Below are 57671 nucleotides of genomic sequence, written 5' to 3' on the forward strand. Positions count from 1 at the left end.
CAGGCGCGCACGCTGCTGATCTTCGCCGACGCCGACGCCATGCGGCCCGAACACATGATCGAGTTCTGGAAGGCGCTCGGCGGCGGCCAGCGCGATGCCGGCCTCGATGGCTCTCTGCGGCCCGCGAACGAACTGGCCATCCTGCCGAACACTACGCACTACACGCTCCCCGTCGACCCCATGCTGCCGGAGATCGTCGAGCGCTTCCTCGGTGCTGCGTCGAAGGCAGCAGGCTAGAAGCCCCTGAAGCGCCCGTCGAACTGAGCAACATGCCACACCCATCGCCTTGATCCTCCGATCTCATTGCGGCCAGAATGCTGCGCATCGGACATCGATTGCCAACCCAGGGTTGCAGCACCCATGACGGATGAATCGAAGATCGCGAAAGAGACGCAGGACTTCTGCACCGGAGGGACCCCGGGGGGTACGGAAGCAAGCGGCGGGATGTCACGCCGCGACTTCCTTACAGGCACCGCCATCGCCGCCGCCGGATTGATGATCGTGCCCCGCCATGTTCTAGGCGGGCCCGGCTATACGTCACCCAGTGACCGATTGAACATTGCCGGCATCGGCGTCGGCGGCATGGGCATGCATAACCTGCGTGCCCTGGCCGGCGAGAACATCGTCGCCCTGTGCGATGTGGATTGGCACTATACCGACAAGTCCTTTCGCGGCATGGTCGACGGACTTGGGAAAGCTCAGGCACGCCTCGACAAGGCCCAATCCGCCAAAGAACGCCAGGAGTTGCAGGACGAGATTACGCGAGCCAGGCTACTTTCCGGCAAATTCAATTCGATCAAGCGCTACACCGACTACCGCCGAATGCTCGAGCAGCAGAAGGATATCGATGCGGTAGTCATTGCGACGCCGGACCATCTGCATGCCGTGATCGCCAGCGCGGCGATGAGCCATGGCAAGCACGTGTACCTGCAGAAGCCGCTCACGTGGTCGATCGACGAAGCCCGCCAGCTGGCCCGGAAAGCGAAAGACCACCCCAAGCTCGTCACGCAGATGGGAAATCAGGGGCATTCGAGCGACGATGCCCGGCTGATCAACGAGTACATCGCGGTCGGAGCGATCGGCACGGTTCGCGAGGTCCACGTCTGGACGAATCGCCCGCTTGCCTACTGGCCGCAGGGAATTCCACGCCCGCAGACCAGGCCGCGACCGGACGATACGAGCTGGAACGAGAACGCCGTGATGGATCGGCTCGCCAACGCCATGGTCGGCAACTATCCCAAGCCGGAAGGGTTGGCATGGGATCTCTTCCTTGGCCCCGGCCCCGTCATCGAGTACCACCCCCTGTATCACCCGTTCAATTGGCGCGGCTGGGTGGATTGGGGCGTAGGCGCCATCGGCGACATGGGCGCGCACCTGATCGACTCCCCGTTCTGGTCTTTGGACCTGGGTTTCCCGACGTCGGTGGAGACCGTCTCGACGCCGTTCAACGAGGCGTCGTATCCCATGGCGACGATGACGCATTACGACTTCCCGGCGCGCGGCAGCAGGCCGCCCGTGAAGCTCACCTGGTACGACGGCGCGCTGCTGCCGCCCGGCCTGAAAGCGGTGGACGCCGGGCAGATAAGCAAGGACGGCGGCGTGCTGTACGTTGGCGACAAGGGCGAGCTGATCCACGAGACCTATGGCGCGAACCCGCGCCTGCTGCCGCAGTCGCTGCATGATTCAGTGGGAACGCCTCCGCAGACGTTCGCGCGCATCAAGACCTCGCACGAGATGAACTGGGTGGATGCCTGCAAGGGGAGGGCGGAAGCGTCGTCGCCGTTCTCGTACGCCGCACAGCTCACGGAAGTCATGCTGCTGGGCATCGTGTCCCTTCGCGCGGGCGGCAGGATCGAATACGACGCAGCGAACATGCGCATCACCAACCTGCCGGGTGCCAATGCGTTTCTCAGTCGCGAGTATCGCGAAGGGTGGACCCTCTAGAATGACAGGGCAAACCCACCTGATGTGAACGACTTTCTTTCGAATGCGCGACATGAATTCACCGGCAGCAACCTTCGATCAAAAGCGGCGCCAACTCTGGCTTGACGAACACTATTTCCACTGGGCCGTCGCGATGCTCGAAGAGGAGATCGAGCTCTGGAGCCGCGAGCTTCCTGCCAATGGCACGGAGGCTGAGCGCAAGGCCAACGCCGCCATGTCGGTCGCCAGGGCTCGAATCTGGCTGTTGCTGCTGCGCTACACCGGCGGCGCGGCCATGGAATCCATGCGCGAGGAGCTGGGCCAGGTCGTGGCCGCCTATGAGACGTATGCACCTTTGCGCCGCCTCGCTTATGAAGACCCGGATTTTCCGCCGTTTCTTTTTGGCGAACTGGATGAGTACGAGGCGACCTTTCAAATCATCGGTCTCTGCTATTTGCTGCACCGGCGCGACTTGCTGCCACGGATTGCCGCGATGCAGGATCCGTACTATCGAGCGCAGGATACGCTTTACGAAGACTTGCTGGCTTACGACCTGGAAGGCCGGTATGACGTCGACAAATGGTTTCACGACAAGCCGTACCGGGACCTGATCAACAGCTTCTACCGGGACACCGACGAGGAAAGCATCCAGGACCTCGTTCGGTACCTCGATGGCTGGTATCCGGGAATGAGGCAGACGGTCTGGCATGGCGGCCATCTGAAGCAGGCCGAAAGGTTCATGACCTATCACGGCTATTGGGCTATCGGGGCGGCGGTGGCCACCTATCTGCTGGAGCTCGATGATTCGAGCTATCGCGATCATCCGATGTACCCCAAGGATCTGGTCGACTTCGCACGACGCTACAAGGTCGATCCATTGACGATCGACGCGCCGGAAACGCGGGAAAGGGTAGCCGGCGCCCCGTTGCAACAGAGCGCCTCACATCAAGCGGAGCGACCGGTTACGGCGCCCGCCAGTCCGGCGTACCAGGAAGGCGCAGCCGCAAAGGCCGCGAACTCCCCGTCATCCGCCAGCCTGAGTGCCTACGATGAACTCATTGGCGGCTACCGAACGCACGTCGACCAGGACGTCTTCATCGATCGCCAGGGGGATGGATACGGCTTGTGGATGTATGAAGAGGCGGACGATGTCTGGCAAGACCACGCCGAGACCTACATGCCGATGACGGCCGACGCCCTGCGGCGCTATTTCGTGCAAGCTGCCGATGCCGACCATGCCATCGGCGTGGGCAGCCAATCCGGCGAACATGGCGAAGTCTTCATTGCGATCATCCGCGGGCGCCCTGGATCGGCTCTGACTTGCGGAGGCGTGGTTCCCGAGAGCGGCGTGTTTGCCATGAATGGCGCGCTTTTCGTGCCTTTCAGCGTCGATCGCGCCGTCGGTGCTCACTACGTCATGTTTGGCGTCGACTAGCCGCGGAGCCCGCGAATCGCACCGGCGGAGCCCGCCCCGCTCAGGCGGCCGAACCTTCTGGCACCCGCCACCCGATTCACCCGTAAGGGTGTGTGGACCTGTCCGGAACGCTCTTACCATCGAGGGACACCCCTCGATGGCACGAGCAATGAGCGAACTCGAACAGCAACCCGCACACGGCATGCTGGACCGCGCTTTTCTGGACGCCCAGAAGGCGCGCCTGATCACGCTGCGCGACGAACTGACAGCGGCGGCGGATGCGGCCGGGCACGAAGAGCTATCGGTGCAGCTCGAGGCCGGTGATGAGGTGCGCGACGATGCCGACAGTGCCGAAGGCATGGCGATCCAGGAGAATGACGAAGCCTTGTTCCATCGCAATGTGGATCGGCTCGCGCAAGTCCTCAAAGCGCTCCAGCGCATGGAGCAGGGGAAATACGGTGTCTCCGAAAGAAGCGACGCCCCCATTCCCAAGGCCAGGCTGACCGCCGTGCCGGAGGCCACGCTGACCGTCGAAGAAGAGCTTGAAGGCTGAGCCATGAGGCACGAAGTCGCCATCAACACCGAGGTGGAGCCCAGTGGCGATGGCTGCGTTGAATGCCTGCAGACGGGTGGCTGGTGGCTGCATCTGCGGCGTTGCGCCCAATGCGGCCACATAGGTTGCTGCGACAACTCGCCGTCGCAGCATGCGACGAAGCACTTTCATGCCACGGGTCACCCGGTCATTCGCAGCTTTGAGCCCGGCGAAGACTGGTTCTACGACTATCGCGCGAACACCTTCTTCGACGGACCGGCTCTGCGGCCGCCACTGTCGCACCCTCTGAATCAGCCGGTTCCCGGGCCGCATGGGAAAGTCCCGGCGCAATGGCAAAGCCTGCTCAACGATTAAGTGGATGCATGCGCGAGCCGACATGTCACACCGCATGTGAAGGAGACCAAGATGAGCGTTCCGTTGCCCCTGATGACACCCGCCGACTGCGCGCTGCTGCTGGTCGATCAACAGGCCGGCCTGGCATTCGGCGTGGGCTCGAGCGATCGACAGACGCTGCGCGACAATGTCATCGCCGTCGCGCAAACGGCGAATGTGTTCAAGCTTCCCGTGGTGGCCAGTACCTCGGCCAGCAAGGTCTATAGCGGCCCCTTGATGCCGCAGGTCCAGGCAGCCATGCCCGACGTGCGGCCCATCGAGCGGCGCAACATGAATGTCTGGGAGGATGAAGCGGCGCGGTCCGCCATCATCGCGACCGGACGCAAGCGCCTGCTTATCGCAGGGCTGCTGACCGAGGCATGCGTGTCCTTTTGCGCTTTGTCCGCAAAAGCCGCGGGGTTCGACGTACTCGTCATTGCGGATGCGTGCGGCGGCCTGACCGATACCAGTCACCAGCTGGCGCTGCGCCGAATGGAGGCGGCGGGCGTGACGCTGACCTCCTGGATCCAGGTGCTGCTGGAACTGCAACGCGACTGGACCCGCCACGAAACCTACGACGGCGCACGCGCCATCGTGGAGGCGCATGGCGGCGGCTATGGCATCGGCCTTACGTATGCACGGGACATGATCCATCCGTTCTGAGCAACGCCAACGCGTGCCATGTCCATGCGATCGATGCCCCGCGGAGGGCGATCATGACTGAGCGGCGAACCATCGGGTTTTTGCACGACGTATCCATCGACGTTGCCGCCTGGTCCGGCGCGGAGGCATCCGTCGACCTGTCTTTCGCCTGCATGTTCGAGCACGAAATGGCCGGCGAGGGGCCGGCGGGTGGCCTGCGCCATCTGGACGACGCACTCGGTGGCGCACTGACGGCGCTTCGTCGCGCCGGATACTTTCGGGCGAGCCCGATGGAGATGCTCCTGATCAACCGGCCGCCGGCGTCGGTTGCCGCCCGGGCTGTCATGATCGTGGGGCTCGGCGACCCTTCCGCATGGTCGCCGGCGGTGACCGCTGCCGCCGTTGCGACAGCGGCCCGGACCGCCATGCAACAGAAAGCACGGAGCGCCGCGTTTGCCCCCAGCCTGCTCGATGCGGGGTTGCCGCCAGGTGCCACGGACGGAGTGGCCGCTGCGATGCTGGCGGCCGTGGCCGATGCGATGTCAGCGCAGACGCGGATAGCTGCCACCGGCCTGGCCTCGCCCCCATCGCTTCGCCAGTGGGTCTTCGATGTCGGCGCGGCACATTTCGACGGCACGGCCGAGCAGTTCCGCGAGGCCATCGAAAAGATCGGTTCTGCGCGATAACGTCATGGGCGTCAGTGCCTGACGGGCCATTGTAGTAACGCATGTTGTCGCAACACGTTCGCGGTGGCGACCGTGCGCATCGCCCCTCGTTCTCTGGATGCCCGGCTCGCCGGGTTGCGTCGTCCTTCACCGGGGGGGGGGCAGGGAAGGGGCATCGCTGTGTTGTCGACAGCCATCGCCAGGAAGCGCTGCGGACGGCCGGTCTCAAAGAGACTCGCGCTCGCCGGCCCGGCCTGATAAGGCTTGCAGCCCGGCCAGATCGGCTTTCCTGCGCATCGACCTGGCGCGCGAGTAGACTGGCCGGCATGCCGTTCCACGCGTCCTGCTTCGCCGGGGGTATGGCCATGACGACGGAAAACCAGGAGGCTCTCGCCTCGTCGCCGATGCCGGCGGCGACCTCGGAGTCGCGCAGGCTCGTCTATCGGCACCCGCTGCCGATCCGGATCATGCATTGGATCAATGTTCTTGCGCTGACGCTGATGTTCCTCAGCGGACTGCAGATATTCAACGCGCATCCACGCCTTTACTGGGGCAATCGATCTGACGAGGGCGCCGCCATCTTCGCCCTGGATGCTCGCCAGGACGCCACGGGGAAGCTGCAAGGCGTCACCCGCATCGGAAGGCATGCATTCACGACAACCGGCGTGCTTGGGGTATCGAGCGGAAAGGATGGCAATCCGCAGGTGCGCGGGTTCCCTTCATGGCTCACCGTGCCCGGCCCGCAGTGGCTGGCGATGGGGCGTCGCTGGCATTTTTTCTTTGCCTGGGTATTCGTGCTGAATGGGTTGTGCTACGTCGGCTACGCGATAGCCACGCGACACCTGCAGCGCGACTTGTGGCCCACGGGAGCCGATTGGCGCGGCATCGGCCGATCCATCGTCGATCATCTGCGCTTGAAGCATCCGCATGGCGAAGAGGCATTGCGCTACAACATCCTGCAGCGGATCGCGTACTTGGTCGTTGTCTTCATCTTCGGCGCCGGCATCGTGCTCATGGGCCTGGCCATGTCGCCGCGCATGGATGCCGTGCTTTCGCCCATGGTCGAAGCCGTCGGCGGCCGGCAATCGGCCCGGACCATCCATTTCATCATCGCCTGGGGCTTCGTGGCCTTTGTGTTGATTCACCTGTTCGAAGTGCTGATCACCGGTGTGTTCAACCAGCTGCGCGGCATGATCACCGGTTATTACGCGATCCATGTCCAGCCAGCTGATGCGCAGCCACCGAATCGGGACCCGCCGAGTACATCCGCTCCAGCAGAGGATCGCCCCCATGACTGATCGTCGATCGTTCCTGCGCATGACGATGGCAGGTGCGGCGGGCGTGCTCGTCGCCGGCTGTGATCGCATCTCACGGACGCTGTGGGGACCCGGCGTGCTGGGCAAGGCGGAGGGCTTGAATCGCCGCGTGCAGGCGTTGCTGTCGCCCTCGAGCAGCATGGCCAAGGAATACGCCGAAGCCGATATCTCGCCGGTGTTCCATCCCAATGGCACCACGATGCCCGTCACGCCAGCCTATCAGGCCCTGATGGCCGATAACTTCCGCGATTACAAACTTCAGGTGGATGGATTGGTGCGGCAGCCGGCCACGCTCTCCATCGATGACCTGAAGCGCCTCGATGTGCGCACGCAGATTACGCGGCACGATTGCGTGGAGGGCTGGAGCGCCATCGGCAAATGGCAGGGAACAGCGCTTTCCGCGGTGCTTGATCACGTTGGCGTCGATACGCGGGCGCGCTTCGTCGTATTCCATTGCTTTGACGACATGGAAGAAGACACGCCTTACTACGAAAGTATCGACCTCGCAGAGGCCATGCACCCGCAAACCCTGTTGGCGTTTGCCTTGAACGACGAGCCGCTACCCGTGGCCAACGGCGCCCCGCTGCGCCTGCGGATCGGGCGCCAGCTCGGCTACAAGCAAGCGAAGTACCTCGCTCGCATCGAACTGGTCAGCTCGTTCGACGACATCGGGGAAGGCAAGGGCGGCTACTGGGAAGATCAGGGCTATGAATGGTATGCCGGCATTTGATATCTCGGCAGCTCAGAGGAATGCCCGCGAAGGAAAGGGCGTCACCTCGCCTCTCACAAAGTGACGCGTGAAGGGCAGGGGCCTGATGCATGCGCTACGCTTCGCCGCCCCATACATACCCGAGGAACCCGCATCGTGAAACGCAAGATCGCCTCTCCGTTATTCCTTGGACTTTCCGTGGCCGTGGCCATGATCGCCACGGGGCCGGTCCATGCCGCGAAAAGCACGGCAGTCATCAGCCCGTCCCAATTGCCGTTCGTGCAGGTCTCCGAAGGCGTCCGGCTGAAGGAGCTCACCGGACGCGCGGCACCCGAAGGTGCGCGCTCGACGCTCGGCAGCGTCGCGCTGTTCGAACTCGACCCCGGCCATGCCAGTGCGTGGAGCCACAACAAGGTGGGCGAGGAATCCTTCTTCGTTCTGGAAGGCCACGGCGAAGTCTGGACAGGCAGCGTCGCCCATGCCGTGGGACCGGGCGACTACATCCTGATTCCGCCCGCAGTCGTGCGCTCCATCCGGGCCAGCAAGGGTGAGACGCTGAAGTTCTACGCGATAACGACGCCGGCATGGAGCAAGGACGACGACGTGCTCGTACCGGCGCCGAGCGGGGCGCCCAAGTAAGACCGAATCGATCAAGGCGGTGCCCGGGGGCGTGGCTGCGCCGGGCCTTGCCGGGCAACTTGATGTCAGCCAGCAATGAGCGCGCTATCGCGCCACGAGCTGAGCGACCGGACCATTACCCGTGCCGACGTGAGGCAGCTCGCGCGTGTGGTCTACCTTGTGTGCGCTCATGCGAAACAAGCTGTTCGCCTCGGCCGTGGTCAACATCCGCCCGCTCATCGTGTCGTAGCGCCCGTCATCGAGCGCCTCTGCCGCGATGGCGCCCAGGTGTGCCAGCGTCGCCTGCATCGGGCCGCAACCCAGGCTGATGCGCCGCACACCCAGCGGCTGAAGCGCCTGCGCGACAGGTGCGCCCGGATAGCCGGCGTAGACGTTGAGCGGTACCGGCAGCCAGCGTACGAGCGTCGCGATGTCCTCGGCATCGGCCAGGCCAGGCACGAAGATGCCATCGGCGCCGGCGTCGACATAGGCCAGTGCGCGCTTTCGCGTTTCCTCCAGGCGCACCTCCGGTGACAGCCTGCTCAGGTATGTATCGATGCGCGCATTGATGAAAAACGGCAGATCATGCTGCTGCGCAATCGCTCGCACGCAGGCAATGCGTTCGCACAGCACGCCAGGGTGCGCCAGCGTTTGTGTGCCGTCGGTGCCGTCCTCGATATTGATGCCCACCACGCCCAACCGGATCAGCGCGCCGACCAGGTCACCGGTTTCTTTGGCATCACGGCCATAACCACGCTCGATATCGACGCTGACCGGCACGCCGACCACCTGGCAAATGCGCCGGCAGGCCGCCAGCAGCTCGGGCACGGGCAACTGCTCGCCATCGGGGTAGCCAAGCGCCCAGGCCATGCCGGCGCTGGTGGTGGCGATCGCCTTGGCGCCCGCATTTTCGATCACCCCCGCGCTGCCGGCATCCCAGGCATTGGGCAGTATCAGCGGCGCCGGACCGGCATGCAGCTGATGAAAAAGCTCGGCACGCATTCTCTGTTCGTGGCTCATGATCCTGGCCTGTGTCTGCACCCGACGCCGGGCAGGTGAATCAGACCATTGGGCGGCCTGGCCGCGCTGTCAGAATCTTTAGCTATGCGCAGCCCTTCGGCGCGAGGGTCTGCAACACCAGCAGGGCAAATATCACGACTTGGTTCCTTTTTCGTCCTGGGCGTGGCGTTGCAGCTCGCGCTTCAGCCTCATGCTCTCCCTTCCGATCAGCCACATGACCAGGCCCGCGAGGGCCAGGAGCGGACCGGCGCTCAAGAAGTGCTCAAATGCAAAATCTATGATTGGATGCGCGCCGGAAGCGCCGCCGCTGACGCTGGCGGCGGCAGCCAGAAACGCCACCACGCCCCAGGCGAACAAGAACAGGCCAGCCCAGAACGCCATGATGCCGACAGTACGCAGACGCATAAGGATTATTCGCTTCCGGTGAATGGATAGAGAGCAGTTATTCAGTGATACCAAAAAGAACGGCGGGGCGATTCCCGACGGATTTCACCCGGCGATATAAATCGCGAACAGGGCGGGTTTCATCCCAGCCTAAATACCCCTTTTCCCAAGGCACTGGAAGATTGGCGGCGCATTGTGTCGCCAATCCCATTTCGCTAGCGAATGTTTGAGCGATAGTCGGCCCCTCCTGGCGCCAGTCGCAATGACGTGCCGCCTCATCATCAAAAGGAGGGGAGCTCATGAGGATCGTTCGTGACGCACTACGGAAGGCCGGCCATATCGCCGCGCTGACAGCTATTTTATCGACGGCGTCGGTCGTCGCGCAGCCATACGCTGCCGGCGTGCCTGCGCTTGGCGCATCGACATGGAGCGGGCATGGCCGCATAGGTTTATCGGCCGCACTCCCTTCGCAGTTCGCGGCCGCCACAGCTGTTTGCGGGAACGCGTCCATCTTGACGGGCCCGTCAGCGCCGCCGACAGGAGCCATTACCGTACCCGCCGGCGATAACAGCACTTTCAATTTCCATCAGGCCGGAAAAATCTTCTGGTTCGCTCCCGGCATCCATCGGCTCGGCACGGGGAATTACAGCCAGATCATTCCGGCCAACAACAGCGTTTTCATCGGCGGCCCCGGCGCCATCCTGGATGGCCAGCAGGCCAATCTGTATGCCTTCACCGGCCAGGCCACCGGCGTCACCATTGAATATCTGACCATCCAGAACTTCGGCAGCTCAGGCGCGAACAACAACGAAGGCGTCGTCAATCACGATGCCGGCCACGGATGGACGATCCAGTACAACACCGTGCAAGGCAACGCGGGCGCCGGCGTGTTCGTCGGAAGCTCCAATACCGTGAAATACAACTGCCTGACCAATAACGGGCAGTACGGCTTCAGCGCCTATGAGCCCAACGGCGTGTCGAACGTCGTCATCGACCACAACGAGATCTCCTACAACAACACCTATCGCTGGGAAACCGCCAGCCCGGATTGCGGCTGCACCGGAGGTGGCAAGTTCTGGGCAACGAACAAGGCGACCATCACCAATAACTGGTTTCACCACAACCATGAAGGCCCGGGGCTGTGGGCCGACACCAACAACAACGATTTCGATATCGAGAACAACGTTTTCAGCGACGAAGAGAACTCGGCCATTATTTATGAGACGTCCTACAACGCCCTGATCAAGAACAATGCGTTCCTGCGGAACGCCAATACGGCCGGACCGGCCAATCCCGACTTTCCAACGAGTGCCATCTACCTCTCCGAGAGCGGTGGCGACAGCCGCGTTCCCGCTCGCTATCAGACCATCACGATCACCGGAAACACCTTCACCGACAACTGGTCGGGTGTCGTGATCTGGGAGAACGCCGATCGCTTCTGCAATTCGCCCGCCAACACTAGCAGCGGCGACTGCACGCTGGTGAATCCCGCGGTGGTGAATCTGTCGACGTGCGTGGCGGGCACGATCAACAAGGCGCCGTACTATTCGGATTGCCGCTGGAAAAGCCAGAACATCCAGGTCACAGGCAATGTGTTCAGCCTCACTCCGGCCCATATCGGATCGAATTGCACGCCGGATAACGGGTGCGGATGGCAGGGCGTGCTTTCGAACTGGGGAACCTATCCGTCGTGGTCGCCGTACCAGGGCGAGGTGATTGAACAGGCCATCACCTTCAACCAAGCCAACGTCTTCGGCAGCAACAAGTATGTTGGCCCCTGGCAGTTCATGGTGCATGACCAGGGGCAAAGCTTGAGCCCTGCACAGTGGCAAGCGGCGCCTTACAACCAGGATGCCGGCAGCAGTTTTCAGTGAGCGCAGGCTGGCCGGGTACTTGGCGCAGGCCATGGCTCATAAGCCGCCTTGGCGCGGCTCGCGGAATCGGTGCCGCTCGCGGAAATTCCGCGAGCGAGCATAGGGGTGTTCGTCACAACGCCACGCCGTTCGTCCGTTCGTCCGATGCCGCCGGAGAATGCGCGGAGTAGACTCATTCCATGGGCGCTACGCGACTAAAAGTCGTGGTTGACGGCGAAGTGCATGAATTCGCCGCGGGCCTGACCGTGCTCCAAGCGCTCCGCATGCTCGGTATCGATCCGCCCACCTTGTGTCACGATGATCGCCTTGCCCCGGTCGGCCAATGCTGGTCCTGCATGGTGGAGTTCTCTCCGGGGCCTGGCCTGCCTTATATGAACCGCCCGGCTTGCCGGGAACGCCTGCACGAAGGCTGCACGATCCGCACGGACAGTGACGCGGTCCGTGCCTTTCGCCACCAGCTTTTCGAGGAGCTGGCTGATCGCGTGGCGCCGGGCGACATGGAGCGCTTTCCGGACAAGCCGCTGCACCGCGCCTTGCGCCAATCCGGTATCGCACCCGGCGGCGCGGACATCGGCCCTATCGAGATCGATACCTCGCATCCGCATATCCGGGTGGACATGAATCGCTGCATCGCCTGCCGGCGCTGCGTACGCATCTGCGAAGAGGTGCAGGGCGAGTCGGTGTGGCATGTGTTCGGGCGAGGGTCGGACGTGCGCATCGCCACGGAGGGCGAGGTGGCGCTGGCGGACAGTTCGTGCGTGGGCTGCGGCGCTTGCGTGGACACCTGTCCCACGGCGGCACTGACCGACGCCCTTGCGTGGTCCGAGCCGCCACCCGCCGCATGGACTCGCACGGTCTGCCCCTATTGCGCCGTCGGCTGCGAGATGGCGATCGGCGTCACCAGCGACCGCATGGTGTCCGCACGTCCGGTGCTGGATGCCCCCTCGAACCGGGGGCACCTTTGCGTGAAAGGCCGTTACGCGCACGCTTTCGTCGATGCCCCCGACCGCATGACCTCGCCGCATATTCGCGGCGCCGGCCAATGGCGCGAGGCGGACTGGGACACCGCCATTGCCTTCACCGCACAGGAGCTGCGCCGGATCGTTTCCACGCATGGTCCCGACGCAGTGGGCGTGCTGGGCTCTTCACGGGCGACCAACGAGGAAGGCTATCTGGCGCAGAAGTTCGCGCGAGTAGCTATCGGCACCAACAATATCGACTGCTGCGCCCGTGTCTGCCACACGCCCAGTGCTGCCGCGCTCAAGCGCATGCTCGGTGCCGGCGCCGCGACCAACAGCTTCGACGATATCGAGCAGGCCGCCGGCTTCCTCGTCGTCGGGGCGAATCCGCTGGAGAATCACCCGGTTGTCGGCGCGCGCATCCGCCAGCAGGTCAGGCGTGGCGCGCGCCTGGTCGTGATCGATCCGCGCCGCACCGCACTGGCGGACATCGCCGACGTGCATCTGGCGCCTCGGCCCGGAACGAACGTGCCGCTGCTGCATGCGCTGGCCCAGGTCATGTTCGCCGAGGCGCTGGTCGATCGCGACTATCTCGCCGCGCGCGTGGACGGCGCTGAAGCCTTTGCTGCGTTCGTTGCGGCATGGACGCCCGAGCGCGCGGCGGATATTTGCGGTGTCGCTCCCGACGCGATACGCGCCGCCGCCCGCCTCTATGCCGGAACCCGGCCTGCCATGTGTCTGCATGGCCTGGGCGTCACCGAGCATGTGCAAGGTACGCATGGCGTGATGGCATTGATCAACCTCGCACTTCTGACCGGACAGATCGGCCGCCCCGGCGCAGGGGTCAACCCCTTGCGCGGACAGAACAACGTGCAAGGCGCGGCAGTAATGGGATGCGACCCGAACTCCCTGACGGGCTCGCAGCCCCTGACGGGTGCGGCTGCGCGCTTCGCTGCCGCATGGGGCGTGACACCACCGCAAACACCGGGCCTGAATCTGCTGCAGATGATCGATGCGGCCCGCGCGGGGCGGCTCAAGGCCCTGTACGTGATCGGCTATGACATCCTTGCCAGTCTTGCGCAGATGCACGTCGTCGGCGATGCCCTGTCCAGGCTGGAGCTGGTCATCGTGCAGGACTTGTTCTTCAACGAGACCGCTCGCGCCTTCGGCCACGTTTTCCTGCCTGCGGTGTCGAGCTTCGAGAAAGACGGCACGTTCATGAATTCCGAGCGGCGTGTGCAGCGCGTTCGCCGCGCCATCGCGCCGCGCGGCGCGGCGCTGGACGATGCGCAGATACTTTGTCGCCTCGCCTCCGCGCTGGGGTATGGCGCCCAGTTCGCGCGGTCAGACGCCGAGGCCATATGGAACGAAGTCCGCAGCCTGTGGCCTGCCGTGGCCGGCATGAGCTATGAGCGACTGGCGGTGCGCGGCCTGCAATGGCCGTGCCCGGATGAGAGCCATCCCGGCACCGCGGTGCTGCATGTCGAACGCTTCGCCCTGGGAGAGCGGGCCAAGCTCGAATGCATTCCCTATCTGCCTACCGCCGAGTGCACGGACGCCGCCTATCCATTTCTGCTGATGACGGGGCGCAGCCTTTACCAATTCAACGTCGGCACCATGACCGGCCGCTCCGCCGGGCAGCTTGCACTGCGGCCTACCGATACGCTCGACATGCACCCCCTGGATGCGGAGCGGCTGCATTTGCGCGAGGGCATGCCGATCCACGTGGAAAGCCGCCATGGCACGGCGGTGATCCCATTGCGCATCACCGACATGGTTGCGCCGGGGCAACTGTTCGCGACTTTCCACGACCCCGCGCGTGCTCTGAACCGCGTGACCGGATCCGGACGGGACGCGATGACCGACGCACCGGAGTACAAGGTCACCGCGGTTCGAGTCAGCATGGCCTGAGGGCGCCGCTCACCGCGCGCGACCACTGCGACCGATACGGCGGTAGACGGGGCGCTTGATAGCCTCCATGGCCACGACGAACAACACGGCGATCAGCATGACGGCCATGACGATGGGCGCGGGCAGGGCAACAAAGCCGAGCAGGTCGGATCCCGGGGCATACGGCAAGGCGACCGCTATCAACGTCATGACCCCGGTGCCCCAGGCCAGAAAGCGGCCCGGCTGGCTTCGGTAGAACGGCCGGTAGGTGCGGATCACCAGGAGTGTCCACAATTGGGTCAACAGGGATTCCAGGAACCAGCCGGTACGGAAGATGGCATGATCGCCGCCCGCCGCCTTCAGCAGAACGGCGAACGTAATCAGGTCGAATGCGGTGCTGGTCAACCCAAAGGTAAGCATCGAGCGCCGAATGAACGGAATATCCCAGCGATGCGGCGTGCGCTCCCATTCCCGGTCGACATTATCGCCAGCCACACCCATCGCAGGGATGTCCGACAGAAAGTTGTTGAGCAGGATCTGTTTGGCAAGCAGGGGAAGGAACGGCAAATAGACCGAAGCCAGCGCCATGCTGATCATGTTGCCGAAGTTGCCGCTGGTCGCGATGAAGATGTACTTGATGGTATTGGCGAAGGTGTGTCGCCCTTCGTCGATGCCTCGGTGAATGACCTTCAGGTCATGCTTCAGCAGGACGAAATCCGCCGCATCTTTGGCGACATCCACTGCCGTGTCCACGGATATGCCGACATCGGCGGCATGCAGGGCAGGGGCGTCATTGATGCCATCGCCCAGGTAGCCCACCACGCGGCCGGTCTTTCGCAATGCCGTGATGATGCGCTCCTTCTGATTGGGCTCGATCTCCGCAAATAGCGTGATCGACGGCGCACGCTGCCATAGCGCCTCGTCACTGAGGCGCTGAAGTTCGTCACCAGTGAGTGTTCCCTTCAGTGTCATGCCGATCGTTTCGGCCACATGCGCCGCGACAAAACGGTTGTCGCCGGTAACGACTTTGACGTCGACGCCCAGAGCCTCCAGGGCCGTGAGCGCCCCCTTGACCTGCGGCTCGGGCGGGTCGAAGAAGAGCAGGAAGCCCGCAAGGGCCATTCCAGCCTCGTCCTGTGCTCCGTAGCGCTCCTTCGTGGCGAGCGGTTTCGATGCGACGGCCAGCACGCGGAAGCCCCGGGTACTCCAGTCGACGAAGCGCTTCATCAGCCTGTCACGAAGCGATTCGTCGAGAGCCAGCTCTTGCTGGCCGATACGGACGCAGTTGCAAATCATCAGGACATTCTCGACGGCGCCCTTGGTAATTAACGTGGCGTTCGAGCCGGCCGCCGTGCTGACCACAATGCTGAGGCGGCGACGCTGAAAGTCGTAGGGGATTTCGTCGAGCTTTGCCGCCACCGCGCGTGACAGCTCGTCGCGCTCGCTCCGCGCCACCACGGCATCATCCAGGGCGTTGCGTATGCCCGTCTGCAGGCGCGCGTTGAGAATGGCCAGGCGAAGAACCTCGGTGGAGCGCTGGCCGTCGGGGTCTACAGCATCATCGAGTGCAATCACGCCTCGCGTAAGCGTCCCGGTCTTGTCCGTGCACAGCACATCCATGCTCCCGAGGTTCTCGATCGCGTTCAGGCGCTTGACGATCACGCCTTCCCGTGCCATTGCCCGCGCTCCGTGCGAAAGCGTGATGGTCAGAATGGCGGGCAGAAGTTCCGGCGACAGGCCGACTGCCAGGGCCGCGGCGAAGAGCAGCGTATCGATCGTCGGCCGATGCAACATGATGTCGATCGCCAGCACTGCCACCACGACGGTCAGCATCAGGCGGATCAGGAACCCGCCGAGGCGGCGCAGCCCTCTTTCGAATTCGGTTTCCGTCGGGCGCAGTTTCAGCCGATCGGCGATGCCGCCGAAAACGGTTCCGCGTCCGGTATCCACGGCCACGGCCCGCCCCCAGCCACTGCGAACCGACGTACCCATGAATACGCAGTTGGTGCGTGAAGCGAGAGTCGCCCCCACGGCACATACGCCCGGGCGCTTTTCCATCGGTAGCGTTTCGCCCGTCAACATGGACTGGTTGACGAACAAGTCACGCGCCTCCAGCAAGAGAGCGTCGGCGGGAACCAGAGTGCCAGCGGATAGTTCGATGATGTCGCCCGGAACGACCCGGTCGGCCGGGATCGTCTGATGGGCGTTGTCGCGAACGACGTCGGCTGTCACGCTCACGCGTCGCCGCAGGGCCTCGATGGCTAGTGAGGCCCGATACTCCTGCGCAAAGCTCAAGATCGCTGTCAGCGCAATGATTCCCAGCACGATCCCGGCATCGACCCATTCGCGGGCGATCAGCGATACCAGTGCCGCGACCACAAGAATGATCACGAGCGGATTGGCAAAACGGCTCACCAGAAGCCCGACCCAGGGGCGGACCGAAGGACCTGATAATGCATTGCGCCCGAACTGCCTCAGGCGCAATGCGGCGGCCGTACTGGTCAACCCTTCGACGCCGGACTTCAATGCGACCAGGACATCGCGATCGGACTGCGCCCAGTAGCGTTCGACATGGCTCATCAGTGATCCACGCGACTTCCCGAAGGGCTCGCAAGCCTTGCCTTGCGGGCGTCTCTACTTGGACTTGGCTGGCTTGGCCGGCTCGGCGGTCGGCTTGGCCGCCTCGGCCGCCTTGCTGATCTTGAAATCGCTGATAGCTATGCCGACATCGAATCCTTCGCCCTTGCCGGCGAGCACCAGTGACACGTTGCCCTTGGTCAGTGCACGCGCCGTTCCTGCTTTCGACACGCCGATATCGCCGCTGACAGACAGGTAGCTGCCGATGACGTCATTGATATTGGCAACGTGGGTGAACGTGCCTTTGCCATCGATGATCCGCCACTTGCCCGCGGTGATGCCAAGGCCCTTGGCACTGATGGCCACCGGCATCGACGACCCGTCCTTGCAAGTAACCGTGCCTTGCCCGACGGCACTCGCATAAAGCGCCGACCATTCTTTGGACGAAAAGGTGAGCTTGCAGCTCAGGTCGCGATCTGCCGCAGACGCGGCCTGAAGAGTGGCGATCAAGAGGGAGCCAACAACAAGCAGGAGAGACAGAGTGTTCTTCATGGCTCGCTTCCAAATATGAGATAGCGCATCAAGGCGCTCTCACAACCTAAAGTGACCGAATACGCGCGAATTGATCTTGATCAAGGATGCCGATCGCCTATTTCCAAAGTCATAGGATGTCGCTGCGTACTTCCTCGCGGCTCCTGTAAGCGCGGCCACGCACGCACCCTTCCGAGGCTGCTGAAGAACGACTCCGCCACGGGTTATTCCGGCCGTTGTCGCGGCAACGCAAGCCGACCGCCGTGTTTGCGGATGCGGTATGTCGGTGAGCTCCTGATTGCCACCGAGTCGTCGCCACGAAGCGCGTTGCGCTCGCCTCCATGCGTAAGCGGCAGCACGAGCCCGCCGAGTACGGGCTGGCGCGCTGAGCCATGGGTCACGATTCGGTCCCGGTATCGCCTTGGCTGGGCGTGACGCGGCGGCTGGAGATCTTAACGGGCAGGCGTCGTCGTGATGGCGATCAACCCCATGAAAACAATGGAAATTTCATATGAGCCCGAGGCGCGGAGCGGCACTGGCCAGGGGTGAATCATGATAATGTCATTATCATTTAATTTGTATGTACTACGACTACGGTGGTAATTTTGTTGCCAGGGCAAAGCGTAGTCGCTTGTCGATGCATCGCCTTCTGGAGGCGGGGCTCGGCGACTGCTGGCGCGCGCACGGTGCGTGACCGGCCCTTGGCTGATGCATCAACGAAACAGGACCTGGCGAACATGCCGATACTCGAATCGCCGCGATTGGCTAGCGTCAATCCTGGCCAAATGGCGTTTGCGGGTGAGTACATCTTTCAAACGGAGCAGCGACAGATATCCGTGCTCACGCTCTGTTGGCCAACGGTCCTTGGTACGTGGGGAACGCTGACGCAATCGGCGAGCACTTTGCACGCGCTGCGGCGTGACGCTGGGGGCGCCACGACATCGCGTCCGGGCTCCAAACGGTCCATCGATTGGCTGCATGACGCAGCCCCTCAGCTATGCGGCTCGCTGCAGCTCGAGCCCTCCGTCATGGAAAGCACGTTGGCGGCGCTGGTTCGTCGACTGCCGGTACGTTGCGTCGCGGCAGTGGTGGATCAGGATCTCAGCAAAGGGGATGGTGCGGAAATGTCGCGGTACCGCGCGCTCTTCGCGGAATGCCTTCGTGACTATGGGCGTCATCTTCGCGAGCTCAATCAGGCGGCTTGTCAATGCCTGATCGCCGCTCGGAGAGAGGAGCAGGGCCTGAACGATGCCAAGACCGGCTATGGCGAGGCGCGTGCCCATATGGACGACTCCTACAGGCTCGGCGCTCTGGCGCTGGCCTTCTGGCCCGATGACGTATCACCGCTGCCGCTGGAGTTGGCGCGTCTGGCTGCGGCGACTATCGGTCGGCATATCGCCATCCCTCAGGAGGATGGCCCCTTGTTCGATGTCTTTACGAACCACATGGCGTCGTCCTCGCGCTTCCATGTGGCACCCACCCACAGGAAGCGCCGGTAGCCCGTGGTGACCTGACAGCCATGCCCGCGAACGGCCCCATGCCTCCTTGGGTGGCTGGTGGCGATACGCGACAGATTGGTCAGCGGGAACACGATTTACGCGCCCTGGCTGATCAGGTTTGGACGGCCACCGGATTTGAATCAGCCATCGCGATGCTGCAGTGGTGGATACCGACCTCACGTGCGCATGGGGATGTGGATATGACGGGCACGGTTGCTTCATCTCCTCGAGGTGGCCGTGATTACGCGCTGGTCAAGGACGGCGCACATCGCTTTAGGGATGCCTGGAACGCCCCCAAGGTTCCGGGCATCCCTCTTTTTGAGGCCGGCGCGCCGAACGCCCTGTGGCTAGTTGGTCTGGATCAATGCCCGGGTTGGTGGTGCAGGGCAGATCGGTGCCCGTGCCTGTCGTGAAGGAGGTTTCCGTGTCACCCCATCAAGCGATCGTGGATTTTTTTGTCGCGCCCCAGGCCTCCATGGTGGCGGACCAGCCGGCCTGGCTGCTCAGCAGGGGAGAGCCAGACCATTGCCTCGAGGTTCACCGCACCCAGGCGGAGGCGATCGAGGGTGCCAGGCGCATGGCCGCCTATGGCCTGCTGCGGGGGCAGCAGGCACGAATCAAGGTGTGGCAGTCGATGCGAGAGGGGTGGCTCGTTGTCTGGTGCTCATGGGAGAGCGAGGGCTGAGGGTGTGCCCGGGTCAGCGAACGCGTGTCGCCGACCCCACCTGAAGCAAGTCGCGTTCGAGCCGACCGGTCAGCCAGCGACGATCCATCAGATTCCCGGCGCCGCATCGGTCATCGATGCCGAGGAGCATGGCGACCGACCCAAGCCGGAGATGGCGCGGCCTTTCGATGAGGTCACTTACTCCTTGGTGCCGGGAGCCAAAGTGCCGTCATCCTCGGAATGCCAGGGGCGCCCGGTGCGTTGCTCGATATAAGTCCGGATCAGCCGACGGACGACCTGCGAGGGGGTGGCATCTTCTTCCGTGCAGAGGCGCTCGAACACCGCTTTCTTGCGGGGATCGATCAGGACAGTGAGACGGGCGGTGCGACTTTCGATGGGCATCGGCAACTCTGGCGGCCTATCGGCCATGGCACTTATCTCCCATGATAATACGATGTGCTTCCGAACCACCTCTTTGAGGGAGGGGCGCGTGGACCAGGCTGCCGTTCGTCGCTATCTGCAGCAGTTTGTACCCAAGTCGGTCACCGTATGGCGGCAGGGGTATCACTGGCGCGATCTGCGCTGCGATGCCATCGCTGGCCTGACGGTCGCGATTGTGGCTCTTCCGTTGGCCATGGCCCTGGCCATCGCAAGTGGCGCAACCCCTGAAAAGGGCTTGTATACCGCCATCGTCGCGGGCTTCCTGATCTCGGCCTTCGGCGGCTCGCGGGTCCAGGTCGGCGGCCCGACGGCGGCCTTCATTCCAGTGGTTTTCAGCGTCATCCAGCAATTTGGTTTTGGCGGACTGATTCTTTGCACGCTGCTGGCCGGCCTGATGCTGATCGGGGCGGGACTAATCCGCCTTGGGACCCTGATGAAGTACATGCCGCAGCCGGTGATCACCGGCTTCACGGCCGGCATCGCGGTCAGCATCTTCTCCAGTCAGGTCAAGGACGCCCTGGGACTGCGCATCGCCGACGTTCCGCCTGATGTACCGGGCCGCTGGGTCGCCTACGCCAAGCATCTGTCCACGCTCCAGCCGGCGACCGTCGTGCTGACCTTGCTGGGGCTCTCGACGATTTTCGTGTTACGTCGTTGGCGTCCTGCCTGGCCCAGTTTTCTGATCGCACTTTTGATTTGCACCACGGGCAGTCTCGCGCTCGCCTTGCCTGTCGAAACCATCGGGAGCCGCTTCGGTGGGCTGCCGTCGCTTTTGCCTGTGTTCGAGATTCCCCATATACCGCTCGAGCGCACGCGCGAGCTCTTGCCCAGTTCGTTCACGATCGCGTTCCTGGCGGGTGTGGAATCCTTGCTGTCGGCGGTGGTGGCCGATGGCATGACTGGTGGACGTCATCGCTCCAACGGCGAATTGGTCGCGCAGGGGATCGCGAACGTTGGCGCGGCCTTGTTCGGTGGCTTGCCGGCAACAGGTGCGATCGCACGCACGGCGACCAATATTCGCGCAGGCGGCCGGACACCCATGGCCGGCATGCTGCATGCGGTCTTCTTGCTGGTGTTTATGCTCGCCTTGGCACCCCTCATGAAGTACGTGCCGCTCGCGGCGCTGGCGGCAGTGCTCCTGGTGGTGGCGTGGAACATGAGTGAAGTCGAACATTTCCGGCACACCTTGTCGGCTCCGCGGGGCGATAGCCTGGTCTTGCTCCTGACCTTCGGTTTGACCGTCTTTTTCGATCTGACTGTCGGTATCGAAGTGGGCTTGGTGATGTCGGCGTTCGTGTTCATGTTTCGCATGGCAGATGCCGTGGAAGTCAGTACGGGCATTCGTCTGCTGAGCGAGGGCGGCGAAGAGCTCTCCGAGCAGGATGCCTCGCAGCGTGGACAGCTGCCGCCGGGCGTGGAGGTGTACCAGATCAGCGGGCCACTCTTCTTCGGTGCAGCCAATCGGCTGGATGACCTGCTCGATCAGTTCCTGCAGCCGCCACGAATCTTCATCTTGCGCATGCGGCTCGTACCCATCATTGACGCCAGCGGTGTGCATGCGCTCAGGACCTTGCTTGATCGCTGCAAGCGTCGGGGCATCGTCCTCATCATCTCGGGCCTGCAGCCCCAGCCTAAACGCATCGTCCAGCAGATGGCGCTTCACCCTCAGGAGGGGGTGCTCTATATGGTGGATCAATATGAGGCCGCGCTATCCGAGGCGCGTGCGTATCTGGCTTCGCCGCGTGCGGAAAGACACCGGGCCGGCCATAACGACCCGCCGGCAACCGATCCGTCGCGATCCTCGTAAGGGGATTCCTGTCATTCAAGCTCAGGGCGGCATTGCCCCTATTCACCCCACATGATCGTCGGCCAGCCTCTCAGCCCGCGTCCACGATAAACATGCGTGCCTCCTGCGCCGCATCGCGCTCAACCTTGATGGGCGCGTACTCCGGTGACCGATAGAACGCCAACGCATCGGCCAGGCTCGAGAACTCGAAGATGCCGGCCATGGGCAGCGGCGCTACGTCTCCTTCCAGTATCTGCGCGACGGGTCCAAAGTGAAGGATGCGCCCTCCCGCTGCCTGGAGCGCCGCCTGAAAGAGTGGCGCGAGGGCGGCCTGACGGGCTGGATCTTTTATACGCAGATTGACGTGGACATAGGCCGGCATCGAGCAGCTCCCTGATAATAATGCATATACAGTATTATCCGATTCACAGTTTGTCGAGACCCGTCAATGACAACGGCTTCTGATCTCTATCACCGCATCGAAACCGAATGCCCGGCCTTCCAGGCCCGAGTCACCGCCCGGGCACTTACCCGCTACTACAACGCCTGCTTTCGACCCCTGGGGATCACCTCGGAGCAATTCAGCCTCCTGGTGGGCATCGAGGGGAGTCACGAGCCGACGCTCGCTGAGCTGGCGGCTCGAGCAGGTGTCGACGCAACCACTCTCAGTCGCAGCGTAAAGAGTCTTGAGCAGAGGGATCTCGTGCGCAGTCGTGGAGGGCAGGGCAGAGCAGGCAAGCGCCTCTCGCTTACGGACAAGGGGCGCCGACTGATGGGCAAGTCCATTGACGCCTGGACGTGCGCCCGTAACCAGCTGGCTGCAACGCTTGGCGAGGAGACGTCGCGCACTGCAGGGGATGTCATGTCTCGGCTTGCAGTCGCTGCGCAAGTTGCCGCTTCAACTCTCTCACTAGTCGATTCCCCGGATGCCTAATCGCCCCGGCTGTCCAAGGGGTGGGGCGGGCGGCATCAGACACCGCTGTCAGGCTTTGCTGGCTTCGCTCGTGACGTCAAGCAAGTAACCAACAGCAAGCGTCCCGCGCATGGAGTTTCTTAGCCATCGCACGCCGGACTGACAACACATATAGCAGCACCCGGCTGATGCATGAGTCGACCCGGACGAAGAGTCGGGCGGCATGATTGATCAATCAGTCCAAAACACGCGCCATGCATCCACAGGCAGACCCCGTGAATTTGATCGCGATACAGCCCTGGAACAGGCTCGCGAGGTTTCTGCGAATTTGGCGTGAGCGAGCCGGAGGTTTGTTCTCCGTCATGGCGACGGCACTCATCGCGCATGCGTCCCCTGCGCGTCGGTCACATAGGGCGGGTGCGTGCCGTCCGGCCAATCCGTCACACGGTAGCGGGTGGATTCGTGGTGGAACCAGTACACCGAGGAAATCCAGTTGCGCATGTTGGATGCGCAATGCCGCGCGGTGCGATCGATCTCCGTCGGAAGTGCAGTGGCGTCCAGCCGGCGCAACAGTTGCGTCTCTGCCCGCAGGAAGGCGTGCACGTGTTCCTCGATGCGAAGGCGCGTCTCTTCGAACGCTTGCGACGCGGAGAGACCGTGTTGATGCATGAGGCATATGCCGAGGTTATGGATTTCACCAGCCGCCACCTCCTTCGGCAGCGAGCAAAGATCGTTGTACCAGCCAGAGAACTCCTGGCTCGCCAGGCCGGCGCGACGGTATTCATCCCAGGCCAGCAGCGCCGGCGGCAGCGTTTGCCCGGCGGCCAGCTCCAGGCAGTCGAGCCATACGTCATAGCCGAAGGTAAGGCGGCGCAGTGCGATATAGGCGTCCAGAGTCGGCATCCGGCCGGTAACGCGCTGACCGTACTCCTGATCGTAGCCTTCGATGATCTGATGGAAATGCCGCTCGAAACGCGTCGTCCACGAAGGTGTCAACAAGTGCGCGAAGCGATGCATCCAGTCGGCCATGCCAGCGATCAGCGGCTCGGCATGGTCAAGATGGTCCTGCGGCGCGTCTAACGTTGCATGCAGGGCGTCGCACAACCGTGCCCAGGCGCGGTGGCGATGCAAAATCGCACAACGGCCGTGGAAATCGTCCCAGGCGAAGCGTTCTGACACGCGCCATGGCGTGGCGGGCGCGCCCATCAATCTGGCTGGATAGCCCGGTTACCCCGTTGTTCGCCGCTGCTAACGTCCGTCGCGCCGTGTCCGGCTCCTATTTGCGGAAAGCGTGATTACCATGACGATGCAACACCCATCCCATGCACCCGCCAAACGTTCCGCGCGGCAGTCATTTTGGGTGCATGGCCAGGAGTTCGCGGCATGGGCCTGGAGCGACAAGGGGCCGACGGTCATCTCAGTGGCATCCGCGCAGCCGCCTGGCCATCTCCCGCGTGATTCCCGCGCAGCCTTGGACAAAGCCTGCGAGGCCTGCGTCTCGCGCGCCGCCGCCGTTTTCGCGCGGCGATAGATATTCGCGCGAAGCAAGCGCGCGAACGACTCCGGCGGCGGCTTCACGTCAGAAGCGGAGCGGTCGCCATCGCCCGATCCGGGCCATTCCTGCAAGCAAGCTGGTATATGCCAGGAGGTATTCGATGAGTATTCCGTGGATCGGCGTGGAAGCCTTGCGTAACCACATCGGTTTCGAGCAGTTGATCGATCCGGTGGGGCAGGCGTATCGGGATTTCAGTGCCGGACTTGCGGAAAGCGGCCTGATCACCATGTTCCCGGGCGCAACCGCCGACCTTGGCGACGTCTACGTCAAGACCGGGGCCGTGCGCGGCGGCGATGTGCATGTGGTGAAGGTGTCGCCGTGGTTCGCGCTCAATGCCAGCAAGGGGCAGCCGCAAGGCGGTCTGATCGCTGTGTTCGATTCGCATACCGGGCATACGCTCGCCATCATCGACGATCAGCATTACCTCTCGGACATCCGTACCGCCGCCGCGGGCGTGTGGGCTGCGCGCACGCTGGCACCCGAAGTGGTTTCCACGGCCGCGGTGTTCGGGACGGGCGTGCAGGCCTTCTGGCAGACCTTGGCTCTTTATCGCGAGCGGCCGTTCCGGGAGCTTGTCGTGTGGGGGCGGGACGAGGGCAGGGCGGGGGCCTTGATGGAGCGGTTGTCGCCGCATCTGGGCGGGGTGACCATGCGCCGAGAGGGCTCCGCTGAAGCCGCCGTCAGGTGTGCGGACGTGCTGTTGACCACCACCTCGTCGCGCCAGCCCATCATCGAGGGCGAGTGGCTGCGTCCGGGGCAGCACATCACGGCGATCGGGGCGGACGACGCGACCAAGTGCGAGCTCGATGCGGCATGCCTGCGTCGCGCCGATCGACTGATCGTCGACAGTGTGGAGTCGGCGATATCCAACGGCGATGTGGGCCGCCACGTGGGCTCCGGCGCCATCGGGCGCGAGCGGGTGAGCGGCGAGATAGGCGAGGTGCTGGCGGGAACGCTGGCGGGTCGCACTCGAGCGACGGACATCACCATCGCCAAGTTCATCGGCTTGGGCGTGCTGGACTTGGCTGCCGCGCAGGTGGCGGTGAGGTCGTTGCCATAACGGTCGAGACGTCGGCCCCGCTTCAACGTTCTCGCTCACAACATCAGGCTGGCCATGCGGCGTCGTGCATTCAAGCAAGTGGATGTCTTTTCCGATCAGGCATTCCGCGGCAATCCGGTGGCCGTGGTCTTCGACGCCGAAGGCCTTGGCGACGAGCAGATGGCGGCCATCGCGCGCTGGACTAACTTGAGCGAAACCGTGTTCGTGCTGCCGCCGCGCCGCGCGGAGGCCGACTATGCCGTGCGGATCTTCTCCGCATTGGAAGAGCTCGCGTTTGCAGGGCACCCGACACTCGGTACCTGCCATGCCTGGCTCGAACGCGGCGGCATGCCTGGGGGCGAGGATGTGGTGCAGGAGTGCGGCGTCGGGCTGGTCCGTATCCGGCGCGAACAGCACGGGCTCGCTTTCCTGGCGCCGCCGCTGCGTCGAAACGAACCGGTCGATTATGGCGTCGTGCAGACGATGCTCGCCTCGCTGGGGATCGGCGATGCGCGGGTGCTGGGTGCGCGCTGGCTGGACAATGGCGCATCGTGGCTGGCGCTGTGGCTTTCTCGCGCGGACGACGTGCTGCGCGCCAAGCCCGACTATGCCCGCCTGACCGGGATGCAGGTCGGGCTTTTCGCGCCATGGCCAGCCGATGGCGAGCGCGTGGCGGCTTATGAGGCGCGCACCTTCATCGCTGGCGACGCCATGCCTGAAGACCCCGTCACGGGAAGCTTTATCGCGGGCGTCGCCAGCTGGCTGGTCGAGGAAAGAGCCGTACCCGGGCGCTTCGTGGTTCAGCAGGGGCGGCTGATAGGGCGCGCGGGTCACGTGCGCATTGCCGTCGATGGGCAGTGTCTGTGGGTGAGCGGCGCGGCGGCGACGCGGGTCGATGGCGAGTTGCGGTTCGAGTCGTAAGCCCTTTGCCGATGTGTGCGGCGGATGGCTCGCGGTCACGCATCATGCCGGCACGCGCCGGCATGGCGCCGTGTTCTCGCCGATCTGCTGCCATAGCTGATCGGCGACCGGTCGCGTGCGCCGGAGGCTACTGGCGCAGCGCGTACACCACGCATCCATGCGCAGGCAGATCGGCTTTCATGCGCGTGGAGGCATCCTTGCGCTTGCCGCTCCACAGTTCGCGCGCGGTGTGCGCGCCGGAAGGCAGGCCAAGGTCGCGCCAGGCTGCGCTCAGCGATACCGGGCGATCGTCCAGGTTGAACACCGCCAGATAACGCTCGCCGTTCTCGCCAGAGGCAAGCCAGACGCGCGCGTGTTCGAACCCCGCCGGCAGGCGTTCGACCGGGCGGTTGTCATGACTGTACTGATCGATGGCGATCACCTCCCGATGGGTGATCAACGCACGCGTCGCGTCATCCAGCCTGGTGAGGTTGGCGCCGAGGATCAGTGGCGCCCGCGCGATGGCGAGCAAGGTGATCTGCGCACGTGCCTCGTCCTGGGTCAGGCGCGATCGCCGCGGATCGCCCCAGCCCGGATGCGGCGCGAGCATCCCCAGCGGCAGCATGTCTGCATCGGGCCAGCGACCGTCGCGAGCCTGTCCTGCCCATGGCGCGAGGCGATCGAAAATATCGCGCACACCCATCGGGAAATCGTCGTTCGGGCGTTCGCGCTTGAACGTCCAGCCATCCCATACGTCGTTGGAGACGCGCCACATCTGTCCGTACTGGCGGATTTCCTCCGCATGCGCGGGCTGCGTGGGGCCGGGTGACAGGCTCAGCACGATCGGGCGGCCGGTCTTCTGGATGGCGGCGGCGATCTGGCGAATCTCGCTGACCCGGTAGGGGTGGTCGGCGATGCAGTCGACCTTGAGGAAATCCACGCCCCAACGGGCGTACAGCGACAGCATCGAGTCGTAGTAGGCCTGTCCGGCCGCGTTGTCGCGAATGCCGTAATTGCTGTCGTCCCAGGGGCAGGTTTCGCTGGTGTCAGCGGCGTCCTGCGCATGGAAGGCGGAATCGGCGATCGGCAGGTTCGCCTGCACCGCCTGCTTGGGCATGCCGCGCACGATATGGATGCCGAATTTCAGGCCTTGCGCATGCGTCCAGTCGGCCAGCGGCTTGAAGCCTTGCCCGTCCGCGGCGGAGGGGAAGCGGTTAGGCGCAGGGATCAGCAGCCCATGTGCATCGAGCCGGTAGTCGCGACGCGGCAGCTTGTCGCCGAACGGGTCGCCCATGTACCAGCCTTGATCGATGACCGCGTAGTTCCAGCCGAAGCTGCGCAAGCGGGCCAGCTCCGTCGCATTGGCTTTGAAGTCGGCTTCGCCGATGGTCAGTCCGTAAGCGTCCCAGCTGTTCCAGCCCATTGGTGGCGTGGGGGCGACCTCTTGCGCGACGGTCGTCGCGGAGGTGACCAGGAAGAAAGCGAGCGCCAGGCCCGTAAAAAGCGAGCGACAGGATAGAGACATGATGATTCCCGCAATACGCGTGCACGGCCACCCAGAGATGGCCACAGGTCACGCAGGCACGTGGAGGCGTTGCTGCAGCACTCCCGCATCAGCAAAGCCGCAGTCTAGGCACGGGCTCGATGGCCTTCCAGGCAACGGGCAGGCATGAAAGAAGAAACGTAAATCGGATTGCCCGATTTCATAACGCCACTGCGGCGGCTTGTGCGCCGCAGCTTCGAGAAGAGCAGGCCGCTGTGATTTTCGTGCGCGGCGGCACGCGGTCCTTCCGCGCCGAAGGACTCTCTTCTCCGCCAGCGGCGGAGAAGAGAGTCGCAGTCGATCATTGCAGCGATGTGCCGTAGATGACGCCGCGGGCTTCGTCCGGCCCGATATACACCGTGCCGAAGGTGCGCGGATCGCCGACCACGAGGGCGACGCCACCCCATTGATGGAGTACGTCGTTGATCTGCACCCAGGTCGCGCCGGCGTTGACGGAACGGAACACTCCGGTGACGCCGTTGACGGTGCCGGCCAGATAGACCGTGGGGTAACGCGATCCTTTCACCGCCTTGCCGAAGCCGACCGAGGTCGCGGACGTCACGCTCGCGGCATCGACGCGCGTCCAGGTGGCGCCGTATGTCGTGCTGCGATACAGGCCTGACGGCGTGGCGATCCAGACGTCACCCGCTTTGGCTTCACCGGGAACGCCGGTCACGGTAGCCGCCTGGCTCCTCAGCCACGACGGCACGGCAGGCAGCCCCGTGTTGGCGGACGCATGCCAGGTCACGCCCTTGTCGGTGCTGCTGTAGAAGCTGCCATCGGCGCCGTTCCAGGCATAGAACACATTGGAGCTGGCACCGTCCGAAAGCATCTGCACGCCGACCGGAAGCGACGGCAATCCGCTGCCGCTGGCTCGTGTCCAGCTCGCGCCGCCATCGTTGGAAATCACCGGAGCGACATCGCTCGGCGCCCACGCGATGGTGTTGCCGTCACCGGAAATGGCGGCGGTGCCGCCACCGTTGGCGGAGCCGGCCTGGTTGGGAAATCCCGTCCAGGTGGACCCGCCATCGCGGGAAATGGAGCCGTACGAAGTGAGGTTGCTGTTGCCGTGCTGGACGATGCGCACGATCGTCGACGGCGAGTTCTTGGCGAAATCCAGTCCGGTACCGATGCTGTCGCCGCAAGTGGGGTTATTGGGCTGCGCGAGCGGCGCCGCCGTCAGGCTGGTGTGCACGAAGCCGCAGACGTCGCCGAGGCCGCTGAGCAGATGCGGGCCGGAGGTGGGCGACAGCAAGGTGATCACGGCCGTTTCCTCGATACCGCTGGCGCCGATCGACCAGTACGTCGGCTTGCCTGCATCGGCGTCGGTCAAGTTGGAGGTGGTCCAGATCGTGCCGCCGGTGCCATACATGGCATGCGCCGGATTGAACGGATCGAGCATCACCTCGCCCCAGTTGCCGAAACCAGCCTGCTTCTGGCCCGTCTCGACCATCCAGGGCGCCACGCTGGCATCGCGCACGGCATACGTGCCGGAGGTCGGCGTGCTGCCGTCCCAGGTGGCACCGCCCACGTCGATCCAGCTGTTGCCGCCGTCGGTGCTGCGATACATGGTGTCCATCGGCCACCAATGGTCCATGGTCATCACCACCAGCGTGCCGGGGTGCGAGGGATCGACCGACAGTCCGCTGTAGCCGGAGGCGTAGTTGAACCGGTCGATCGGCGTGATGTTCGTCCAGGTATGGTGCACGGTGTCGTACTTCCATACCGCGCCCGAGGTCATGCCGCCAGGGCCGATCGCATACGTATAGTTGCCGTTGCTGTCGGTGCCGTTGCCGTAGGTAACGTAGAGATTGCCGTCGGGGCCGATCTGGCCGCGCTGCGGCAGCTGGTTGACCGGGCCGCCGGACACAGGGTTCCACGTGACGCCCGCGTCGGTGCTCACATAGAGCGTGGTGCCGTTGCTCGCCGCGGTACGCGTGGACACGCCGGCGTAGATGGTCCTGGTCGGAGCGCCGGCCGCTTCGCCTGCGGGGGCGAAGGCGATGAACACCACGCCGGCACCGGTGCCGTCGCTGGTGAGCGCCGTGAAGCCACTGACTTGCGACCACGTAGCGCCCTTGTCCTTGCTGGTCCACAGGCCGTCCTTGCCGGCGACCTGGACGGCAACGCCGGAGTTGGCCGTGCTGTAGACGGCGTTGGACGTGCCGTAAAAAAGGACCGAGCCATCGTTCGGATCCACCTGCAGACGTTCGCCGGCATTGCGCCCGTCTTCGTTGCCGCCGACACGGAAGCTCAGCGGGTGGGCGGTGAAGCTCTTGCCCTGGTCGGACGATACGAGCACGGCGCCGTTGGCGGCCCACGTTTTGACGTACAGGCCGGCCACCATATAGAGCATGTTGGGATCGCGCGGATCGACGGCGATGCTCTCGATGCCAGTCCATGACTGATCGGATGGCGCCGTCCAGTCGTTCAGGGCGACCCACTTGTTCGTCGCGGCATTCCACCGATACGCGCCGCCCACGTCGGTGCGTGCGTAGAACAGGCCTTGCTGCTGGGGATGCGCAATGATGCCGTCGACATAGCCGCCGGCGACGATGCGCACGTTGTTCCAGGTGTAAGGAATCTGTGCGGTCTGAGCGGACAGTGCCGCCGCATGCGACAGCGAAAGCACGGCGACCGCGCTACAGGCCAGTCCCCGGGCGATGGCCTGGTATAAGCGCTTTTTCATGATCTCTCCCAATAGGTATCGGACCAGGGCGCGCAGTGCGCCGCAGGTATTTGCCGATGGCGTATCGCGCGGCTCCGCCAGTGCGATCGCGTGGATGACGTTCAACGCGAGCTCAATCGCGCGTCGGGCAATGTACTTCGAAATCGCCTCCGAACATCGCGCGCGAAAGCAGATCGCGTGAGTCATTCAGGCAATCGTGATGTAAGGCACAAGCTGCGCTTGCATGGAACTGACGAAGTTTTTCGCCATTAGTCATTTGGGGCCAGATTCGCGCATTGGCTCACCGTTTGCCCAAGTCGCGCCCATCCACTGGCGTGCGATCAAGTATTTTTTGCGCACGGAAACACCGCATGTTGTTGTCATGCCACGAACGGGCAGTCAGCGTGCGACCGGCTGTTTTCCGCAGGGGATGCATGCTTGCCTGCCGCGTCGATGCGATGCATCGATGTTCGCTGCGCGCTGCCTGTTTTGCCTGCGGATAGGAAACCATTTCACGCAGAGCCATCTCATGAAGCATGTGGCAACACGCATCATCGCCTCGTCCGTCGTCATTGCCAGTCCATTGGGCTTCCTGCAGACGGCGCTCGCCAACTGCACCAGCCCGGGCGGATCGAACGCGACGGTCAACTGCGACAGCACCGCGCCCAATCCCTACGCCACGCAGATCGGCGCCGGCAGCGGCGAAACCACCATCACCACGGTCGACGTGCAGAATGGCGCCACCATCAATGTGGGCGCTACGCAGAACGCCATCAGCCTGGGCGACGATGCGCTGATCACGCTGCATGGCGGTGCGCTGGTCACCAACAGCCCGGGCACCGGCAGCAGCAGCGGTGGCGGCTACAACCTCGGCTACAGCACGATCGAGTTCCGCAACAATGGCAGCCTGGTCGTCAATGCCAATGCGCAGCTGACCCAGACCGGCAGCTCGGCCGCCGCCAAGGCGGTCAACGCAGTCGGCTACGGCAACACCATCACCAACTACGGCACGATCAGCTCCCAGGGCGCGCCGGCGATCTGGTTCCAGGATCAGGCGACGCAGCCCGGCGCGGTCAATACCGTGGACAACTACGGCGCCATCCAGACGGGCGTGAACGGTGGCAACGCCACGGCGATCGGCAATGCCGGCAGCGGTAACGTGGCGTTTTTCAATCACAGCGGCGGCGCGGTGAGCGGCAATATCGCCTTCACCGGTGGCGACAACGAGGTGACGCTGTACACCGGATCCAGCGTCAGCGGAACGATCGACGGCGGCAGCGGCAGCAGCAGCCTGACGCTGGCGGGCGCGGACACCGGCACGCAGCAAGGTGCGCTGCTCAATTTCAGCTCGCTCACCAAGGTGGACAGCGGAACCTGGACGCTGGGCGGCGATATGCGGAACACCAGCGCGAATCCCGGTGCGCAGCTGGGCATCTACGTGCAGAACGGCACCCTGGTATTGACCTCCGACAATGCGACCTTCAGCGGTTCGGTCGCGGTGTACGGCGGCGCCACTCTGCAGTTGGGCAATGGCGGCTCATCCGGCGGCATCAGCAGCGACATTGCCAATGACGGCACGGTGGCGTTCGATCGCACCGGCACCTACGCGTTCGCCGGCAGCATCTCCGGTGCGGGCAGCGTCAATCAGCTGGGCAGCGGCACGGTGATCCTCAATGCCGACAACCCGTATACCGGCAATACCCAGGTGAGCGCGGGTGCACTCGCGGTGGGCGACAGCAGCCACCCGGGCGCGGCATTGAGCGGCGGTGGCGCCATCACCGTGGCATCCGGGGCGACGCTGGCCGGCTATGGCAGCGTAAGCGGCACGGTCACCAATGGCGGCACGATCGCGGTAGCCGATGCGCTGTCGGCACTGGGCAGCAGCAAGGGCAGCTTCACCGTCAATGGCACTCTGAACAACAACGGCCTCGTGCGGGTGGGCGGCAGCGGCACCGGCAACCGGCTGGTGGCGTCCAGTTACGCAGGCGGCGCAGGCAGCGTGGTGGCGCTCAATACGTATCTTGGCGGCGACGGCTCCGCCTCGGATCAACTGGTCATCAATGGTGGCGCCGCTACGGGCAACACGGCATTGCGCATCACCAATGCGGGTGGCCCGGGCGCACTGACCTCGGCCAACGGCATTCAGGTGGTGGATGCGATCAATGGCGGCACCACCGCCGCCAACGCCTTCACGCTGGCGAACATGGTTGCGGCGGGTCCTTACGAGTACTCACTCTATCGCGGCAGTACCGACGGCAGCAGTACACAGAATTGGTACCTGCGCTCGCAGCTGGATTGCTCGCTGATGCCGCAGGCGCCCGCGTGCGTGGCACCTGCGCCAGCACCAGCACCCGCACCGGCACCTGCGCCAGCACCAGCACCCGCACCGGCACCGGCGCCAGCACCTGCGCCAGCGCCAGCACCCGCTCCGGCACCCGCACCTGCGCCGGCACCCGCACCTGCGCCTGCACCTGCGCCCGCGCCTGCGCCAGCACCTGCACCGGCGCCTGCACCAGCCCCAATCCCGCCACCGCCGCCTTCCTCCGGCGCAGGGGCGGCGCCGGGCCAGGTCGTCGTGCCGCTCTACCGGCAGGAGGTATCGCTCTATGCCGCCATCCCGTCGATGGCGCTGTCCTATGAGTTGCATCTGGTGGACAACTTGCGGGAGCGCATCGGCCAGGACGTCACGCGCGATGGCGGCGGCGCCTGGACACGCGTCATCGCGCAGCACGATCAGCGCGATGGCGGCGCGAGTGGGATCTATGGCAGCAAGGGGCCTCACTACAACGACGACACGTACGCCCTGCAGGCGGGCATGGATCTGTATCGCGACGAGCACGGTGACGGCGGTGACGTGGCCGGCGTCTATGTCGCGCTCGGCCAGATCGCCGGCGATGTCAAGAATTTCACCGGCATCAACGCCGGTCATGACCGACTGCAGAACTACACGCTCGGCGGGTACTGGACCCATCGGGATCCGTCGGGCTGGTACACCGATGCGGTCGTGCAGGGCAGTGGCTACAAGGTCAGGGCCAGCTCCACCCGCATGGCGCCGCTGAAGACCGAAGGCCGCGGCCTCGCCGCCTCGCTCGAAAGCGGCTACCGGGTACAACTGCGCAGCGGCTGGGTATTCGAGCCGCAGGCGCAACTGGTCTACCGCCACGCATCCTTCAACGATGCTTCCGATGCGGCGTCCGGCGTGTATTTCAAGGATGCCGGCGCGCTCGCCGGTCGCGTCGGCGCCGAAGTCAACAAGGGCTGGTCGATCGGCGGCACGCCATCACATCCCAGGATGTTGACCGGCTGGTTGCGCGCAGATCTATGGCGCGAATTCACCGGCGACGCGCAGGTGGCCTTTTCCACGCCCACGGCGCCGATGAATTTTCGCTCCGATCTGAAGCGCTCATGGGTAAGCCTGCGCGCCGGCCTGAGCGCACAACTGGCGCGCAACATTTTTGTGTATGCCAGTGCCGGGCATGATTTCGGCGTCAACGATCACGGCAAGGGCTACAGCGGCAAGGCCGGGCTGCGCATCGATTGGTGACATCGTCGTGCCGGCGTGGATTCGCGTCGGCAGCGATATCGATTCGGATATCCATGGATATCCGATTCCTCATGGATCTTCGGCCTCTCCGGAGAGATGGCATAGAGAAAAGTGCAAGCCGTCTCCCAAAAATGATCATCTGCCCCCTAATGACATGGAGTTGTCTGGCCGCTCGTGCAGAAATGCCGCCGATTTACCGTCCCCCAAAACATGCCGTTGGCGGCATGCCAACGGCGATCGAGGTGAACCCGCATGAAGCAGATAAACCATCCGACGCTCACTCCTCAGAGCGGCACCGATAAGCACGACCACATCGACGACAGCTCTCGCCGTCGCTTCATCGGGGGCCTGGGTGCCGGCGCGCTGCTGCTCGGACTCGGGGTCGGCGCGGGCGAAAGCCGCGCCCGCAGCCTTACGCCATCGAGTTCCGTGCCAACGGGCAGTCCGCTGACCACGGGCCGCTTTACGCATCCGGGTCTGCTGCTCAACGAGGCCGATTTCACGCGCATCAGGAACAAGCTCAAGAACGGCGAACAGCCATGGACCAAGTGGTGGCAGACGATGTGCGCCTCCAGTGACACGTCCTTGACGGCCAAGCCCAATCCCCAGCCCGCGTGCTATCGCGCCGACGGAACGAAGTGGGCCTTGTACAGGGATACGCAGAGAGCATTCTGCCTCGCCTTGCGCTGGAAGATCTCCGGCGAGGAGGCTTACGCCAAGTCGGCCGTGGAAACGCTAGACGCGTGGTCATCGACCTTGAAATTCATCGGAACCGTTCCGCCGGGCTCCACCGCGCACGACGACCACACGTTCTACTTGATGTGCGGCATGCAAGGTCGCCAGTTTGCCAATGCCGCGGAAATCATGCGCACCTACTCAGGCTGGTCGGCGGCAGGCGTGGCGCGCTTTCAGGACATGCTGCGCAATGTATTCGTGGCGCCGATTTCCAAGGGCCTGCACGGGCACCTGACTGACGGCGGCCTGTGGAGCTTCGCCAACTGGGACTATGCCGCGCTCGTCGGCACGCTTTCCATCGGCGTGTTTTGCGACGACATCGATCTGTATCGGCAGGCGATCGAGTACTACACCGGCAACAACCACGGCGACGTGCACACGCAGTTCGGCAATGGCATGGCGATGCACAGCGTGTATTTCATGCATCCGGGCTACCTCGGCCAGTGGCAGGAAAGCGGGCGCGACCAGGGGCATTCCACCCTGGGCATGTCGCTGGGCGGCGACTTTCTCGAAGCAGCCTGGAAACAGGGCGATGATCTGTACTCCGCATTCAATCATCGCTTCCTGGCCGGCGCGGAATACGTGGCAAAGTCCAATGTGCTGGACAAGAACGGCAAGCAACCGGTGATGCCGTTTGCGCGCCAGTACAGTCCGACTGGCTTGTTCACTGCCGCGGCCAACCAGTCCGGACCTTCGCTGCGTGGTTGCTGGGAAACCATCTACAACCATTACGTCAACCGCATGGGCATCGACGCGCCTTACATTGCGCAAATGGTGCATAACACCGAGTCCAGAAACCCCGATGGCGGCAGCGATGACATGCCGTATTCCACGTTGTGGAGCCGCCTGGACGATTACACCGGACCGCTGCGTGCGCCGTTCGGCGTATCCGGGTTTTGCAGCGAAGGCAAGGTGACGCTTTCGTGGTGGGGTGGCAAGGATACGTTGGCCTATCTGGTCCAGCGCGGCAGCAGCGTGAATGGGCCGTTCAACGTGATCGGTTCGGTGCCCGGGGATCAGACGCGCACATTCAGCGACATACCTGCGCAAGGCGTGTGGTACTACCGGATTCAGGCCAGCAATGGCCTAGACCTCGTGTCGCGTCCGGTACGGATCGCGGCTCCCGGTGAATTGCGGTGCTCGATGGATCTTGCCGATGGCAGCGGCAGCACGGCCACGGGCTGGGTCACCTCGCCCGATGGCGAGCAGGTTCGCGGCGACGGCACGCTGATGAACGGTGCGAGCTGGGGCGCGGGCCGCATGCCGGGCACCGCTTCGCTCCTGTTCGACGGCAAGCAATCGTATGTGCAGCTTCCGGCCGGGATGCTTACGGACGTCGCCGATTTCACGATGTCGATGTGGACCTTCGCCAATGCGCCACTGCATTGGGATACCTGCCTGTTGTTCATGGGACTGGATGGCGGCGCCTGCATGTTTCTTGCGCCGCTGTCAGGTCGCAACGGCGGCAGGTTGCGCTTTGGCATCACCGCCTCGGGGGTCAACGGCACTCAGGCGGTCGAAGCCGATCAGGCCTTGCCGTTCCGCCGCTGGGTGCACGTTGCGGTGACCCTGCGCGGTGGCACGGCCAAGATCTATATCGACGGGCTTCTGGCGGGCCGTGACGATTCCTTCGAATTGTCGCCACGTCAATTGATCGATCAGAAAAGGCTGCTCGGCTGGGACGGGGGACATGCGTCCTTCGATGGGCGCATCCAGGACTTCCGTTTCTATTCCATGGTCTTGGACGACGCCCAGATCGCGGCGTTGGCGAAGTAGTCGCACGCAACGCGTACAGGCGATCCCAAGGATCGCCTCTCTGCCCGGCATCGCGCCGGGCAGAGCAGGGATTCGCGCCGGCAGGGATATCGATTCGGATATCCGTGGACTCCAATTTCCTCATGGTCAGGAGCGGTCCGCGGTAAAGAAATGCGTAATCGCCAGACCGCATCATGCGTTATGTCGCCATGCGGAGGGTGGCCTCCACGAGGAGCGGACATGAATCGTCAAGTGTTGCGAGTGGTGGGCGCGCTGCTGGTGTCGGCATGTTTCGGGAATGGCCTTGTCCGCGCATGCGAGGTGCCGGCGCCGGTCAAGTCGATCGATCCGCCTGGTTTCTACGACGACCCGACGGGCTACGCCCAAGCCGTCAAGCCGATGCGGGACTACATCGCCAAGCTCAATCACGCCGCGGACAGTGGTCAATGGGCTTGCACCATGGACCTGCTGGACGGCTGGGCCAGCGCTGATGCGCTGATGGGGCCGATCACCGGTTATCAGGGTTATTACGAACGCTCGTGGGCGGGCACGGACTTCGCGCTGGTGGAGCTGCGCCTGCCGGCGGAAGTCAGGAATGCCAACCCCGGTCGCCTGAATGCCATCCATAAGTGGCTGGAGCGCATCGCCATCGCCACGCGCGACGCCGATGCCATTAATCATCTGCACAACAATCTGGTGTACTGGGCGGGATTGAACCTGGTCGCCATCGGTACGGTGGCGCACCAGCCTGAGCTGATCGACGCCGGCCTGGCGCGTGCGAGGGAGGGCATTGGCGATATTCGCCCGGATGGCTCACTGGAGCGCGAAGTGAAGCGCGGCGATCGCGCGCTGCATTACCACACGTTCGCACTGATCCCGCTGGTGTTTACGGCCGAGCTGGCGCGACAGCAGCACATCGATCTGTATCAGGAGAATGGGCACGCCATCGGCCGCCTGGCCAAGCTCGTCACCGATGCGGTCATCGACCCGGCGAGCTTTTCGAAGATCACGCCGATCAAGCAGAAGTTGTTTCCATGGACGTTCCAGGATGAGCTCGCCTGGATGGAGCCCTACTATGCGCGCGCCAGGGATCCGCGATTGCCGGCCTTGATTGCGCCACGGCGACCGATCAGCGAGTGGCGATTGGCTGGAGACGTGTCGGCTGCGTGGGGTGTGGCATTGCCGCCGGGGTTGAAGTGACCGGCTTCAGGCGTGCTTCGAGCGGTTCCGTTGTTCGCGCAAAGGCCTTGTCCTTGCATCGCGAGGCAGGGCGTCACGACGTGTGTTCTGGTTTTTAAGTTTTTCGTCAGCACCTTTAATGTTTTTGCCATGGCGTGCGTTCCATCACCTTTAGCCAGGTGATGGAAAAACCCGCGGAAAAACGCTTGTGATTGCAGTCACGCCATCGCCACGCCGCTATAAAAATGCGGCCTCCGTTATGTTACTTAGCATGTGCTGAGTGCGCGCCAAGAGGCCGCACCCAAACAGGGGCGCCCATCGTTCTTGCGACGGCGCAAGGTGTCAGTCGACACCGCCATTGCCACATGTTTTTGCGGACGGCCGATACGGCCGGCCACGGCGGCGCTTGATCCGCGGTAAGGGGGTAGCAGTGAACAAGCAAGACGAAGCGAGCATCGCGCTCTGGTTGCACTACCGGCGCGAGCCGGAGCGGTTTGCGGAGCTTCCCGAAGCGTGGCGGCATTCCATTGCCCAGCACTACGCGGATGCGCGGCAGCGTCAGCGACTGCGGCAACGGCGATCCGTGCTGCCGCTCTCCGTGCTCGCGGCGCTGGCCGCGGTCAGTGCGACGAAGGCGCGCGCGGCCACTAATTACACGACTCCGCTCACGGGCACCGCCACCGACACGGCGTACCAGAGCAGCACCGACGCCAACGGCAATCTGGTCTATCGCCTTGCCGATGGCGACAGCATCGGCGTCACCGGGAGCGGCACGGAGAACGTCAGTGCTATTGGCCTGCAGAGCGGCACGCCGAAGGTGGTGCTTCAGGTGGGCGCGGACGGCAAAGGTGCGTTGACCGTATCCGCCGTCCGCCCGGCGACAGGCTATCCAGGCGTGCACGGCACCGCCCACGCGATCGACATGGGAGAAGGCGAAAACCTGACGGTGAACGGCAACACGTCGCTCACCGGGCAGACGAATGATCCCGCTCGGTACATCAACGGGCAGTGGGTGGGCGGATCGGAGGCGCGGGGCCTGCACCTTGACCGGTCGACGGCCACCTTCAATGGCAATCTGGACGTCACTACAAAAAGCCCGGACTGGAGCCAGGGCCTGTGGATCTACCGGGGCTTCCTGACCGTCAACGGCAACACCAACATAAACACGCACGGGCGCGGCACCAACACCGCCGGCATCTACAACTCCGGCGGCGGCACCGGCAACGTGGTGTTCAACGGCAACCTGGGCATCGTCAGCTACGGCGACTGGCCCAACGACACCGTCCAGGGCATTTATAACGACAACTCCAATACCCGGCTCACGGTCAATGGCGGCCTGGATGTCGCCGCCACGTCGAACGGCTCGACGGTGATGGGCATCCGCAATCAGGGCACGATGTATGTAGCGGGTAACGCCACGGTCACCGTCGACGGGCCGCGCTCCGCCTTGGGCATCTACAACACCCATGCCTCCGCGCGCTTTCGAATCAGCGGTGACCTGAAGGTGACGGTCACCAGTCACACCAACTACACGCCGTTCGGATTGCCCACCGCATTGGGCAACGTGTACGGCCACACGTACGGTTTCATGACGCTGGAGGGTGCTGTCGACGCACGCGTCAGCGGCGTCACCGACAGCTACGCCGCCAACAACAACAGCGTGATGAGTTTTACCAATGCCGCGAAGACGGCGGTCCTGCGCGCGAGCGTGAACTGCGCGACGTGTAACGTCTACGGCATCGCCAACAACGGCGGCACCGTCACGCTGGCTGGTGGCCTGGACGTGGCCGTGAGCAACACTGGCAGCGGCGCGCGCTATGCCATCTGGAACGTGGCGAACGATGGCGGGTGGCAAACGGTAAGCCCGCTGAGCGTCAACCAGGCGGGCGGGCAGTCGGTCAAGGTGGACGGCGACGTGCTGACGCAAAACGTGGTCAATGCCGCCGGCTCGCATTTCACCGCCACCACCCAGCTGAACTTCAACGACGATGCATCCTTCCTCAAGGGCATGGTGCTGGGCGGCAGCGGCACCTCTGGGCCCAACGGGACGTCCACTCTGAGCGCGGGCGTGCCCATCCTTACATTCGCCAACGGCGCGCGCTGGATGCCCACCGGTTCCGGCACGCTGGCCAGCGATTTCGGTGCCGGCAGCCTCTCGCTCGGCAACGGCGGTGCGATCGACCTGGCGGCCAGCTGGGGTGCGTTCGCGCCAGGCAGCGTGCCTGCGCACAGCCTGCGCAGCCTGGGCGTCGACAGCTCGACCGGCGGCGCTACGGTGAATCTGGCGGACGGTGCCACGTTCACGTTGTTGAGCGACATCCGCAATGCGCAGGCGGACCGTGTGAGCTTCGGCGCCGGCATCGCGACATTCAATGCCGCCGGCACCCAGAAGGTGCGCATCGCCTATGACCCGGTGCTGGACGACGCCTCCTGGGTGAGCGCCGCGGCGCTGCAGAACGGCACCACGATTGCGGCCGCCCAGCCCATCGTCATCGTCGACGCCAGCGCAGCGGCCGGCGGCAAGGCGGCGTTTCAGGCCGTCGCCGGCGTGGCGGGACAGTGGAGCGCGACGTATGAGAACGCGCTGGCTCGCTTCACCTATGCGCCTCGCGTGCAGGTCAGCGCGGACGGCAAGGAGCTGCTGCTCACCGGTATCGATATTGCGGGCACGGGTGGTTCGGCCCCCGGCGACTCGACCCCGGGAGGTCCGCCGCCCGGAGGCTCGACTCCTGGAGGTTCGACTCCCGGCGGATCGGGCACGACTGGAACCGGTGGCGGCGGTGCGGGCACCGACGTGCCGCCTTCTTCCGGTAATCCTCCGGCTACGCCAGGGCAGCCCGGCACGCCGGCACCGCCGATCGGGGAAGCCGTACCTCCGGTGATCGCGCCCCCGGCGATCACGCCGTCGACCGGCGTCCTGGTTGCCGGCGATGCCGCGCTGGCCATGGCTAATTTGTGGCAACTCGACGAGCGCGCCGTCGCGCGTCGCAGCGAGGCACTGCGCACCGACGAGTCGATGGCGGATGCGACCTTCTGGGCCGATGCCGACGGCGGCAATCTGAGAGGCGACAGCAGCGATGGGCGCACCTATCGACAGAACGCCACCAGTGCATCGGCAGGCGTCGAATGGGGCGTGCCGCTCGACGGCGGGCACGGCGCAGCGGGCCTGCTTTACACGCATGCGCAATCGCGCGCCGACCTCCAGGGCGGCACCGCCGACCTGACAGGCGATTCCCTGGGCGCGTACGGTACGTGGAACACGAACGCCGGCTGGTTCGCCGATGCGGTGGCCCGCGTCGGCCGGTTGCGCGACAGCTACGTATCGAGAGACACCTTCGGCACCGTCTCCGGCCGCTACGACACGCACGCCGCGAGCGTTGGCGTCCGCGCGGGTTGCCGCTTCGCTCTGGGCGGTGGCGCCTACATCGAGCCGCAGGTGCAAGCCGCTTACGGCACGCTCGGACCCAGCAGCTACACCGCGAGCGATCGCGTGCACTTCGAAGTGGCACACAACCGTACATTCCAGTCGCGCGTCGGCGTGTTGGCCGGGCAGGGCTTCACGTGGGCTGGCGGCATCCGTGGCGATGCGTATGCGCGCCTTGGTGTGGTCCACATCGTCGGCAGCCGTCCCGACATCACCGCGTCGCTCGATGGCGGTTCGCTGCCAGTGACATTGCCGACGCGGCACGCCACGGTCGGCGAGGCCGTGGCGGGTGTGCGGCTGTCGTTCGGCAACGCATGGAGTGCATTCGCGGAGGCAGGGCGCGCGTCGCGTGCCGACGTGGTCGCCGGCGGATGGCGTGCCTCGGCCGGACTCCGCTGGCGGTTCTGATGCCTCGCGATCCGGGCGCCGCATGCCAGGGCGGTAGGGCGAGGCGTACGACAGATCGATCGCCCGAATCCCTGGCGGCCACCTTGCGGCACGCCGGCTTCGGGCGCGGCGGCACTGGTAAATCTTGTAATGCCGACTTGCAGGTAAGTTAATCGCCACCTCTGCTATATATCGCCGCCTTCGTACTCGGAGGGAATCAGGCATGCGCCATCGGCTTCTGAAATGGGCATTGGCGGGCTCACTGTGCGGATGCGCCGCGGGCGCGATGGGCGCGAGCTCGGATCGTCACGCCTGGGTGGATGCCTGGTCCGCGGCGCCCGACACGGCCGGGCCCGCCTTGAACGACCAGACGGTGCGCCAGATCGTGCGAGTCAGCGCGAGCGGTTCGAGGGTGCGCATCCGGCTGTCCAATCTGCTCGGCAATGCGCCCGTCACCCTGGGCCCGGTGCATATCGCACTGCATGCGGATGGCGCCGATACCGTGCCCGGCAGTGATCGTCCGCTGCTGTTCAACGGCAAGTCCACGGTGACGATCGCCAAGGGCGAAAGCGCATTGAGCGATGCGGTAAAACTGGACGTGAAGGCGCTGCAGAGTCTGGCGGTGAGCCTGTACGTGCCGGCCGATCCGCAATATCACGCGTCGACCGCGCACACTGCTGGTTTGGCCACGGCGTATATCACCGAAAGCGGCGACGCCACCTCGCTGGCGCAGTACCCGCGGGATGAAATAAGCGGCATGCGCTTCTTCGTCACCGATGTGGAAGTGTCCGGCCCTGCCGCCAAAGCCACCGTCGTCACCTTCGGCGACTCGATCACGGATGGCGCCGGCTCGACGCAGGACGCGAACACCCGCTGGCCCGACTACCTGGCCGAACGCCTGCAGGCCGATCGCGGACTTTCATCCATCGCCGTGGCGAATGCCGGCATCGGCGGCAATCGCCTCCTGCATGACGGCTACGGGCCCAGCGCCCCTTCGCGCTTCGACCGCGATGCCTTGGACAAGCCGGGCGTGCGCTGGATCATCCTGCTGGAAGGCATCAACGACATCGGCGGCTCAGGCTTCGCATGGGATGCCAAGGACAAGGTATCGCCGCAGCAGCTGATCGACAGCATGAAAGCCCTGATCGCACGCGCACACGCCAGAAACGTGAAGATCTACGGCGCCACCTTGACGCCTTATGGCGGCAATGGCTGGCCATATCACAGCGTTGCCGGTGAAAAGACGCGCCAGGCGGTGAATGACTGGATTCGCCACGCCGGAGCATTCGACGGCGTGGCGGATTTCGACAAGGCCATTCGCGACCCGGCCGCTCCGGAAAAAATGCTGCCCGCCTATGACAGCGGCGATCACCTGCACCCTAGCAGTGCAGGCTACAAGGCGATGGCGCAGGCGGTGGACCTGAGCTGGTTCGGCGCTCCGTAGGCGCCTGCGTTTCGCGAAGCCGATTCCTTTCGCCAGGCCCAGACTCGGACGGTGACGCCAGCCTCGGGGCGAGCGTCGACCGTCCCGGGATAGGGCGGCGCGACGGCGTCGGCCGAAAGGCAAGTCGCGGCCTTGGCGCATCGCCAAACCGAAATTAAATGACCGCGGAAAACCCGCTTGCCAAACGCCTTCTCCTGATTATCTTTATGCGCCGCCGATCGCTACGGGATCGGCCTTTGCCACGCCGCGCGGCGTGATGACAGTTCATTTCCATGTTGCTTAAAGAGGATATGGCTATGCGTACTGTGCTTGATTTCTCTTCTCTTCATCGCTCGAGCATCGGTTTCGACCGGATGTTCGAGTTGCTGGAAAGTGCGGCCAATACCACGCCGACGGACAACTGGCCGCCGTTTGATTCGATCAAAGTCGCGGACGATCAGTACCGAATCACGATGGCGGTCGCCGGGTTGGGCCGTGACGACCTGCAGATCACGCTCCAGAACAACCTGCTTACCGTCTGCGGCGAGCGCAAGGCCGATCATGTCGGCGAAATCCTGCATCGCGGTATCGCCAATCGCCCATTTACCCGACGCTTTGAGCTGGCCGAGCATATGCAAATCACCGGAGCCAGCCTCAAGGATGGCCTGCTCGTGATCGATGTGAAGCGCGAGCTTCCCGAGGCGCTCAAGCCACGCCACATTCCTATCGGAAACCCCGATCAACCTGCTGTCGAACCGCGTCGCCTGCAGAATCAGGCGGCCTAGTTCGCCCGAACGGAGCGATTGCGGCTTTAATCCTTTACGCCGATTTTGGCGGCGGCAGGCCTGCCGCCGCATTTTTTTGCCGGTCAACTCCGCTAGGCCAGGCTGGCGGAGTTCGCGTCCAGGCCTTTTCGCTTCAACGACCCTCGGGCCTGCCGACAGAGCCGCTCGCATAAGTGCCGGCCCTGCTCATGCGTCTGCTGGATCGAGCGCACCTCGAGCCCGGCCGGGGGAGGGCGCCTGACTCTGCGCGACGAGGCGGCGACTGCCTGCGCATCAGGAAGATGTGCGATGGCGTGTGGCAAACGCAAACGAAGAATCGTTCACCCGATTCCCTGATTTCGCAAAAGCCGGCGGCCACTGACCCCGTTATAAGTCGAGCTTCCGTGGCGAGCGGGCAGGCATACATTGCCTGCCCATTGCCGGCAGGAGCTCGCCCAGGGTGCCGGGCCCAGTCCATAAAGCCCGGCGGTCGCGTACTCATGAGTCCGCCCGCCGGATGCTCGCAACGTCAAAGGCCTTGGTGCCGAGGATGACATCCACGTCATGCGAAACCTGTTCTTCTGCGCGTACATCGCACTGCTCCTGGCCGCCTCGCGAATCGATGCCGCGATGGCGGATGACGCCCCTTTCGTCGTCGAGCGAAAGGGTCGATCGATCGCCATCGAACCCTACGCGCCGAATATCCTGCGGGTCACATTGAGTGTCGACCGGAAAGCTGTAACGGCACCTCCCGGCTATGGGTTCGAGGCCAAGCCGTCGACCCGGGGATGGACGCGCGCACACGATGAGGCAGGCGGCGACGTTTTCCGCTCGTCGAGCATGGTGGTTCGCATAGCGCCGGAGCGGCCAGCCGAAAACGGACTTGTTCTGAGCCTCCCCTTGGACGCCCTGAACTATCAGCTCCGCGAAAAATACTTCGGAGGATGGAAGGACCCGAACAAGTTCGACGATGGCCTGAGCATCACCACCACCGAGGGCAAGCCGCTGCTGCGCATGCGGACCTGGGCCATGGTGCCCGGGCAACCGCAGCCGGACGCCGAGGCAAAGAGCTTCCGCGCATCCGCCACGTTCGACTCGCCCGGCAACGAGCATTACTACGGACTGGGACAGCAGCAGCAAGGATGGATGGACCTGCGCGACCATGAGGTTCGCTGCTGGCACGACTATGGTGCGCTGGGCGGAGAGAATGTCTGCGTGCCTTTCATGGTGTCGAATCTCGGCTATGGCCTGGTCTGGGACAACCCATCCAAGACCACCGTGCAACTGGGCTTCAACGGCCAGAACGTCTGGTCATCGGAGGTGAGCGCCCGGGTGTCCTATTTCGTTATCGCGGGAAACAGTGCCGACGAGATTTACCAGGGCTACCGCCAGTTGACGGGCGTGACGCATATGCTGCCCAGGAAGGCCTACGGCTATATCCAAAGCAAGGCGATCTACTCGTCACAGGACCAGATACTCGCCGTTGCCGAGGAATACCGCCGAAAGAATCTGCCACTGGGGGTGATGGTGGTCGATTTCCTCAACATGACCCGGCAGGGAGATCTGGATCTCGACCCGGCGCGCTGGCCGCAGCCAGCTGCGATGAATCGCCAGCTGCACGCCATGGGCGTGGATTCGCTACTGAGCGTATGGCCGCACTTCTCCGAAGGGTCGCTCTTCTACGACATGCTTCTGAGCAAGGGCTGGCTGGTGCGCGACAAGGATGGCAAGCCGGACAGGGGCTGGTACAAGACCATCATCGGACCGAACATCGATACGACGAACCCCGAAGCGGCGAAATGGTTCTGGCAGCAGATTCGCGATCGCTACATCAAGCCGTATGGGTTCGATTACCTGTGGCTCGACGAGACAGAGCCGGATGTCGACCCCGCCAATGACGTGTTCTGGATCGGCTCCGGAGCCCGCTACTACAACGTCTATCCACTGCTTCACACGGCGGCCGTCTATGAGGGGTTCCGGCGCGATTTCGGCGATGCGCGAAGAGTCATGATCCTGGCGCGGGCCGCCTACCTGGGTGCGCAGCGCAATGGCACCGCGTTCTGGTCGAGCGATATTTTCGCGACCTGGGACATGCTCAAGCGATCGGTCCCGGCGGGACTCAATTTCACCGCAACAGGGCTGCCTTATTGGGGGACCGATATCGCGGGATTCATGTCGCCGACGATCCCCGCCGATTACAAGGCAACCCGTCGCCCCCTCATCGACGGTTCCGATGCGCGCGGCACGATCGGGAATTACGAGGATTATCCTGAGCTGTTCGTGCGCTGGTTTGAATGGGGAGCCTTTCAGCCGATGATGCGCGCGCATGGCGAAAGGAATCACAACGAAATATGGTCGTACGGAAAAGAAGCCGAGCCGATCCTGGCGAAGTACCTGAAACTCCGCTACCAGCTGCTGCCGTATACGTATTCGGCGGCTTATCGCAGCTACCAGACCGGCGCGCCGTACATGCGCGCGCTATTCATGGATTTCCCCCATGACCCGAAGGTTGCGGATATCCCCGACGAATATATGTATGGTCCGGCCTTCCTCGTGGCGCCGGTGACCGAGCAGGGCGCCACCCATCGAACGGTGTATTTGCCCGCGGGATGCGACTGGTACAACTACTGGACGAACCAGCGCCTGCATGGCGGCCAGACGATCGAGGTGGATGCCCCTATCGATGTGCTGCCGCTGTTCGTCAAGGCAGGCAGCATCGTGCCGCTGGGCCCGGATGACGCGGGGGCCAATCAGTCGCAGAAGATCGTCTCGGTCAAGGTATATCCGGGAGCGAACGGCCAGTTCACGCTGTTCCAGGATGATGGAACATCCTATGGCTACGAGCGAGGCAAATACTCCGCCATCACATTGACGTGGGACGACGCTGCTCATCGATTTGGACATGATGGCGGGCGGGCCTGGAATGGCTCGAATGTGCCTGCCGTTTCGGTGATAGGGGACTAAGTCCGATATTCATGTTGGGAGCAGCCATGCGAGCGGGATGGTTCTTTTTGGCAATCACCATGATGGCTACCCAGGCTGCGGCTGCTTCCTGGCCGGACGGCAAGCGGGCGGCCGTGGTGCTGACCTACGACGATGCGCTCGTCTCGCAGCTCGACATCGCGATTCCGGCGCTCGATGCCGTGGGTCTCAAAGGAACATTTTTTCTGATCGGCAGCAAGATCACCCCGGAGCAGGTGGTGCGCTGGCGGTCTGCGGCGGCCGAAGGCCACGAGCTCGGCAATCACACCATTCGCCATGCCTGCCCAAGGGCCAACTATCCGCCCGCGAAAAAGATCGACACCAGCGAAACCTACGATGTCGACACCATGCTGGCGGAGATCCGTACGATGAACACGATGCTGGCGGCGATCGACGGCAAGTCGCAGCACAGCTATGCCACGCCCTGTGGCCAGCACCTGGCTGGAGGCATCGACTATCTTCCGGCGCTGCGCGCCAGCGGGCTGGTGCGCTACACCCGTGCCGCGGACCCATCGGAACGCCCCCTCGATCCGATGGATGTACCGAGCCGCTTTTTCCCTTCGAGTGCAACCGGCGACGATCTGATCGCCGCCGTCCAGGATGCCGAGCGCAAGGGTGGGGTGGTCGTGCTGGGTTTTCACGGCGTGGGCGGCGATTATCTCTCCGTGTCCGCGCAAGCCCATGCTCAACTCCTTGCGTACCTCAAGGCCCACTCCGACACGCTTTGGGTGGCGCCGTTCTCGACCGTGCTCGATTACGCCACCCGCCATCCGGGCCGCTGACGGTTTCGCTGGCCGGCTTCGCCAGCGTCCCTTGCTATGCGGTAATGCCATAGCTCATGGGTTCGCCTCGCCATTGGCTTTGTCGCAGGAACTGCTGCCACGTCAATGCATGAGGGTCGATCCTTCGGCTCCACGCCAGGTCACGCCCCGGGGCGTAGTAGCCGTACTCGACCGCGTACTCCACCATGCCTACAAGCTCGTCCACGAGATAGGGGTTGGTGCCGAACGCAGGGAAGTGCTGCAGCAACTCGTCGCGGGAATAGGCGGAGGCGTAATGCGCCTTCTGTCCCGATACGCGAACGAAGGTATCCACGATCTGTCGTGCCGTCAGGATCTCGCCGATGACGGGCAGGACCTCGCCGGCGTACTTCTCCGGGTGATCGAATATTTCCAGCACCGCCGGCCCGGTCGCGGTAAGCGGGTCGACGAACGGCATGGGCGTGTCCGGCGGCAGGTAGATGGCGAAGCTCAGGCTGCCGTCAGCCTGGCGCGCAGGGACGTAGTACTCCAGAAAATTGCTGTAGAAAAACGCCAGATAGATGAAAGAACTGCGCAGCGGCAGCGAGCGGATGTACTCCTCCACCAGCGCCTTCTCGGTGAAGTGCGGCGCCCACTTGGCGCCCGCGGTTCGTGCATGGACGTTTTCCAGGCCGCTCCACACGACATGCTTGACGCCCGCGGCGTTGGCGGCATCGGCCAGCTCTCGCCCCAGCGCCAGTTCGGGCTGGCTCGGTGGCGGCACGGGCGTGACTGACGGGGCCATCAGAAAGGCGCCGTGAGAGCCGTGCATGGCAGCGATGAGTTCAGCCTGCCGGCCAAGCTCCAGAGGCGCCACGACGATGTCGGCGCCGCGCTCGGCCAATTGGCGCATCGGCGCGCTGTCTGCGCGCCGGGTCAATGCGCGTACGCGGTAGCGGCCGCTGTCCAGCAAGGCGACTGCGACGCTGCGCCCCTGTTTGCTGGCCGCGCCAGCGACGGTGATGAGTGGTTTCTGCGAGGCGGTGGACATGACATTTCTCCCGGGCAAGTAAGGGACTCATGGTGCGAATGAGTGCTTACTCTCGGCTTCTGGCGGCCATCCGTGAAATTGCATATTTGTTGGCCTAATATCCATCGCATGAATACCAGGCGCCTGGATCTCAATCTGCTGGTCACGCTGGAAGCCCTGCTGGTGGAGCAGAACGTGACCAGGGCGGCGAGCCGCCTGCACCTGAGCCAGCCGGCGGTGAGCGCGCAGCTCAGTCGCCTGCGCGACATGTTCGACGATCCGTTGCTGGTCCCGGCCCAAAGAGGCATGACGCCCACGGCCAAGGCGCTGGACCTGCTCGAGCCGCTGCGCCAGGCCCTGGATCAGGTGCGCGCCACGGTGGCGCAGCACGGCAACTTCGACCCCGCCCGGGCGCGCCTGACGGTAAACATTGCCTGCACCGACTATCTCCAGGCTGCGCTGGCGCAGCCACTGATCCTGCAGCTGCGCGAACGTGCGCCCGGTGTGCGCGTGGCGCTACGGAGTCTGGACATACTGCAGCTGGAGACGCAGCTGGCCCGAGGCGAGGTCGACCTGGCGCTGATGACTCCCGGTGCCGCGGCACCCGGTCTGCGCGCAAGGCATCTGTTCGATGAGCGCTATGTCCTGATCGGCCGACAAGGCCATCCCCGGCTGCGCAGGAACCTCACCGTCGAGCAGTTCGCGCAACTGGAGCATGTCGTCGTATCGCTGCGCGGCGGCGACTTCGTCACGCCGGTGGACCATGCGCTGGCGGCGCTTGGCTACAAGCGCCGCGTGGTGCTGTCGGCGGCATCGTTTCTGTTTCTTCCGCAGATCGTGGCGCAGTCGGATTTCGTGGCGCTGGTGCCGCAGCAACTGGTGCGCGATCGCGTCGGTGAGCTGAAGATCGTCGAATGCCCGTTCCCCGTACCGGGTTTCGAGGTGGGCATGGTGTGGCATGAGCGCAATCATGGTCACCAGGGGCAGCGCTGGGTGCGCGAGGCGCTGGTCGAGCTCGTCGCCGGCGGGCATGGCATGAAGGGCGCCGCCAGGCGGCCGGCCGCGCGCAAAGGAAGCGCAGGCACGTGATGCCTCGTCTTGGCCGTCTCTGTCGTCGGCCGGTGACGGTTCGCGTGGACGAGCAGACGCCAACGAGCACGAATGCGAATGTGCCTGGGCCAGATAGCGCTCATGCGTCGACCACCAACCTCTGGAGCAGGGCACCTGGCTTCTTGGCTGCCTGCATCCGTCAGGACGCAGGCATGTCTCGCTGCCGCGCATAGCGGGCTGGCGGCTGGCCCACGTGGCGGGTGAAGGCGACGCTGAACGCGCTGGCCGAGCCATAGCCGACGCGCTCGGCGATTTCGGCGATACCCGCGTCGCCGCGCCGGAGCATGGTCTTGGCCAGCGCCATGCGCCAGCTCAGCAGATAAGCCATCGGCGCCAGACCGACAGCGCGGCTGAAGCGCTCGAAGAAAGCCGAACGGGAAAGCGCTGCCTCCTTCGCCAATTGTGCGACGGTCCATGCCTTGGTCGGGCTTTCGTGCATCCGGCGCAGCGTCACGGCGAGGCGCTCGTCCGCAAGCCCCCGCACCAGGCCGGGCGAGGAGGGTGGTGCCGCCTTCGAGCGAAGCGCTTCGATAAGAAGCACCTCGAGCAGGTGAGTGAGGATGACGTCGCGCGCCGGTCGCTGGTCGTGAAACTCGTCCCTGACGAGCTGGACGAGCGTGGCGAGCCGTGGTTCGCCGCTGACGTGTATGACCCGGGGAAGCAGCGACACCAGAAGCGCCGCATCGGGAGAGCCGAAGCTGCAATGGCCCGCCAGCATTTTCAGATCGGGCGGGCCGTCCCGATCGCCGATCCTGAATTCGCCCCCGCCCAGCGCAACAGGCACCGCCTCGGGGGAACCTGCCGGCGGCGGCAGGATGCTGGACATGGCAACGCCATAAGCGTCGGGGACCAGGATGAAATCCCCTGAAGAAAGTTCGATCGTCTCCTGTCCGTCGATCGCCAGGCGGCAGGAGCCTTCGAGTACGACGCTATAGAAAGGCTGCCCGGCATCCGAGCGACGGATGTGCCACGCCCCGGCGCCGATAACGCGCTTCGCATAGCGGGCGCTTGGCTGGAGCAGGCTGACGACCTCCGCCAACGGATCGATCATTATTCCGGACTCTCGCTGATCAAATACGGACGGTCGATTGTAGATCGTCCGGAGGAGGCGGCCTATCGTGCCGGTAGACCATTACTCCTGAGAGTCCTTCATTAAAACCATTTTGATTACTGGCTGCTCATCCGGCTTCGGGCTCGAAACGGCCAGACATTTCCTCGATCGCGACTGGGCGGTCATCGCGACCATGCGCACGCCGCGCGAGGACGTGCTGCCCGCCTCGAAGAACCTGCGCGTGCTCGCGCTCGATGTGACCGACCCGGACAGCATCCGCCACGCGATCGAGGCCGCGGGGCCGATCGACGCCATCGTGAACAACGCAGGCATCGGCGCCGCGGCACCGTTCGAGGCGACTCCCATGCCGATCATCCGGGAGGTCTTGGAGACGAATGTCTACGGCACGATGGCGGTGACGCAGGCCGTGCTGCCGCAATTCAGAGAGCGACGGACCGGGGTCGTCGTGAACGTTACGTCGGCCGTGACGCTGCGGGCGCTTCCGCTCATTGCCGCCTACTCGGCCAGCAAGGCGGCGGTGAACGCATTCACCGAGTCCCTGGCGCTGGAATTGGCGCAGTTCGGCGTGCGTGCGCGCCTGGTCGTCCCGGGTCGCGCGCCCGAGACCCGCTTCGCCGAGAATGGCGGATCGCGAATGCAGGGTCTCGACCACCAGGCTTATGCCGACCTCGTCAAAGGCTTCATGACTGGATTCCGCGAACCGGGACCGATCACGCATCCGCAGGATGTCGCCGAAGCCGTGTGGCGCGCGGTGACCGACCCTTCAAGTCCCATGCGGATTCCTGCAGGCGCTGACGCGGTGGCATGGGCCGAGGCGATCTGACCCCAAGCCGGCTGCGCCGCATGCGCTCGATGGTGCAGCCATGCCTATTTCGGTGGCGCGCACTGCTGGACGCTGACCTTCGCCAGCGCCTTGAATATGGCTGGCGTGCGCTCCAGGCGAGCGATCGTTCGCGCGCCTTCGAGGGCGGCCACCAAGGCAGATGCGGTAGAGGATGCGCGAGCGCGCGAGAAGCCGCACCCCCTGAAATGCCCCGCAATGACCTCGGTCGAATCAACAAATCCGCGCGCGACCCGCTTGGTCAGCTCGGCGTCGAGAGCGGGCAGCTCATTCGCCAGATTTTGCATCAGACATCCGTACTGGAAATTGGAGGCGACCATCTCGGCCGCGAACGTCCTGAAAATCTGGCGCACGAAAGTCGGCGCATCCCCTGTCGTAGTCGCCGAGATTTTCTGCAGAACCGCCATTCTGCTCGCCACGTATTGATCGATCGCTTCTTCCGCGAGCTGTGTCTTGCCGCGCGGGAAGTGGAAGTAAAACGATCCTTTGGGCGTACCGCTTTCTTCAATGATCTGGCTCAATCCAGTCGCGGTGTAGCCTTGAATGCGAAACAGCCGCTGGGCGGTAGCAATCGCATTGGCGCGGGCGTCAGTTTTAATTGGCATGCAACGAACTTAACACGATTTTCTTGCGCCGATATAGCGACCGCCATAGTATGGCGATCGCTATAGAACAGGGCGGTGCCCAAGCCATCCCTGGAGTCTCAAACCAGCGACATTCCGACGAGCCGCCCTGGCGATGGGCGCGGCCAGCATGGCTTCGACCGGCCCACGCAAACCTTCTGGGAGGAACTGGCTTGAAAGCATCCACATATGGCGAAGGAACCCTTCCCCAAGGGGTGCGCTCGCGCATGATTCACGGGGTCAACGGCCTCGACGTTCATATCCTCGAAGCTGGCTACGAAACTGCCGGCCGGCCGCTCGCACTGCTTCTGCACGGCTTTCCGGATCTGGCTTACGGCTGGCGCCACCTGATCCCGATGCTGGCTGACGCCGGGTACCATGTCGTGGCGCCCGACCAGCGGGGCTTTGGCCGTACCACCGGCTGGGTGAATCGCTATGACACCCCGCTCGCGCCATTCGGCCTCTTGAACATGACGCGCGACGCCCTCGGATTGGTTTCGGCATTGGGATATCGGCGGACGGCCATGCTTGTCGGGCATGACCTCGGCTCACCCGTGGCGGCGTACTGCGCACTTGCTCGACCTGACGTCTTTCCTTCGGTGGTGCTGATGAGCGCACCGTTCCCCGGGCCGCCGGCGTTTCCGTTCAACACCGCGGAAAGCGAGGCGCCGACGGATCGAGCGAGGCATGAAAATCAAAAGCTGGCGGACGCGCTGGCGGCGCTCGATCCGCCACGAGAGCATTATCAGCAATACTTGAGCACGCCGCGGGCGAACGATGACATGTGGCATCCGCCCCAGGGCCTGCATGCGTTTCTTCGCGCATTTTTCTACGTCAAGAGTGCCGACTGGCCGGGAAACAAGCCGCACCCGCTGAAAGGGCGAACCGCCGCAGACCTTGCACAGATGCCTACTTATTACGTGATGGATCTCGGCAAAACGATGCCCGAGACCGTCGCTCCATTCCAGCCTTCTTCCGCCGACATCCATGCCTGCCCATGGCTCACCGAGCCGGAGCTTGCGGTGTACACGCAGGAGTATGACCGCACCGGGTTTCAGGGCGCTTTGCAGGCGTATCGCGTCTTTGCCGATCCTGACCTGAATGCCGAGCTGCGCCTGTTTTCGGGCAGGACGATCGATGTCCCGTCGTTCTTCATCGGCGGAAAAAGCGATTGGGGCACCTACTCGGCGCCAGGCGCACTGGATCTCATGACGACAAAAGCGACAACGAGGATGGGTGGCATCGAGCTGATCGACGGCGCCGGCCACTGGATCCAACAGGAGCAGCCAGTCCGGCTGAGCGAGCTGCTGCTTGCGTTCGCCAGAGAGTCGGGCGGATCACGCTCGTGATTTTGGATATCGTGGTCGTCCATATATGCCGCAGTCATGCCACCGTGTCCGAAGCTGAGCATGCGTATCCCCAAACCACCGCGCCACTCAAACGCGGAGGAGGGCGCAGCTACTTAGGTGGTATTGAAAAAGCGCATCGCAGAAATACTCCGCATCGCCTGCCCAACGGAAATGAGGCTCTATAGGATGCGAGCCATCCAGCAAAGGATGACGTCAGATGCGTGTCTTGTCCGGTCTCCTGCTATCAACCCTGTTTGTAAGCTCCTGGTCGTTCGCCACGGAAACCTCACCCCTTGCCGGCACATGGACACTGAAGTCGGCATACGACCTGCACAAGGACGGCAGCAAGACGTTCGGCTTCGGATCGAAGCCCACGGGAATCCTGATCGTCAGCGCACAAGGCGAGTACTCCTTGCAGGTATTTCGCGGCAACGAGCCGACCTTCGCCGTGGATGAACACGGCGCGCGCAAGGAGTTCAAGCCTGCCGAGCTGGCCAGCACACACTACGGCCGCGTGGACTTGGACACCCAGGCGCACACCGTCTCGTTCCACATCGACCAGTCCTACATCCAGCGATGGAACGGCACCGTGCAGGTGCGCCCGTACACCTTGTCCGGTGGCGAGCTGAGCTATCAGGTGCCCCCTCAGCCCGGTAGCGACAGCGTCGCTGTATCGGTATGGCAGCGTGCCGGCAGCCCACAGGCATCAGCATCGAAGGGCTCGATAGAGCAGGGCATGGCAACGCGACGTTCCGGCAGCCATGCGGAGACGCCCTGAGCGGGGATGGGAATGAGCATGAACCGCTGACGGGTGACGGCGGGCATGGAGTTGCCGAACGATCACGCCGGTAGGCCGGAGCCCCCGATTCCGAGCAAGCTCCTATCGCATTTGTGCGTCAGCACGCCCAGGGCGCCAGCTAAGGCCAACCTGTCCTAACGCCATGTGATCAGCGCCTCGACGCGCGGTTGCCGATAATGCCGCCTGGGTACTGAAACTTCAGCCAGGCATCCTTCTCCCGTTTGTGATCAGGGCAAGGATCGTTGATGTCATGGAGGATGAGGTTATCGGCTGATCTGCCCTGACGTTGTCTACGGGCGCCGTCAGGCACCCGCGAGAAGTGCCTAAAGACGCCGAAAGCCAGGCGGCCCAGACACTGATTCTGTTCGGAACCAGTCGCAACGCCCACGGACAGCAGGAGCGATCACGGCCAGTGGAAATAGCAGTGGGCAGCGCCAAGATCGTGTCCGGCGGTGAAAAAGACACGCCAGACCTCGTCGCCAGGCCAATGTTTAATGTATTTAAATCATAAGATTACGGACGTATAAACGCCCGCAACACGATTAGATTACTTGATGTGAACCGAGTCACTGATATCCAGGGACGCTTTCCAAAAAGGAAAGCGTCGCTTCCGCCTTGAGGGGAGGGAAGTCATGCACCCGTCAAGTATCCATCTCTATCGTCGCCATGCCTTATGGCTAGGCTCGGCGCTCCTCGTCACCGCCGCGACCGCGGCTCACGCGGCCACCGGATTCCCGCAGCCAACCCCGCACACTCAGCAGGCTTATGACCCTGCCGCGGCATTTACTTCGCGCTGGACACGTGCCGATGCGCGACAGATCGCAGCGATGTCGGACCCAACCGTTCCGGTGGCGCAAAATTCGCTGCCCTCTTGGCTCACCATGCCGGATATCCCCGAAGATTTTCCCATGATTAACCCAGGTGTATGGGTCTGGGATACCTGGCCGCTTTCCGATTTCTATGCCAACAACATTGCATTCGACGGCTGGGAGATCATTTTCTCTCTGACTGCAGACCCGCATGCAGGCTACGTTTTTGATGATCGGCACGTTCACGCGCGCATCGGGTATTTCTACCGCAGGGCAGGCGTGCCTGCCGCACTTCGCCCCTCCGATGGAGGATGGACGTACGGTGGACACCTGTTCCCGGATGGTTCCAGCGCTCAGGTTTTTGGAGCCATCCCTATGACGCAGAACGCAGAGTGGTCGGGGTCCGCGCGCCTGCTGAATCAAGGAGGTACAGTGAGCCTCTACTACACCGCCCTGGCATTCAACCGCAATCCGGATGGCAGCAACATCACGCCGCCAGTGGCCATCATCACGCGAACCGATGGCCATGTGCACGCGAATAAAAATGGCATCTGGTTCACCGGCTTTAAGGATCACACTGCACTACTTCAGCCGGACGGCGTGAACTATCAGACCGGCACGCAGAATCAGTTCTATTCGTTCCGCGATCCGTTCACCTTCATAGATCCGGCGCACCCGGAAAATGTCTACATGGTGTTTGAAGGCAACACGGCGGGCCCAAGAGGGGCGCGCACCTGCACGGATGCGGATCTTGGCTATGCACCCAATGACCCATACCGTGAAGATCTCCAGGCCGTGATGGATTCCGGCGCTGCATTCCAGAAAGCAAATGTGGGCTTGGCTGTCGCAACAGATCGCGATCTGAAGACATGGAAATTCCTGCCACCGATCCTTTCCGCCAACTGCGTGGACGACCAGACAGAGCGGCCGCAGATCTATCTGAAAGACGGCAAATACTATCTGTTCACCATCACGCACCGAACCACCTACGCGGCCGGCATTGATGGCCCCGATGGCGTCATGGGTTTCGTCGGCAATGGCATCCGCAGCGATTTCCTGCCAATGAATGGCGGCAGCGGATTGGTGCTTGGCAATCCAACCGATCTGAATGAGCCCGCCGGCGCACCTTTTGCACTCGATCCGAACCAAAATAGTCGGACTTTCCAGTCGTACTCGCATTACATCATGCCGGGCGGTCTCGTCGAATCTTTCATTGACGCTATCGGTACGCGTCGCGGAGGGACGCTGGCACCGACAGTAAAGATCAACATTGCTGGACCGACCACCACGATCGATCTGAGCTACGGCCTGGGCGGCCTGGGTGGCTATGGCGATATTCCAGCCAACCGTTTCGTCCATTGAAGCTTGAGATCAGAAGCGCCTCTTCACCTTCGAGAGCGGGCGGCAAGCTATTGTCACCCGCTCGCGCCACCTCTCCATCATCGCTGCGCGGATGCGGTGCCAAATACGCCTTCATGCAGGCGCATAGGGAGTAGTTTCGCATCGCCACGCCGGGTCGTGGTCGTGTACTCAGGGCCGAGCGCAGCGACCACTACGCATGATTGAAGCAGCCACTGTCAGCACGCGCGAAGGAAGATGCGCCTCAGGAATGGTGCTTCAGCGATACTTATCACATCGAGAATGGCGAGCTGACCGAGCACTGGGGCGCCATGATGCAAATGCCCGACAAGCGCGCGAATCATCCGAATCTGGTGGCCGAGTTGTACCCGGCAATCACTTGCTTTGGTGCGGTAGCGAAGCGTGAGGCGACGGCGCCATCGGCGATGGCGCCAATCGCCATAGTGCCTCCAGTTGTTTCGATAAGGGCGCCAGACATGTCGGTGGCCACGCTGGAAAAAAGGCTCAACATTTGGCTTGCGTGATAAGTGACAGGATCGGGCGTACCTGGAAATTTAATGTTCTTGCGGAACGAAAAGTTGCTATGGAAGTGCTCTTGTACTGATGCGTTCACGCCGGCATGGGGTCCGTAGTCCGGCACGTTCGCGTGAAAACTATTCGCAACAATCTCGAAGTCGGCACGCGTAAGGTCAGTCTTGTTCTTAATGAAGTTATCGCGCGCACGCACGAATTCCTCTTGCGAGAGCATGTGCAGGTCAGCCTTCGCTATCAAGTCAGCCTTTCCTTGGGAGCTCCTGGTGCGACCTGGATTCTCCTTGCCTGACGCATGCTTATCAGCTTTCGCCCTGGACTTGAGGACGTAGTCGTCTCCAGCGCGAATAAACGCGTCCGTCCACGCCATAAAAAAATCATCGTACATACCCGACTTATCATCAAACGCGACCCTCGTTAGGTCCCTTATATCCATCCATGAAACTCGATGAGGCATGGCAAGATTCATGCTTTTCTTGTTGTCACCTGGCTTGATTTTGAAGGGATACCGCGCTGATGTGTTGACGGTCAGTTCGGCAAGCCTTTCTGCGTTTGCGGTGAAGGCGGGGCGGTCAGCGTCAGGCATAACGAACGCAGCGGACGTCGCTACCTTGGCCCTTGCTGCAACGACTTTCTTGGAGAAGTTTTTCGCGCGAGTCACCACTCTTTTCGCTTGTAGCATTTGCTCACGAACAAGCGACTGCGCAACGAAAACAGACGCCGCTGCTGCCTTTTTGGCCTCTGCACGACGATTCGCCGC

Annotated in this window: 45 protein-coding genes (2 of these 45 running past the window's edge); 31 read left to right on the forward strand and 14 right to left on the reverse strand. The window is 63.5% G+C overall.

Going from position 1 to position 57671, the window contains the following annotated elements; all coding sequences use genetic code 11:
• The 10 genes from ACNR9O_RS08635 to ACNR9O_RS08680 all read left to right on the forward strand — a co-directional run.
• Positions 1-237 carry the end of an alpha/beta fold hydrolase gene (locus tag ACNR9O_RS08635; protein ID WP_473681513.1) on the forward strand. Its footprint begins 618 nt before the window's first position, so 237 of the gene's 855 nt are visible here — the last part of the coding sequence; its start codon lies off the left edge, out of view; the stop codon is at positions 235-237.
• Positions 238-360: 123 nt separating this feature from the next.
• A complete protein-coding gene (locus ACNR9O_RS08640) occupies positions 361-1944 on the forward strand; it encodes a Gfo/Idh/MocA family protein (RefSeq protein WP_473681511.1) in 1584 nt (527 codons plus the stop codon).
• 43 nt (positions 1945-1987) lie between these two features.
• Positions 1988-3358, forward strand: coding sequence for a PoNe immunity protein domain-containing protein (locus ACNR9O_RS08645; protein WP_473681509.1), 1371 nt, complete (start codon positions 1988-1990; stop codon positions 3356-3358).
• A gap of 148 nt (positions 3359-3506) precedes the next feature.
• Complete coding sequence (locus tag ACNR9O_RS08650; protein ID WP_473681507.1) at positions 3507-3890, forward strand: TraR/DksA family transcriptional regulator; 384 nt, start codon at positions 3507-3509, stop codon at positions 3888-3890.
• 3 nt (positions 3891-3893) lie between these two features.
• Positions 3894-4244, forward strand: coding sequence for a UBP-type zinc finger domain-containing protein (locus ACNR9O_RS08655; protein ID WP_473681505.1), 351 nt, complete (start codon positions 3894-3896; stop codon positions 4242-4244).
• A complete protein-coding gene (locus tag ACNR9O_RS08660; protein WP_473681503.1) occupies positions 4245-4925 on the forward strand; it encodes a hydrolase in 681 nt (226 codons plus the stop codon).
• A 53-nt stretch (positions 4926-4978) separates the two neighbouring features.
• Positions 4979-5590, forward strand: coding sequence for a M17 family peptidase N-terminal domain-containing protein (locus tag ACNR9O_RS08665; protein WP_473681501.1), 612 nt, complete (start codon positions 4979-4981; stop codon positions 5588-5590).
• Between the two features lie 344 nt (positions 5591-5934).
• Positions 5935-6867: a cytochrome b/b6 domain-containing protein gene (locus ACNR9O_RS08670; protein WP_473681499.1), complete on the forward strand. Its 933-nt coding sequence runs from the start codon at positions 5935-5937 to the stop codon at positions 6865-6867.
• Positions 6860-7615: a molybdopterin-binding protein gene (locus ACNR9O_RS08675; protein ID WP_473681497.1), complete on the forward strand. Its 756-nt coding sequence runs from the start codon at positions 6860-6862 to the stop codon at positions 7613-7615. The genes ACNR9O_RS08670 and ACNR9O_RS08675 overlap by 8 nt, the downstream gene beginning before the upstream one ends.
• Before the next feature lie 135 nt (positions 7616-7750).
• A complete protein-coding gene (locus tag ACNR9O_RS08680; RefSeq protein WP_473681495.1) occupies positions 7751-8233 on the forward strand; it encodes a cupin domain-containing protein in 483 nt (160 codons plus the stop codon).
• 84 nt (positions 8234-8317) lie between these two features.
• On the opposite strand, the gene ACNR9O_RS08685 is transcribed toward ACNR9O_RS08680, so the two are convergent.
• The 3 genes from ACNR9O_RS08685 to ACNR9O_RS08695 form a co-directional block, all read right to left on the reverse strand.
• Positions 8318-9214, reverse strand: coding sequence for an isocitrate lyase/PEP mutase family protein (locus tag ACNR9O_RS08685; RefSeq protein ID WP_473681493.1), 897 nt, complete (start codon positions 9212-9214; stop codon positions 8318-8320).
• A gap of 150 nt (positions 9215-9364) precedes the next feature.
• Positions 9365-9637 carry a hypothetical protein gene (locus tag ACNR9O_RS08690; protein ID WP_473681491.1) on the reverse strand — a complete coding sequence of 91 codons (273 nt, stop codon included), beginning with the start codon at positions 9635-9637 and terminating at the stop codon, positions 9365-9367.
• Between the two features lie 37 nt (positions 9638-9674).
• Entirely contained in the window at positions 9675-9917 is a 243-nt protein-coding gene (locus ACNR9O_RS08695) for a hypothetical protein (protein ID WP_473681489.1), read from the reverse strand.
• Between ACNR9O_RS08695 and ACNR9O_RS08700 the strand changes: the two genes are divergently transcribed.
• The gene (locus tag ACNR9O_RS08700) at positions 9916-11490 is read left to right on the forward strand and encodes a right-handed parallel beta-helix repeat-containing protein (RefSeq protein WP_473681487.1); all 1575 of its coding nucleotides are present in this window, start codon (positions 9916-9918) and stop codon (positions 11488-11490) included. The two genes, ACNR9O_RS08695 and ACNR9O_RS08700, sit on opposite strands and share 2 nt — an antisense overlap.
• A 179-nt stretch (positions 11491-11669) precedes the next feature.
• A complete protein-coding gene (gene fdhF, locus ACNR9O_RS08705; protein ID WP_473681485.1) occupies positions 11670-14360 on the forward strand; it encodes a formate dehydrogenase subunit alpha in 2691 nt (896 codons plus the stop codon).
• Positions 14361-14369: 9 nt separating this feature from the next.
• Here the strand turns inward: fdhF and mgtA are convergent, their stop codons facing one another.
• Both mgtA and ACNR9O_RS08715 read right to left on the reverse strand, forming a co-directional pair.
• Positions 14370-16919 carry a magnesium-translocating P-type ATPase gene (mgtA, locus tag ACNR9O_RS08710; protein WP_473681483.1) on the reverse strand — a complete coding sequence of 850 codons (2550 nt, stop codon included), beginning with the start codon at positions 16917-16919 and terminating at the stop codon, positions 14370-14372.
• Between the two features lie 54 nt (positions 16920-16973).
• Positions 16974-17468, reverse strand: a complete 495-nt coding sequence (locus ACNR9O_RS08715) for a hypothetical protein (RefSeq protein ID WP_473681481.1) — start codon at positions 17466-17468, stop codon at positions 16974-16976.
• Between the two features lie 1007 nt (positions 17469-18475).
• On the opposite strand from ACNR9O_RS08715, the gene ACNR9O_RS08720 reads away from it, so the two are divergent.
• Both ACNR9O_RS08720 and ACNR9O_RS08725 read left to right on the forward strand, forming a co-directional pair.
• Positions 18476-18946 carry a hypothetical protein gene (locus ACNR9O_RS08720; protein ID WP_473681479.1) on the forward strand — a complete coding sequence of 157 codons (471 nt, stop codon included), beginning with the start codon at positions 18476-18478 and terminating at the stop codon, positions 18944-18946.
• Positions 18947-19370: 424 nt separating this feature from the next.
• Entirely contained in the window at positions 19371-19631 is a 261-nt protein-coding gene (locus ACNR9O_RS08725; RefSeq protein WP_473681477.1) for a hypothetical protein, read from the forward strand.
• Between the two features lie 177 nt (positions 19632-19808).
• Here the strand turns inward: ACNR9O_RS08725 and ACNR9O_RS08730 are convergent, their stop codons facing one another.
• Positions 19809-20012 (reverse strand): hypothetical protein, encoded by a 204-nt coding sequence (locus ACNR9O_RS08730; RefSeq protein ID WP_473681475.1) that lies wholly within the window; start codon positions 20010-20012, stop codon positions 19809-19811.
• 88 nt (positions 20013-20100) lie between these two features.
• Here ACNR9O_RS08730 and ACNR9O_RS08735 point away from each other — a divergent pair, with 88 nt between their 5' ends.
• Positions 20101-21858, forward strand: a complete 1758-nt coding sequence (locus tag ACNR9O_RS08735; protein ID WP_473681473.1) for a SulP family inorganic anion transporter — start codon at positions 20101-20103, stop codon at positions 21856-21858.
• A 70-nt stretch (positions 21859-21928) separates the two neighbouring features.
• Here the strand turns inward: ACNR9O_RS08735 and ACNR9O_RS08740 are convergent, their stop codons facing one another.
• Entirely contained in the window at positions 21929-22219 is a 291-nt protein-coding gene (locus ACNR9O_RS08740; RefSeq protein WP_473681471.1) for a DUF1330 domain-containing protein, read from the reverse strand.
• A gap of 66 nt (positions 22220-22285) precedes the next feature.
• Between ACNR9O_RS08740 and ACNR9O_RS08745 the strand changes: the two genes are divergently transcribed.
• Positions 22286-22771 carry a MarR family winged helix-turn-helix transcriptional regulator gene (locus tag ACNR9O_RS08745; protein ID WP_473681469.1) on the forward strand — a complete coding sequence of 162 codons (486 nt, stop codon included), beginning with the start codon at positions 22286-22288 and terminating at the stop codon, positions 22769-22771.
• A gap of 354 nt (positions 22772-23125) precedes the next feature.
• Here ACNR9O_RS08745 and ACNR9O_RS08750 read toward each other — a convergent pair whose 3' ends face one another.
• Positions 23126-23956 (reverse strand): terpene synthase family protein, encoded by an 831-nt coding sequence (locus ACNR9O_RS08750; protein WP_473681467.1) that lies wholly within the window; start codon positions 23954-23956, stop codon positions 23126-23128.
• 470 nt (positions 23957-24426) lie between these two features.
• On the opposite strand from ACNR9O_RS08750, the gene ACNR9O_RS08755 reads away from it, so the two are divergent.
• Positions 24427-25365, forward strand: coding sequence for an ornithine cyclodeaminase family protein (locus ACNR9O_RS08755; protein ID WP_473681465.1), 939 nt, complete (start codon positions 24427-24429; stop codon positions 25363-25365).
• A gap of 54 nt (positions 25366-25419) precedes the next feature.
• Positions 25420-26265 carry a PhzF family phenazine biosynthesis protein gene (locus ACNR9O_RS08760; protein WP_473681463.1) on the forward strand — a complete coding sequence of 282 codons (846 nt, stop codon included), beginning with the start codon at positions 25420-25422 and terminating at the stop codon, positions 26263-26265.
• A 127-nt stretch (positions 26266-26392) separates the two neighbouring features.
• Here ACNR9O_RS08760 and ACNR9O_RS08765 read toward each other — a convergent pair whose 3' ends face one another.
• Together ACNR9O_RS08765 and ACNR9O_RS08770 are read right to left on the reverse strand one after the other, a co-directional pair.
• On the reverse strand, positions 26393-27769 hold the full coding sequence (locus ACNR9O_RS08765; RefSeq protein ID WP_473681461.1) for a glycoside hydrolase family 27 protein: 1377 nt from the start codon (positions 27767-27769) through the stop codon (positions 26393-26395).
• Between the two features lie 319 nt (positions 27770-28088).
• Complete coding sequence (locus ACNR9O_RS08770; RefSeq protein WP_473681459.1) at positions 28089-30476, reverse strand: WD40/YVTN/BNR-like repeat-containing protein; 2388 nt, start codon at positions 30474-30476, stop codon at positions 28089-28091.
• A gap of 508 nt (positions 30477-30984) precedes the next feature.
• Between ACNR9O_RS08770 and ACNR9O_RS08775 the strand changes: the two genes are divergently transcribed.
• From ACNR9O_RS08775 to ACNR9O_RS08810, 8 genes are all read left to right on the forward strand, one after another.
• Positions 30985-33999 carry an autotransporter family protein gene (locus tag ACNR9O_RS08775; protein WP_473681457.1) on the forward strand — a complete coding sequence of 1005 codons (3015 nt, stop codon included), beginning with the start codon at positions 30985-30987 and terminating at the stop codon, positions 33997-33999.
• Between the two features lie 252 nt (positions 34000-34251).
• Positions 34252-36510, forward strand: a complete 2259-nt coding sequence (locus tag ACNR9O_RS08780; RefSeq protein ID WP_473681455.1) for a LamG-like jellyroll fold domain-containing protein — start codon at positions 34252-34254, stop codon at positions 36508-36510.
• Between the two features lie 219 nt (positions 36511-36729).
• Positions 36730-37689 (forward strand): alginate lyase family protein, encoded by a 960-nt coding sequence (locus ACNR9O_RS08785; protein WP_473681453.1) that lies wholly within the window; start codon positions 36730-36732, stop codon positions 37687-37689.
• A gap of 409 nt (positions 37690-38098) precedes the next feature.
• Positions 38099-41500 carry an autotransporter outer membrane beta-barrel domain-containing protein gene (locus ACNR9O_RS08790; RefSeq protein WP_473681451.1) on the forward strand — a complete coding sequence of 1134 codons (3402 nt, stop codon included), beginning with the start codon at positions 38099-38101 and terminating at the stop codon, positions 41498-41500.
• Between the two features lie 202 nt (positions 41501-41702).
• Positions 41703-42923 carry an SGNH/GDSL hydrolase family protein gene (locus ACNR9O_RS08795; protein ID WP_473681449.1) on the forward strand — a complete coding sequence of 407 codons (1221 nt, stop codon included), beginning with the start codon at positions 41703-41705 and terminating at the stop codon, positions 42921-42923.
• 296 nt (positions 42924-43219) lie between these two features.
• Positions 43220-43687, forward strand: coding sequence for an Hsp20 family protein (locus ACNR9O_RS08800; protein ID WP_473681447.1), 468 nt, complete (start codon positions 43220-43222; stop codon positions 43685-43687).
• Between the two features lie 543 nt (positions 43688-44230).
• Positions 44231-46630, forward strand: a complete 2400-nt coding sequence (locus ACNR9O_RS08805; RefSeq protein ID WP_473681445.1) for a glycoside hydrolase family 31 protein — start codon at positions 44231-44233, stop codon at positions 46628-46630.
• A 26-nt stretch (positions 46631-46656) separates the two neighbouring features.
• Positions 46657-47430: a polysaccharide deacetylase family protein gene (locus ACNR9O_RS08810; RefSeq protein WP_473681443.1), complete on the forward strand. Its 774-nt coding sequence runs from the start codon at positions 46657-46659 to the stop codon at positions 47428-47430.
• A 34-nt stretch (positions 47431-47464) separates the two neighbouring features.
• Here the strand turns inward: ACNR9O_RS08810 and ACNR9O_RS08815 are convergent, their stop codons facing one another.
• A complete protein-coding gene (locus ACNR9O_RS08815) occupies positions 47465-48439 on the reverse strand; it encodes an NmrA/HSCARG family protein (protein WP_473681441.1) in 975 nt (324 codons plus the stop codon).
• Positions 48440-48547: 108 nt separating this feature from the next.
• Between ACNR9O_RS08815 and ACNR9O_RS08820 the strand changes: the two genes are divergently transcribed.
• Positions 48548-49507 (forward strand): LysR family transcriptional regulator, encoded by a 960-nt coding sequence (locus tag ACNR9O_RS08820; RefSeq protein WP_473681439.1) that lies wholly within the window; start codon positions 48548-48550, stop codon positions 49505-49507.
• 160 nt (positions 49508-49667) lie between these two features.
• Here the strand turns inward: ACNR9O_RS08820 and ACNR9O_RS08825 are convergent, their stop codons facing one another.
• Positions 49668-50579, reverse strand: coding sequence for an AraC family transcriptional regulator (locus ACNR9O_RS08825; RefSeq protein ID WP_473681437.1), 912 nt, complete (start codon positions 50577-50579; stop codon positions 49668-49670).
• Between the two features lie 100 nt (positions 50580-50679).
• On the opposite strand from ACNR9O_RS08825, the gene ACNR9O_RS08830 reads away from it, so the two are divergent.
• Positions 50680-51423 carry an SDR family oxidoreductase gene (locus ACNR9O_RS08830; RefSeq protein ID WP_473700766.1) on the forward strand — a complete coding sequence of 248 codons (744 nt, stop codon included), beginning with the start codon at positions 50680-50682 and terminating at the stop codon, positions 51421-51423.
• A 44-nt stretch (positions 51424-51467) separates the two neighbouring features.
• Here the strand turns inward: ACNR9O_RS08830 and ACNR9O_RS08835 are convergent, their stop codons facing one another.
• Positions 51468-52046 carry a TetR/AcrR family transcriptional regulator gene (locus ACNR9O_RS08835; RefSeq protein WP_473681433.1) on the reverse strand — a complete coding sequence of 193 codons (579 nt, stop codon included), beginning with the start codon at positions 52044-52046 and terminating at the stop codon, positions 51468-51470.
• Positions 52047-52237: 191 nt separating this feature from the next.
• Between ACNR9O_RS08835 and ACNR9O_RS08840 the strand changes: the two genes are divergently transcribed.
• The 3 genes from ACNR9O_RS08840 to ACNR9O_RS08850 all read left to right on the forward strand — a co-directional run bounded on the left by ACNR9O_RS08840 (position 52238) and on the right by ACNR9O_RS08850 (position 56383).
• Positions 52238-53413, forward strand: coding sequence for an alpha/beta fold hydrolase (locus tag ACNR9O_RS08840; RefSeq protein ID WP_473681431.1), 1176 nt, complete (start codon positions 52238-52240; stop codon positions 53411-53413).
• 217 nt (positions 53414-53630) lie between these two features.
• Positions 53631-54191: a lipocalin-like domain-containing protein gene (locus ACNR9O_RS08845; protein ID WP_473681429.1), complete on the forward strand. Its 561-nt coding sequence runs from the start codon at positions 53631-53633 to the stop codon at positions 54189-54191.
• 653 nt (positions 54192-54844) lie between these two features.
• Entirely contained in the window at positions 54845-56383 is a 1539-nt protein-coding gene (locus tag ACNR9O_RS08850; RefSeq protein ID WP_473681427.1) for a glycoside hydrolase family 68 protein, read from the forward strand.
• Positions 56384-56720: 337 nt separating this feature from the next.
• On the opposite strand, the gene ACNR9O_RS08855 is transcribed toward ACNR9O_RS08850, so the two are convergent.
• Positions 56721-57671: the 3' portion of a hypothetical protein gene (locus ACNR9O_RS08855; protein ID WP_473681425.1), read on the reverse strand. The gene runs 45 nt beyond the window's last position; the window shows 951 of its 996 coding nt (coding positions 46-996); its start codon lies off the right edge, out of view — the gene reads right to left on this strand; the stop codon is at positions 56721-56723.

The sequence above is a fragment of the Dyella sp. CR10 genome (assembly GCF_055814425.1).

Excerpts from the sequence above, each read along its gene's own strand:
- ACNR9O_RS08640 (WP_473681511.1), top strand. The coding sequence starts at position 361 with ATGACGGATGAATCGAAGATCGCGAAAGAGACGCAGGACTTCTGCACC.
- ACNR9O_RS08645 (WP_473681509.1), top strand. The coding sequence starts at position 1,988 with ATGCGCGACATGAATTCACCGGCAGCAACCTTCGATCAAAAGCGGCGC.
- ACNR9O_RS08650 (WP_473681507.1), top strand. The coding sequence starts at position 3,507 with ATGAGCGAACTCGAACAGCAACCCGCACACGGCATGCTGGACCGCGCT.
- ACNR9O_RS08655 (WP_473681505.1), top strand. The coding sequence starts at position 3,894 with ATGAGGCACGAAGTCGCCATCAACACCGAGGTGGAGCCCAGTGGCGAT.
- ACNR9O_RS08665 (WP_473681501.1), top strand. The coding sequence starts at position 4,979 with ATGACTGAGCGGCGAACCATCGGGTTTTTGCACGACGTATCCATCGAC.
- ACNR9O_RS08670 (WP_473681499.1), top strand. The coding sequence starts at position 5,935 with ATGACGACGGAAAACCAGGAGGCTCTCGCCTCGTCGCCGATGCCGGCG.
- ACNR9O_RS08675 (WP_473681497.1), top strand. The coding sequence starts at position 6,860 with ATGACTGATCGTCGATCGTTCCTGCGCATGACGATGGCAGGTGCGGCG.
- ACNR9O_RS08685 (WP_473681493.1), bottom strand. The coding sequence starts at position 9,214 with ATGCGTGCCGAGCTTTTTCATCAGCTGCATGCCGGTCCGGCGCCGCTG.
- ACNR9O_RS08690 (WP_473681491.1), bottom strand. The coding sequence starts at position 9,637 with ATGCGTCTGCGTACTGTCGGCATCATGGCGTTCTGGGCTGGCCTGTTC.
- ACNR9O_RS08700 (WP_473681487.1), top strand. The coding sequence starts at position 9,916 with ATGAGGATCGTTCGTGACGCACTACGGAAGGCCGGCCATATCGCCGCG.
- ACNR9O_RS08695 (WP_473681489.1), bottom strand. The coding sequence starts at position 9,917 with ATGAGCTCCCCTCCTTTTGATGATGAGGCGGCACGTCATTGCGACTGG.
- fdhF (WP_473681485.1), top strand. The coding sequence starts at position 11,670 with ATGGGCGCTACGCGACTAAAAGTCGTGGTTGACGGCGAAGTGCATGAA.
- mgtA (WP_473681483.1), bottom strand. The coding sequence starts at position 16,919 with ATGAGCCATGTCGAACGCTACTGGGCGCAGTCCGATCGCGATGTCCTG.
- ACNR9O_RS08715 (WP_473681481.1), bottom strand. The coding sequence starts at position 17,468 with ATGAAGAACACTCTGTCTCTCCTGCTTGTTGTTGGCTCCCTCTTGATC.
- ACNR9O_RS08720 (WP_473681479.1), top strand. The coding sequence starts at position 18,476 with ATGGAAAGCACGTTGGCGGCGCTGGTTCGTCGACTGCCGGTACGTTGC.
- ACNR9O_RS08730 (WP_473681475.1), bottom strand. The coding sequence starts at position 20,012 with ATGCCCATCGAAAGTCGCACCGCCCGTCTCACTGTCCTGATCGATCCC.
- ACNR9O_RS08740 (WP_473681471.1), bottom strand. The coding sequence starts at position 22,219 with ATGCCGGCCTATGTCCACGTCAATCTGCGTATAAAAGATCCAGCCCGT.
- ACNR9O_RS08745 (WP_473681469.1), top strand. The coding sequence starts at position 22,286 with ATGACAACGGCTTCTGATCTCTATCACCGCATCGAAACCGAATGCCCG.
- ACNR9O_RS08750 (WP_473681467.1), bottom strand. The coding sequence starts at position 23,956 with ATGGGCGCGCCCGCCACGCCATGGCGCGTGTCAGAACGCTTCGCCTGG.
- ACNR9O_RS08760 (WP_473681463.1), top strand. The coding sequence starts at position 25,420 with ATGCGGCGTCGTGCATTCAAGCAAGTGGATGTCTTTTCCGATCAGGCA.
- ACNR9O_RS08765 (WP_473681461.1), bottom strand. The coding sequence starts at position 27,769 with ATGTCTCTATCCTGTCGCTCGCTTTTTACGGGCCTGGCGCTCGCTTTC.
- ACNR9O_RS08770 (WP_473681459.1), bottom strand. The coding sequence starts at position 30,476 with ATGAAAAAGCGCTTATACCAGGCCATCGCCCGGGGACTGGCCTGTAGC.
- ACNR9O_RS08775 (WP_473681457.1), top strand. The coding sequence starts at position 30,985 with ATGAAGCATGTGGCAACACGCATCATCGCCTCGTCCGTCGTCATTGCC.
- ACNR9O_RS08780 (WP_473681455.1), top strand. The coding sequence starts at position 34,252 with ATGAAGCAGATAAACCATCCGACGCTCACTCCTCAGAGCGGCACCGAT.
- ACNR9O_RS08785 (WP_473681453.1), top strand. The coding sequence starts at position 36,730 with ATGAATCGTCAAGTGTTGCGAGTGGTGGGCGCGCTGCTGGTGTCGGCA.
- ACNR9O_RS08795 (WP_473681449.1), top strand. The coding sequence starts at position 41,703 with ATGCGCCATCGGCTTCTGAAATGGGCATTGGCGGGCTCACTGTGCGGA.
- ACNR9O_RS08800 (WP_473681447.1), top strand. The coding sequence starts at position 43,220 with ATGCGTACTGTGCTTGATTTCTCTTCTCTTCATCGCTCGAGCATCGGT.
- ACNR9O_RS08805 (WP_473681445.1), top strand. The coding sequence starts at position 44,231 with ATGCGAAACCTGTTCTTCTGCGCGTACATCGCACTGCTCCTGGCCGCC.
- ACNR9O_RS08810 (WP_473681443.1), top strand. The coding sequence starts at position 46,657 with ATGCGAGCGGGATGGTTCTTTTTGGCAATCACCATGATGGCTACCCAG.
- ACNR9O_RS08815 (WP_473681441.1), bottom strand. The coding sequence starts at position 48,439 with ATGTCCACCGCCTCGCAGAAACCACTCATCACCGTCGCTGGCGCGGCC.
- ACNR9O_RS08820 (WP_473681439.1), top strand. The coding sequence starts at position 48,548 with ATGAATACCAGGCGCCTGGATCTCAATCTGCTGGTCACGCTGGAAGCC.
- ACNR9O_RS08825 (WP_473681437.1), bottom strand. The coding sequence starts at position 50,579 with ATGATCGATCCGTTGGCGGAGGTCGTCAGCCTGCTCCAGCCAAGCGCC.
- ACNR9O_RS08835 (WP_473681433.1), bottom strand. The coding sequence starts at position 52,046 with ATGCCAATTAAAACTGACGCCCGCGCCAATGCGATTGCTACCGCCCAG.
- ACNR9O_RS08845 (WP_473681429.1), top strand. The coding sequence starts at position 53,631 with ATGCGTGTCTTGTCCGGTCTCCTGCTATCAACCCTGTTTGTAAGCTCC.
- ACNR9O_RS08850 (WP_473681427.1), top strand. The coding sequence starts at position 54,845 with ATGCACCCGTCAAGTATCCATCTCTATCGTCGCCATGCCTTATGGCTA.